Consider the following 56,025-nt stretch of genomic DNA (forward strand, 5'->3'; position numbering starts at 1 on the left):
CAGCACGATCCGCAACGACACCAACCATCTGGCGCTTATCCGGGAGTGGTTTGGGCGGCCGTTGTGGGAGATGCAGCCGGCTGATGCCGACGAGTATTTCGGGCCGGTTCCCGGCCGGATTCGCCGAGGTGGTCCGAGCTTGGTTACTGACCCTCCTCGACGGTGACAGCCGCACCCGGCCCCGGTCGCCCGACCGGACTCTACGTCTCCTTCAAGTTCGCCAGGCCGGTCATCGAACAGTGGTCCCTCGACCACGATCACCTCCGGGAGATCACCACCGCCGACGTCACAAACGCGGTCTCGTCTTCGCTAACCCCACCGCTCATCTGAAGGCCGGCCGCGTCGATCCTGACTTGATTCCGTTGACTGACAGCGAGATCCGCGCCATCGAACAGACCGTCACCAACCCAGCGCAACGCCTGATCGTCGCGCTGGCCGCCGTCCACGCCACCAGTTCCGGGACGATCCGACACCTCACGCTCGACGATCTCGACCTGCCCAACCGGCGCATCACCCTCGCAGGCCACAACCAAAGACTCGGCGAGTTGACCCTCCGCGCACTGCGGTCCTGGCTCGACCACCGACGTGCTGTCTGGCCACATAGCCCGAACCGGCACGTCTTGCTGGCGGGCAGGACCGCCCTGGAGACCAAGCCGGTCAGCCACATCTACATCCTGGACGCGATGCGCGACCTCGGCGTCAGTGTCGACCGCATCCGCACCGACCGCATCCTGCACGAGGCGCTGACGGCCGGACCGGATCCGCTGCACCTGTCCCTGGTGTTCAACCTGTCCATCTCGGCCGGCAGCCGATACGCAGACATCGCCGAACGCCTGCTCGACAGCCAGCTCGAACACGACGCCACCGGACAGTGACCGAAGCAGCGGCAAACCAGTTACCGTGAATCCGCCGGTTTCCCGGATCCCAACCGCGTTCAGGCCGTGGGTTCCCGCCGAAGTCCCTGTTGGAGAGGTATCCGACGCACAGATCGAGCAGACGGGCCTGCGCGGCCACGTCACGATCTCGCCCCGGTTCGTGCTGCAACCGCCCGCCACACCTGATGATCTCACGGTGCGGATCGGCCGAGCTGTTGGGCATGATGGCCAGCCCCAAACGGGTTTTCTCGTGGTGTGTGAACGCTGCACGGGCGGATCCAGCAGAGGTAATCCCGTTCGGCACGTGCTGGCTACCCACCAGTCTGCGCTCTGGCCAGGAGACGCCCAGCGTCACGAGAACGTGCAGGGACTGCGCGAACACGGTTCATCACCAGGGACTGGTGATGATGAGGAAGGCAACGAGGAACGCGCTTACCATGCTGGATCATCTAGTTTCTTCGCCGACCTGCTCGTCGTCCCTTCGGGCCTACTTGATCTGCTCCCGGACTGCTCCGGCCCGGAACTGGTCCGTCGCAATCGGAGGGCGATCGATGCCGCGAGCACGAAGACCGCGGCCTCGTAGGACATGGCGTGGCCGAACGCCGCGCTGGCACTGTCCGCCGGCGCGAAATAGGCCATCCCGGCCGCCGTCACCCCGATCGTGCCGCCGAGCTGCTGAGCCGTGGGCAGCAGCCCGGACACCGAACTCGCCGCAGCGCACCGCACACTCGCCAGCACCAGTGCGAACACCGAGGCTGTGAACAGGCCGAACGCCGCGCCACCGGCCGCCAGCACCGGCAGGGCCGCCACGCGCCCGGCCCCGGTGCCGATAAGCAGCGCGAGCGCCATGGCCATACCCGTCAGGACCAGCGCTGCGACCGTCAGCGCCGTCGGACCCAGGTGACGGGAGAAGGACGGGGCTGCCCGGCTGCCCGGGATGGCCGCGGCGGCGAACGGCGCCGACACCAGCGCGGCGGACAGCGCCGAATATCCGAGGGCGGACTGCAGGTGCAGGAACAGCAGATACGTGAACGACGGCACCCCGGCGTTGAAGACGAACACCAGCAGCACGCCCCGCCGCGCGGTCCCATCTCGCAGAACCGACGGGTGAATCAGGGGGTCCTGCCGATGCCGGAGGGTGCGGACGAAGCAGCTGAGAACCACCGCGGCCACGGCGAAGGATGCCCACGTCCACCAGGGCCAGCCTGCCTCCCGGCCCAGCGCGCACGGCAGAATCAGCGCACCGAAGCCAGTGGTGGCCAGCGTCGCCCCGACCCAGTCCACGCGCTGCTCGTCCGTACCGCGCGTACGAGGTAGCAGGGTCGCCCCCGTCAGCGAGACGAGCGTTACCGGCAGCGTGACCAGGAAGACCGCGCGCCAGCCGAGGCCGAAGAGGTCGGCGCCGATAAGCAGCCCACCGACGAGCGGGCCGGCCAGCGAGGCCACGCCCATCGTGGCGCCGTACAGGGCGAGGGCTCGTGGCCGACGTTCCGGGGAAACGCCGGTGTGGATGAGCGAGAGCACCTGCGGGGCGACCAGGCCACTGCCCGCGCCCTGAACCAGCCGGGCCGCGATCAGCCATCCGGCGCCGGGCGCGGCGGCGCAAGCCATCGAGCCGACCGTGAACACCGCTGTGCCCAGTACGAACAGTCGCCGGTAACCGTATCTGTCGCCCAGCCGTGCGGCGGTGACGAGCAGACACGCGTATGCCAGGGTGTATCCGACCAGCACGAGCTGCACCGCACCGGGGCCCGTGCCCAGGCCGGACCGAATGGCCGGAGCGGCGATCTGCGCGATCGTGACGTTGAGCAGCTGCACGAAGGTCGTACTCAGCACCACCGGCAGCAGGAATCGCCGGTCGTTCATCGGACCAGGGCCTCGGCGAGTTCCCGCGGCCGGGCGGCGAACGGGCTGTGGCTGCCCGGCAGGGTGCGGACGGTGAACGGCTCGTCCGGCATGTCCCGGTCGGCCTCCGCGATCATCAGGTCCTGTGCGGCCGTCGGTTGCGCCCGGTCTTCCGCGCAGCGCAGGAAGGTACGCGGGATACGGCCCCACTGCGCCGCGGTCAGCGTGATCGGGGTCGCCGGGATGGCCAGCGGCAGGTCGGGGATCAGCGCGGAGCGCCAGCGGTCGAAGCGGTCGGTGGGCGTGTCGTGGTAATGGGTCTGCCGCAGCTCCTCGACGTAGGAGGGGTCCGGTGAGAGCGGGTCGATCCGTACGGCGCCCAGCGCCTCGGGGTCACCGAGGTTGAGGTCCTGCCCCCGTGCGGTGGCGTTCTCGGGGGCGCCGAGGTAGTCGAAAAACCGGGGGCGGCCTGCGGGGACGAACGCGGAGACGTAGATGATGCGGTCGACCAGCTCGGACGCGCGTTCCGCGGCCAGCGACGCGGGACCGCCGCCCGCGCTGTGAGCGACGAGCACAACACGGCGGTAGCGGCGGACCTTGCGCAGCGTGTCCAGGACGGCATCGGCGCAGTCGTCCATCGTCACGTCGGCGAGCGGCGACCTCTCGGTCAGCAGACCGGGTCGATCGGGCAGCAGGTGCCCGCTGGGCAGGGAAGCGTCAAAGCCGTGCCCAGGCAGGTCAACGGCCACGCTCGCGGCACCGAGACCGGCGAGTACCCGCTGCGTTGCCGCCCACTGCCACGAGCCGTGCCAGGCGCCGTGCACGAGAACGAAGACGGTGCTGTTCAGATCGGTGCACGTGGTGTTCGGGGATGGCGTCATGACTCCCATCCCAGTCGGTGACGACAGCACCATCAAGTGAAAGATATGGAATGCTGTTTGGCGATACTTTTAATGTATGGAATGGAGGATCATGGAAACGCGGCATCTCCGGTATGCGCTTGCCCTCGCCGAGCACGGACACTTCGGTCGGGCGGCCCGCGCGCTGGGCATCGCACAGCCCCCGCTGTCCAAACAAATCGCCGACCTGGAGCGCGAAGTCGGGGTCCGGCTGTTCGACCGCACGCGCCAGGGCGTGCTCCCGACCGGCGCGGGTGAGGCGTTTCTCGTCCGAGCGCGGCAGGCACTGGAGGAGATGACGGCCGCCGCTGTCGACGCTGACCGGGCGGCGCGCGGCGAGACGGGTCGACTGCGCTTGGGGTTCATCGCCTCCGCACTGCTCGAGCCGCTGCCGGACGTCCTGGGCCGGTTCGGCCGCGAGCGGCCCGACGTACGGCTGGAGCTACACGAGATGGCATCCGGCCGCAGCACCGCCGCTCTCATCGCCGGAGAACTGGACGTGGCCGTCACCCTCGGACCACCACGGGGCGCCGGGGCCGAACACCTGGTGTCCGTCCCGGTCGGGCACGCCCATCTGACCGCCGTCGTCGGCAGCGCGCACCCCTACGCCGGCCAGGCGTCCGTGAGCGTGGACCAGCTGCGGCGGCAGCCGCTGATCGTGGCCGCCGGGGAGGACGAGCCCGCGATCGCCACCGGGCTGCGCACCCTACTGGGCGAGGACGCCGCCGCGCTGGACGGTGCGACCGTTGCCAGGGACGTGCACACGATCATCGGTCTGGCCGCCTGCGAGGTCGGCGTGGGCCTCGGACCCTCCCGCATGCTGTCGGCCCCGCGCCCGGGGGTCCGGTTCTGCGAAGTGACCCCACGCACGGCGCTGCCCGACCTCGTCCTGTCCTTCGCCGACCGGAACCGCTCCCCAGTGCTGGGCGCCTTCCTCGACACCGTCCGCAGGAACTGCCCCGACGTCGGCGCCGCGCTCGACCGGCGATCGGGCCACGCATAAGTATCGGATTCGGTTCCACCACAGGGGTGGGACAGTCGGGGGCTACCGCTTCAGTTCAGGCCCGACGCCAGGCGGACTCATCGGCAGCAGAGCAGATCCCGTCCGCGCGGGTGGATGCTCACGCCAGCAAGCCGATCACAAGGACCCGCACGACCCGAAGCTAACACTCACCCCACCACGGCCTCGTACTCCTGAATACCTCCGAGTCGCACAGTGGCAGAGGCTCCAACATCCGGCTGTACCGGCCCGATGGACCACCGACTTCCCACTCCTTCACGGCTCAGGACAACTTCAGGAGCACGGGGTCGACCAGCGCGTTTTCCCGCGCTGCGACTGTCAGGAGCCCCGCAACGGGGTTCGTCAGTGACACTTCCTGGCGAGTGTCGGCGACGTGCGGCACGATCGGCTCGCCTGTAAGCAAGTAGAAGGAGGTGGCGCATGCTGCTGGGGATCAACAAGGTGCGGATCGGGGTCGTAGATCAAGAGCGCGCCAAGCGGTTCTGGGTCGACACATTGGGCTGCGAGCTGGTTCAGGACGCCAGCTACGGTGACGAGCGCTGGCTGGAGGTGCGGTTGCCGGACGACGCCACCCTGATTTTGGAGCGCCACGACGGTGATCCTGACGACGACACGCCCCGGGGCCAACCCAACACCCCGGTCTTTCTCGCCTGCGACGACGTCGACGCAACCTGGCGTGAACTCGTCGAGCGTGGCGTGAACTTCGTGCAAGAACCCACCGATCTCTTCTTCGGCCGCTGGGCCTTGTTCGAGGACGGCCAAGGCAACAGATTCCCGCTGAGCGTCCGGTGACGGATCGGCGGATTCGAGCGGTCATTGCAACAGCAGTGGTCCGATCAGCTCGATCGGCTTGGCGAAGTCTAATTGCTTGCGGGGTCGATCGTTGAGCTCGGCAGCAACGGCGTCGAGGTCGGCTTCGCTGTGTACCGACAGGTCGGTGCCTTTCGGGAAATACTGGCGCAGCAAGCCGTTGCCGTTCGTGTTCTCGTTGGTGCCGCCCTGCCAGCCCCCGGCCGCGCCGCGGACGAACACCACCCCTCCGATACTCAGGTGTGTTGCAACCACCGCATGAACCCGGAGAACCTTACGGACACCCGGCGATCAGTGGTGTGACTCGCCGCGACCTCGACCAGCGGCGTTGCAACGATCAATAGAACCCACGCACCTTCAGTGAGATTTTCACCGTACTAGGTTACTGAGAGAACCCTGGTCAGCGACGTGCCAGCGCATGGCGGTGCGTCGCGCCCGAGACGGTCGGGCGAGGTTGTCTCAGTGGGGGTTCGGCTGTGCGATGGCCGCGTTGATCAATTGGGAGCGCATGTCGCTGTCGGCTTGTTCTCGGTGCGGGGACGCAGTCCGTCTACGAGCAGGTCGAGCAGGCGCTCGACCTGCTGCCGCTGGTCCGGCTGTTGGCAAGCGAGCAGCACCCCGGCGAGGCCGGCGACCACGTCCTCGGCGGAGACATCGTCGCGCAGGCTGCCGGCCGTGATGCCGGCGTCGAGCATGGTTCGGACTGCCGCGCTCAGGTGCTGCCGGGTGTCGGTGGAAGTGATGGCGCCGGAGGCGATTACGGCCCGCAACGTCTCGGCCATGCCCTGCTTGGTGGCCACGAAGTCGGCGTAGTGCCCCATCCAGGCGCGCAGGGCCTGTTCGGGCGGCATCGTGGCGACCAGCTCGTCGGCACCGTCGCACAGGCGGGCCAATTCGTTGCGGTACACCGCCTCGATCAACGCTTCCCGTGATGGGAAGTGTCGGTACAGAGTGCCGATGCCGACACCGGCGTCTCGCGCGATCGCCTCCAGCGCCACCGTCCCCTGCGAGACACGGAAGGCTTCCAGGGCGGTCTCGATAATCCGCTGGCGGTTGCGCTTCGCGTCCGCACGCTCGGCACCGTGAGCACCGTCCGACATAAGTGGAGGATCCTCCGTTTTGGGTGTAAGGTCCGTCGTAGGCGGAGGGTCCTCCGCCTACGACGGACATGCTAGTACGGAGGTAACCGTGATGGCCGAGACCGCGCAGGTGCATCCGAACGGAACCGACGCACCGGGACGCCTCGGCGGCCGGCCCGTGAACCGGGTCGGCTACGGCGCCATGCAACTGGAGAACGCCGAGCGGGAGCAGGCGGTGAGCCTGCTGCGCCGAGCCGTGGAATGGGGTGTCGACCACGTCGACACCGCGCAGTTTTACGGCGACGGCCACGTCAACGAGCTGATCCGCACTGCGCTGCACCCCTACCCCGAGCACCTCGTGGTGGTCAGCAAGGTCGGTGCCGTCCACGACGACGGCGGCCAGTACGGCCTGGCCCCGGCGCAACGGCCGGAAGACCTGCGCGCCAGCGTCGAGGCCAATCTGCGCAGCTTGGGCGTCGAGCGGTTGGATGTGGTCAACCTGCGGCGCCTCGACGGCGGTGGTCCCGGCATCCAGGCGAGCGGGGATCAGCTCGTCGATCTGGACGACCAGCTCGCCGAGCTGGTGGCCCTGCGACAGGAAGGCAAGATCGACGACATCGGGTTGAGCAACGTTACCCAGGACCAGCTCCGGCACGCGCTGCCAATCGGCATCGCGTGTGTCCAGAACTGCTACAACTTGCTCGACCGTTCCGGTGAGTCGGTGCTCGACGAGTGCCGCGCCCACGACATCGCGTGGGTGCCGTTCTTCCCGCTCGGCTCCGCCTTGCCGGGCATGGCCAAAGTCACCGATCATCCCGCGGTGACCGCGGCCGCCGAGCGCGCGGGTGCGACACCGGCGCAGGTGGGCCTGGCCTGGTTGTTGGCCCACGCTCCCCAGGTACTGCTCATCCCCGGCACCACCGACCCCGCCCACCTGGAACAGAACTTCGACGCGGCCGACATTCAGCTCAGCCCCGAAACCGTTGCCGAGCTCGATGAGCTCGGCAACGAATGACCGCAGGACTGCTCCTGATTCACGACCTATTTCATTCAGCGATTCCTTGCGTACAGAGGTTCAGAGCTCGTCGTCGAGGTCGGAGGAGTGTCGCGAACCAGTCGTCGATGTCCGTGCGATCGGATGTAGGGCGCTGTGTTCACAACCCGGCTTCGGTGTCGTCGTAGGCGTCGGTGATGACCAAGGTGTGGGGGTCCAGCCGATCGGCCTGATCGAGGTCGGCCGCCGCGTCCGCCGCGATGTGCTGGACGTGCTCCGGAACCGCGCTGCCCGGGGCTGGCCACGTGGCATCGGTTCTGCTACTGCCGAGCCGGCCCAGAAAGCTGCGTTCTCACTCCGGTCCACAACAGCCCGGTGAGCCCGGATCCGATGGAGACCTTCTTCGCTCCGGTGAGCAGCTCGGGCGGGCAGTGCGGGGGAGTCGAGTCAGTGGTGGTCATCTCTGTCTTTCAGATCAGTTCGCGTGTGTGTTGCTGCCGCGTTGTGCTGATGGTCAGGATTGCGCGGTGGGTTCGGGCGTGCGGAGCGCGGTGACCGCTGAGGCGAACATGGTCGACTTGATCGCCCCGAGCGTGTCGCGGTTCTTGCCCGCGAGGGGACGCACGAGCTCGACCGCCGTGCGCACCACGTCGCCTTCGTCGGCGACCTGGTCGACCAGACCGCGCTCGCGGGCCTGCGTCCCGCCGAAACGCCGCCCTGTCGTCATCGCCTCGACGGCGGCGGCAGGTGTGAGCTTGCCCTGGATCAGCGCGGCCATCCCCGGCGTGAACGGGACGTCGATATCGACTTCTGGGAAGCAGAAGAAACCCCGATCGGCGCGCATGACCCGAAAGTCGTGCGCCAGGGCCAGCATCGCCCCGGCGCCGAACGCGTGGCCGTGCACCGCCGCGACCGCAGGCACGGGCAGCGTCAGCACGCGGGCCAACAGTTCCTGCACGTCGGCACGGTACGAGGCCAGCTGGTCGGCGTGCTCGGTGATCCACTCCAGGTCGAGTCCGTTGGAGTAGAACTTGCCCTGGCCCGTGGTGACGAGCGCCCCGGCATCGGAATGGGCAACCACGGTGTCCAGCGACGCGTTCACCTCGTTGAGCCAGTCCGGTGAGAACCGGTTCTCGTCATCGCCGAGGTCCAGGACGAAGACGCCGTCATCTTCGTGCAACGGGGGCATCGCAGTTCCTTCCTTGTCAGTGGTCGTGGTCGGCTTACCTGTACCTCGGTGGCTCACGATCGAGGATCGCGCGCACGGCCGTTGCGAGACGCGCTCGCACGTCGGCGGTGATCCGCACCGTGCCGTCCGCGGTGACCTGGCTGAGGGCGCGGCGCAGCAGGGCTGTTGGCAGATCCACTACGCAGGTGGTGATCACCTCGACGCTCGGGCCGTCCCGCCGACCCCACAGCGCCGAGGCCAAGCGGCACAGCACCTCGGACACCAGTCTGCGGTCCAACCCGAGCAGCGAGTCGGCGAGCTCCTGAGGGAGATCGGGACCGAGCAACTGCTCCCGGCGCACCGTCATCAACATCCGAGCCGCCGCCGGACGCCGGTCCGCCAACACTGCCGGTGCGTCGGCGGCGGTAACCACCGCATTCACCGCTGCATCGAACCCGGTCGCCGCTGCTGCACCCAGCGCCGCATCGATGAGCTCGCGCTGCAGGTCCAAGAACTCGATCGCGGCCCGCAGCCACATCCGCCCGCGCAGCGCCGCCAACGAGCCGAAGCCGTGGTAGATCGCACCGTTGGGCACGCCGCTCTCCGCCGAGAGCCTGCGCACGGTGAGCCGTTCCGGCCCCATCTCGACGACGAGCCGCTCGGCAACGTCCAACACCTGATCAAGGTCATGTACACGCGGTCGAGGCACGATCGCAGCATAATGGAGCAGGTGCTCCACAATGAAGCCGAGGCACTAGCTCGATCGGCTGGCCCGCTCGGTGCCGGATGCCCGCGCGATCGGCGACGACCTGGCCGAGCGCGGCATCGCGCTGTCGCTGGGCGGGCAGGTCTACGACCTGGCCACCTTCGCCGAGTTCGAGGTCGACCTCCTGCGGATGCGCACCCGTGAGGGCATGGCCGTGGCCAAGGCCCGAGGACCACCGACTTCCCACTCCTTCACGGCTCAGGACAGCTTCAGGAGTCCAGGGCCGTGTGGGCGTGCTGGATGATCGGGATCGTTGTCCGACGAGTGGTGGTGGCGGGTGGAGCGGCTGCGTCCCGGTCGGGGTGTGGCCGTGTCAGGTCTCAGACGTGCCGGCGTTTGCTTGGTAGCTCGGCAGACGCGTCCAATCCAGCTCGTCGACATCGATGCCGAACTCCTCCAGTGTCATGGTCGTCGTGTCTCTTCCGAGCCGGATTCGTCGGATGTGCGTGCCGTCGAGCCATACCTCGATCGTGTCGTCGTTGTCCTGCGCGGTTGTCCGGGCGGTGATGTGTCGCCATGGCCGCGTCGGGTCGTCATCGATTCCGTGGTCCTCCAGCGCTGTGACATCGTTGAGCGTGTCGAACAGCCACAGTGGGGTGACGAACCGCGGTGGTGCTTCGGCGCCGAGGGAGTCGAGCGTGCGCCCAGGGCGGCCGGTCCACACCCGGTCTTCGAGTTGCAGCAGCGCAATGCGGCCCTCGTCGAACATGGCGCGGCGTCCAGCGAGATCGAGGAATCCTTCGGCGTCCAGGCCCTTGGGCAGGCGACGCACGATCGCCCTGGCGAGGACGGGCAGGATCCCGCGGCGTCGCGGCACGGCGGCGTCGAATTTTGCCCGGTTCTGTGCGAAGTCCAGGTGCAGGGTGACGCGTGCCGCACCAGCGGCAACTGTCCGGTCGACCGCATCACGAAGCTGCGTCAGAGGCAGGGCATTGGTCATCGCTCGTGCACTCCTGGGTTCTGTCGTCCCGCAGGGCGGCGCTCCTCGTCGGACTCCACCCCGTTATTTTCCCGCAGGCCGTCTTTCGTCAGCGCCACGGTGAACACCTCACCGACACTGCGGATGCGCTGCCCGGCTGCGGCCTCGGCCGGGTTTTCGTTGCCGTCCCAGAGAGGTCGCCGGGCCGGATCGGTGATCAGCTCACGGACCCGCTGCGCGCCGACCGCGATTGCGGTTGATAGCAGCATGCTTACCGGCACTCCTACTATTCCGGTTTCCTCGATACTTTCGGTGCGGACAACGGCACCAACCTGGCCGGCGCCAGATTGGCAGCCACAGTTGAAGGTGCAGGACCGTGCCTCACGACCGGGCCGGCAGCACGCACAGCTCGTTGCCCGACGGGTCGGTGTAGATCCGCCACGGCAGCTCGCCCCAGTCGGGGTGGAGCTCGCGGCCGCCGCGCTCGGTGATGCCTGCCGCGACCTTGTCGGGATCGTCTCCGGTCTCGAGCCGGATGTCGAGGTGCAGCCGGTTCTTGGCCGTGCCCTTGGGGGCCGGCTCGGGGCGCAGTTCGAGGAGGGGACCTCGCAGCGACGGGTGGCGCAACGTTCGGGGCGCGGACCCGGGCGCGTCGGTCCAGCCGGTCAGCCAGGACCAGAACTCCGCATCGCGGTCCGGGTCGGCGGAGGCGAGTGGGAACGCCGCGATCGGGCCGGTGTCGACGTGCGCTGCCCGGTGCTCCATCACGCAGCAGGAATTGCCCTCCGGGTCGGCGAGCACCGCCCAGGGCACATCGCCCTGGCCGATGTCGAGGTATCGTGCGCCCAGTCCGAGCAGCCGGTCGACCTCGCCGGCCTGGTTGGCCCCGCCGAGGAGGTCGAGGTGCAGCCGCGGCGGCTCGGAGGCCGGCTCGGAAGCGACTCCTGGGAAGCACAAGTCCAGCACCGGCCCGCCCTCGATGGTGAGCCGGGTCTCGACGATGTCAGGCTCGTCGGTGAGCCGCTCACCACCGACCACCGCTTCCCAGAACCGGCCCAGTCGCTGCGGCTCGACCGCGTCGACGATCAAGTTCTCCAGATACATGAACCCACCGTAGGCCGCAGCAAGCGGCGACGATCACACGCCCTCGCTACTTTGCGGCCGGCCGTAGCAACCGGAGCACTGGGCCGACACGAGCGGTGTGCCGCACAGGCCCGCAAGGACAACCTCAGTCCCGTTCCAGGAACGTGCCGCCGGACATTCCGAGAGCTCGGACGGTGTGCAGAAGATGTTCCCGGAGTTGGGTCTTGGCGCGCTCGGGATCGCCATCGCGGATGGCTTCGGCGAGTTGGGTGTGCTGGTGGGTGACGGTGTCTCGGCGGGGTGGTTCGTGGGTGCGGGCGGTGGAGGTGATGCGGAGCTGCCGGTCGCGCAGGGTGTTGTAGAGGTCGGCGACGATGGAGTTGCCTGCTGCGGAGACGAGGTGGGCGTGGAAAGCGCGATCGGATTCGTGCATGTCGGCGTCGGACAGGTCGGTGGCGTCGCAGGCAGGGTGTTCGGTGAGTTCGTGGCCGACCGCGCGCAGCATGTCGGTGCCCTGCCCGGCGAGCTTGTCGATGGCGAAGGTTTCCAGAGCCATTCGTGCTTCCATGAGGGCTTGTGTCTCGGCAGGGTTGACCGGGACGACGAGGGCGCCGCGCTTGGGGTACAGACGCAGGAAGCCTTCGGCTTGCAGCTGCAGGAACGCTTCACGTACCGGGGTGCGTGACATCTGCAGGCTTTGCGCGATCTCTCCTTCGGAGAGGAGAGCACCATCCGGGTAGCTGCCGTCGAGCAGGCCGGCCTTGACGTGCTGATAGGCGCGGTCGGCAGCCGGTGGGGAGTTCGTGCGGCCGGTGCTCGTTCTGGCTGTTGGTTCGGATTCCGGAGATGTTGCGTGCGACACGCGCCCATCGTACTGGCCCACGGCTTGTATCTAAGATGTATACGAGTTTTGGAGGTGGTGGTGCGCGCGACCGCGGTGAAGGTGGACTCCGCAGTTTCGGGATCCGGGCAGACACAGGCTGAGTCTGCGCGTTCATGGCGCGGTGCCTGGGTGGTATGGGGTTTGGGAGTGCTGTGCTACTTCGCGGCTCTGTTCCACCGGGCGAGTCTCGGAGTGGCGGCACCGCAGGCTCTGGAGAGGTTCTCGGCAGGCCCTGCCGTGCTGTCGTTGTTCTCGGCGCTGCAACTCGGTGTGTATCTGGCTCTGCAGGTTCCGTCGGGTCTGCTCGCCGATCGACTCGGACCGCGTAAGGTCATCACCGGTGGCATGATCGCGCTGGCGGTGGGTTCGGCCGTGTTCGGCTTCAGCGGTTCACTGCTCGGCGGTATCGCGGGCCGGATGTTGATCGGTTTCGGCGATGCGTTCATGTTCACCAATGTGCTGCGGCTGGTGGCGCACTGGTTCCCGGCCAACCGGTTCGGCAAGATCGCGGCGCTGACCGGGCTTGTGGGGGGTCTCGGTCAGGTGATGGCCACTGTTCCGCTCAGCGCCGCCCTGTACGACCTCGGTTGGGAGCCGACGTTCGTCGGGGCGGCTGCGTTGACGGCGGTCCTGGCACTGGGGGCTGCCGGAATCATCCGGAACAGGCCGTCGGACACGGTTACTGGTGACGAGCCTGCCGGGAACAATCCCGCCGAGCGGATCGGGCAGGCCTTGCGCACGGTGTGGGCTCAGCGTGGTACGCGCCACTCGTTTTGGGTGCATTTCGTGCTGATGGGCCAGTTTGTGGCGGTGACCGCCCTGTGGGGGCCGCCGTGGCTGACCCGGGCCCAGGGATACGGCAGTGCGGACGCGGGAACGCTGGTGCTGGTGTGTGTGCTCGGGTTCCTGGCCGGATCGTGGCTGGCAGGGCAGTACGTTGCCGGCCGGCCGCGGCGTCGTCAGGCGTGCACTCTGTGGATGTCCTCGGCGGTGGCGGCGACCTGGATGGTGATCATCGGGTGGCCCGGTGTTCTGCCGTTGCCGCTGTTGATGATGGTGTTGATCGTGCTCGGGGCCGGTGGCGGCGCGGCGATGCTGGCGTTCGACGGTGCCCGCTCGGCCAATGCGGCGCACCGGTCGGGAACGGCTTCCGGGGTGGTCAACATGGGAGGGTTCACCGCGGCGGTGCTGATCCAGCTCGGTGTCGGTGGTCTCCTGCGGATGGTCGGGGAGCTGTCGGCGGTGGATGCCTACCGGTGGGGATTCGTGCCGGTGCTGGTTCTCGTCATCGCAGGCACGGTCGGTCAGTGGGTGCGCAGGCTGCCTCGGTGGCAGACGCGGAGACCGGAAGCCGGCATCGCAGCGTTCCCGCCGTCGTGACCGCCACGGCGGCGATCCTCTGCGGAAGTGCTGACGGGTTGCAGTGCCGAGGGGTCCGGCCGCTGTGGGGCAGACCTCGGATGTCTACGGTGTTTGTGTGCCGCTCTCGCCGGAAGACCGATCTTGTTGTTCGTGCTGGGTCGGGTCGAGCATGACCGACTGCGCCAGCATGATCGTTCCGAGTCCGATGAGTGCCGCACCGGAGATCGTGCCGATCAGGAACAGGCCGCTGCGGGCGTGCTCGTCGAACACCGCCAGGCCCCATGCCACCGACACCAGCGGGTTGGTCAGTGTGAATCCCGGTTGGGAGGCAACCAGGTTTCCTGCCTGCAATGCATTCTGCAGCATGAAAAACGAGAGTGGGGCGATGACCGCGACGCCGTAGGTTTGCCAGGTGGTGATCAGGTTGCCGCCGTGGCTGACGGCAGCGCCGATGCCGGCGATCAACGAGGAGTTCAATCCGAATGTCGCCCCGGTCGCGATGCCCAGTAGGGCGGCTCGGTGCTCGTGTCTTCCGTGGTAACCCAGCACCACCAGCGTGATCACCGCTATCACCGTCGCACCGATGCCCAGCGCCCACGTTGCAGCGGGCACGCGCGGGTCGCCGCCGGAGGGAGCCAGGCAGCCGACGAAGGCGGCGAGCCCGGCCGATTGCATGCCGATGGCCAGCCAGTCCCGGCGTGGTATCGGCATCCGAAACGCCCATGATGCCAGGATCAGGGTGAAGGGCAGCTCGGCCACGAGCAGTGGCTGCACCAACGCGAGCTGGGACAGCGAGATCGAGATTCCGTGGAGCAGGAACCCACTGAGCATGGCGAGGATGCCGAGTATCCACGCCGGGCGGCGTACCAGGTCCAGGACCATCCCGACCGAGAACGCGGCCGAATCGGGCTCGTCCTTGGTCGCACGGCGCTGCAGTACTGATGCCGCGGCGTTGAGCAATGCCGCGACGATCATCAGAACGATACCGACCACACCCTTGTGGGTATCCCAGGCTGCGTTGTGCGCAAGCCGTTGGACACGGTCGTGTTCCCGTGGCGGCGGAGACCCTGGTGGTTGCGCGGCGAATCGAGTTCCGGTGGCCGGTGGGCTGCGTTGCTAGGGGGTGGGTCGGTTCCAGGGGCGGGCTTGTTCGAAGGCGTGGGCGGCTTGCAGGACGCGGGCGTCGGCGTGGCGGGGGCCGATGATCTGCAAGCCGACCGGCAGGCCCTCGGAGGTGAATCCGCAGGGGATGCTGGCGGCGGGCTGCTGGGTCATGTTGAACGGGTAGGTCAGCGATGTCCACCCGGTCCATCGGGGGAAAGAGGAGCCGGGGGGCACTTCGGTTCCGGCTTCGAAGGGAGCCACCGGGACGGTGGGGGTCAGCAGCAGATCGTAGGTGTCGTGGAAAAGACCCATACGCAGGCCGAGTTGCATGCGGGTGTTGGTGGCTTCGAGGTAGTCCTGGGCGGAGTAGCTCAGGCCCTGCTCACAGACCTCCCGCAGTCCTGGGTCCAGCAGTGTTCGCTGCTGGCTGCTGAGGTGTTCGATGGATTTGGCTGCTCCGGTGGACCACAGGATGTGAAAGTCGTCGACGGGGTCGCCGAATCCGGGGTCGGCGGGTTCGACCGAGGCGCCGAGTTCCTGGAATACCTGCACGGCACGGGCGACGGTGGTGGCCACGTCGGGGTCGACGGTGGCGTATCCGAGGTCGGAGCTGAAGGCTATGCGCAGACCGCGTACTCCCGCGTCGAGTCCGCCTCGGTAGGAGGCGGTGGGTGGTGCCAGTGCGGACCAGTCGCGGCTGTCGGGTTCGGAGAGAACGTCCATCATCAGTGCCGTTTCGGCGACCGTGGTGGTGAGGGGGCCCGCATGGGCGAGTGTGCCGAACGGGCTGGCCGGGTAGTGCGGGATGCGCCCGTAGGTGGGTTTGAGGGCGCAGATTCCGCAGAAGGAGGCGGGGATGCGGACCGAGCCGCCTCCGTCGGTGCCGATGGCCAGGGGGGCCATGCCGAGTGCGACGGCGGCCGCGGCACCCCCGCTGGATCCGCCTGCGGTGCGGGTGGGGTCCCAGGGGTTGCGGGTGATGCCGGTCAGTGGGTTGTCGGTGACGCCTTTCCAGGCCAGTTCCGGTGTGGTGGTTTTGCCGATGAGTACGGCGTTGTGTTCGCGCATCCGCGCTACCGGTGGCGCGTCGACGGCCCAGGTCTGATTCGCCTCGATGGTGCGGGAGCCGCGCAGGGTCGGCCAGCCGCTGGTGAGGAAGATGTCTTTGATCGAGGCCGGTATCCCGTCGAGTGCGCCGTGGGGGTGTCCGTGGTGCCAGCGTTGCTCGGAGGCGCGGGCCTGGGTGCGGGCGGCCTCGGCGTCGATGAGGCAGTAGGCGTTGACGGTGTCGTTGCTGTCGGCGATGCGTTGCAGGGTGGCTTCGGTGGCTTCGGTGGGGGAGAGTTCGCCGGAGGCGAAGGCGGCCAGCATTTCCGTGGCGGTGAGGTCGGCTGCCGAGCGTGGTGTCTGCGGGGTGGTGTGAGTGGGGTGGGGCGTGTGTGTGGTCTCCGACATCAGGTGCTCTCCGATCCGCTGACGTAGCCGCGTTGCTTGTCGACCACATTGGCCGGGTCGTTGCCGTGGAGATAGCGGCGCAGGTTGGTGGTGAACAGGGTGATCAGGTCCTCGGTCCACCCGATGGTGTCGCCGGACATGTGGGGCGAGATCAACACGTTGGACATGTCCCACAGGGGGGAGGTTTCCGGCAGAGGTTCGATGTCGAAGACGTCGAGGGCGGCTCCGGCGATACGGCCGGCGGTCAAGGCCTCCACGAGGTCTTCCTGCACGACGAGTGATCCGCGGCCGACGTTGATCAGCCGTGCGGTGGGTTTGAACCGGGCGAGTGCGGTGGCGTCGATGAGACCGCGGGTTTGTTCGGTCAGGGGGGCGGCCAGGATGACGTAGTCGAAGGTGCCGAGCACGCCGTGCAGGTCATCGGAGGCGTGGACGTCGCCGAAGTCGGGGTCGTCGGCGCGGGCCAGGCGGCCGGCGCCGGAAACCGACATCCCGGCGGCGGACAGCTGTGCGGCGATGGCACGGCCGATGGGTCCGGTTCCCACGACCAGTGCCGCGGTGCCCTCGATGCGTTCGGTCTCGCGGTGCTGCCAGTGCTTGCCGTCCTGCAGTCGTATGCTGGTGTGCAGGTCTTTGGCGAAGGCCAGCACGGTGGCCAGGACGTATTCGGCCATGGGCCGGTCGAAGATGCCGCGCGAGTTGGTCACCACCACTCCGGAGTGGCGTAGCTCGTCGAACAGCAGCCGGTCGACGCCGGCGCTGGCGACGTGGATCCAGCGCAGGTCGGTGGCGGCGGGCCAGGCTTCGGCGACGGCCTCGGACAGGAAGTGCCAGACGAACAGGACGTCGGCGCCGGGGAGTGCCTGGGGCAGTTCGTCCTCGGTGGCGTAGCGAACGTGGGCGATGTCGTTGATGCCGAGCATCGCCAGGGGATAGGTGCCGTCGTGCAGGATGACGACGGTGGGTTTCGTGTCGGTCATGGTCTGCTTTCGCTGCCGGAAACGAGGAGGATGGGAACACGTCTGGCGGGCGAGGCAGGGATACGCTACGAAGACCCCGTAGGATTGTCAACAATCCTCGGCTTCGGCGCGTCGCCCTGGCGTTCGGCCACCGCGACACGTGGTGTCGCTTCCCGACCGTGCCGCCGGGTCCTGCGACTGTGGCAACCACCCCGGCGGAGTGCCCGACGAGGCCTACGGGGTGGCGAAGAAGGAGACGAAACCGGTCTGGCGGCCGTCGTGGCCGATGATGTGCCCGAGCCGTTTGGCGAAACGGGGCGTGATCCATCGGTCGAGGACGCGGGTGCCCGAAAACTGCGTGGCAAGCAGTGTTTCGAACTGGTCCAGATCTTCGAGGCGGTGCAACCACACCTGGGCGACGAGATTGGCCTCGCTGCCGATGGTGGCGCAGAGCCGGATCTGCGGGAGGCGGGCGATCGCGGCTGCCACTGTCCGCAGGTCCTGCTGCGGGACGTCGAGCCACAGCGTCGCCGCGACCCGCCAGCCGGCGATGTAGTGAGCGACATCGCAGCGTATCGAGGTGAATTTCGAGTCGACGAGTCGCTCGAGCCACCGGCTTGCCGTGCTCACCGAGCATCCGAGTTGTTCGGCCACGGCCGAAGCCGGGAGCCGGGCGTCGGGTCCGAGTATTTTCAACAGTTCGAGATCCCGGGTGTTCGGCCGTGCTCGGCCCTCGCGGGCGGAGGCCGGAGTGAGCTCACGCTGCTGCTGCGGGGAGAGTGCGTTCAGACGCCAGCTGGAGCCTTCGCGGATCACGGAACGGAAGAAGTGCGTGCGGGTCGCCCGGATACCGTCGATCGTGGCGATGGAGGTGACGACATCGTTGTCGAGATCGGCGATGCTCGGTGCCCGCATGGTCAGCATCAGATCGCGACGCCCGGATGTGGCATCGATATTCCACACGGCGGCTCTGCGCATCAGGTGGTCCATGACCGCCTGGCGCCAGCCGGGCAAGCACTCGACCTCGACGAGCGCTCCGGCTTCCCAAGCATGCCCCGTCCAGTCCTTGGTGTTGGACGGATAGCAGCTGAACCACGCCAGACCTTGCCTGCTCAACCGTGCCCAGCGGCGGGTCAGGGTTGACGCGTCGACATCGAGGATACGGGCAAGCCGCGCCCAGGTGACACGTGGCTGGAGTTGCAACGCGTGCACCAGGGCCAGATCCGTCTCGTCCATGGTCGAATATTCCTGCACCGCGCATATCCCAGTGGAATCTTCCTGCGATCGCAAGGAAGGAAACGGCATTTTCGGCATGCTGCCCGGAACCGTTTCGGGCAGCACCCACCGGCGCGCCCCACCAACCCACTACCGGAGGTCGCAGGTGAACACTCCAGGTATCGCGAGCTCGCCGATCCTGTGGATCGCCTCGCTCGGTGTCTTTGTCGTGATCGTGGTGCAGTCCTTCGCCTACTTGCGCGCTGCCCGCCGGGCGGCACCGGCGGTGGGGATGAGCCGCACCGAGCTCGTGGGGGCCTTCCGGACGGGGGCCTTTTCCGCGCTGGGCCCGTCACTGGCTGTGGTGTTCATCGCGATCAGTCTGTTGCCGGTGTTCGGCACACCCGCTGTTCTGCTGCGGATCGGGTTGATCGGCTCGGCCGCTTTCGAGGTGGTTTCCGCGCAGACCGCCGCCGGAACCCTCGGGGTCGAGCTCGGGGGTTCCGGCTACGACAACGGGGTGTTTGCGCTGGTGTTTTTCACGATGAGTCTCGGTGGCGCGGCCTGGATGCTCAGTACGTTGCTCTGTACGCCGATGCTTCGGCGCGCCGACCGCAGGGTCCGCCGGATGAACCCGGTTGTGATGACGATCGTGCCGAGCGCGGCGATGATCGCCGCGTTTTGTTACCTGGGGTTGGAGAAAGTGCAAACGTCGCACATCCACCTGATCACCTACGCCACCGGAGCCGCCGTCATGGCCGGTCTCCGTGTCGCCGCCGCGCGGCTGACGGTGCAATGGATCAAGGAATGGTCGGTGGGCATCGCCATGGCCGCGGCCCTGGTCGCGGCCGGCATCGCGCTGTGAGCCCGGTGCCCGGTTGGGCATCGAACGGCTGCGACCACGGTGCGGTTTCTGCGGCCCGGCCGCGTGCTGTCCCTGCGTGAGTCTTTCCGGTTCCGCACGGCGTTTTCCGAAGGAGCAATCCCCATGTCTTCCGATCCGGTCGTTCTTTTCCGCCGCACCACCTCCCGATGGGGACAGGGCACGATGCTCGCCGGGCTCGTGATCTCGCTGGCGGGCCCGATGTATCTGATGTTCGGCCTGGGATACTGGCCCGGATTCGCTGCGGTGCTGCAGGCGTGGGGCGCCCTGGCCGCCGTCTTCGGGGTGTTGTGGATCGTCGAGCCGATCACGTACTACCCGATGCTCGGTCCCGCATCGACCTACCAGGCGTTCATGATCGGCAATATCTCCAACAAGCTGTTGCCCTCGGCGATGGCGGCGCAGAATGCCGTCGGTACCGAGCAGGGCACGGCCAAGGCCGAGATCACCACCGTCATGGCCATCATCGGTGCGGCCACGGTGCATCTGGTGTCGCTGCTGGTGTTCGTGGGGTTCCTGGGCAGCTGGGTGGTGTCGCTGATCCCGGCGTCGGTGCAGCAGGTCTTCGACTACGTCGTGCCCGCGATTTTGGGGCCGGTGTTCATCCAGGCGGTCATGGCCGCACGGCAGCGGCGCACCGTGCTGATCGCGCTCCTGTGCGGTGCCGCGGGAAGTTTCGTGCTGGTTCCGCTCGTGCCCTCGACCTCCGTCTACGCCATGGCCGTGTGCGCCATCGCGTCCGTGCTGCTGTCCGTGCTGCTGCGCGACACGGCCGAATCCGCCGCTGAAAACGACAAGAGCGAGGTATCCGCATGACATTGTCCGAGACCACGGAGAGCACCACGGCAGGCACGGTCCTCGCTGGCCTGGAGGAGCTGCGCACCGATCTGCACGGCCTCTACCGGCATCTGCACGCCCATCCGGAGCTGTCGATGCAGGAGCACGAGACCGCACGGCTGATCGAATCGCACCTGGAGGAACTCCATATCCCGACTTTCCGGTGCGGTGCGACCGGCGTCGTCGGAGTCCTCGAGAACGGCCCGGGCCCGGTCGTGGCATTCCGCGCCGACACCGACGCGTTGCCGATCGTCGAGCAGACCGGACTCGACTACGCCTCGACGGCGACCGGAGTGCTGCCGGACGGCACCGAAACACCGGTCATGCACGGGTGCGGCCACGACACGCACACGGCATCGCTGCTGATCAGCGCCACACTGCTGGAGCGGTCACGGCACGCCTGGACCGGGACGATCGTGCTGATCTTCCAGCCGGGTGAGGAGACCGCCACAGGCGCCCGGGCGATGGTCGACGACGGGCTCTGGGACCGTGCTCCGCATCCCGAGGTCATCCTGGGCCAGCACGTCGGCCCGGGGCCTGCGGGGGCCGTGCAGTATCGGCACGGAACCGCAGCCTCGATGGCCGACTCGTGGCAGGTGACGATGTTCGGCCGTGGTGCACACGGCTCCCAACCGCACCTGTCCATCGACCCGATCGTGCAGGTGGCCTGCACGATCACGCGGATCCAGACCGTTGCCGCACGCGAGGTCGACCCGATGGACTCGGCCGTGGTGACGATCGGGCGGATCGCCGGTGGGATGAAGGAAAACATCATCCCCGACTCGGCGATGTTCACCCTCAACGTGCGCACCTTCGACGAGCGGGTGCGCCGGCGGGTCCTCGATTCACTGCAGCGCATCATCACGGCCGAAGCCACCGCATCCGGCGCTCCCGAGCCGCTGGTCACCGAGCTCTCCCGATTCCCACGGCTGGTCAACGACGAGACCACCACAGTCCGGACGATGGCGGCACTCGGCGAGTTCTGGGGCAGCGACAGCATCAGCGAGGGGCAACTGTTGATGGGCAGCGAGGACTTCGGGCTGCTGGCCGAGGCGATCGACGTCCCGTACTGCTTCTGGTTCATCGGTGGCACCGAGCCCGAGCTGCATGCCAAGGCCGAGGCCGAGGCCGAGGCCGAGGCCGAGGCCGAGGGGACGATCTCGACCACCGTGGCCGGCAACCACTCACCCTTCTTCGCTCCCGAGCCCGAGCCGACGCTGTCGCGCATGGTCGAGGCAGCCGTCGTCGGCATGTTGACGTTCCTGCAGAACTGAAGGGGTTGTCGGTCCCCTGGCCGGGGGCGGCAACCGTGCTGGTTTCTCGTGGCCCGAGGCGAGTGGGTGAGCGCAGTAAGGATGCTCGGCCGAGCCGGTTCCCGCCCGGGTCATCGGGTTTTCCCCGGCAGCCTGCTTCGACCCGGCGGAGCTGCTATCGAGGTTTTCTCGTCGGTCAGGTCGGCGTGGGCGTGGCCTGTTTGAATTCTCGCCACGTCAACAACGTCGCGGCGGCCAGTGCGATGAACCAGACGATTTGCAGGGCCGTCGATTCCCCGGCCACGGGTACTCCGGTGACGATCACGAGCATCGACAGCAGCTCGATCATCCCGTACTGGGACTGCTCTGTCTCGATCATCGGCTCCTCATAGGGCTCAGGAGGGCACGACGGGCGCGAGCCAGCCGTCCTTGGTGATGGCCCACTCGGCGCTGCGCCTCCAGCCGGTGACACGCAAGTTCCTGTCGACGTGATTCGAGTGGCATGTCGACGACAACGGCACGTCCGTGATGGGAGCGCCCTGGTCATCGCAGACGACGATGCGGGGTGCTCGGCCTGCGCTGACGGTCAGCAGGTGTGCGGTGTTGGTCATTCTGCTCGATGTCTCCCTTCCCGAGGCGTGCCGGTGTGGCGCAAGTTGGTGTGGTGGCATCGCGATACCCATACACACCGGTGCGTATGCCGCGGACGGCACACCGATCCGGCTGTGCTCGCTGCGCCTCGAAGGCGAGTTGTGCCGGTTGGTCCCGCCGGAGACCGAACGTCGCAGGATCTGTGCCCGGGGCCGGCCGGGCAGCGGTTTGCTGTGTCACCGCCGTACTACGAGAAGGTTTCATCTCAAGTGAGGATGTTGAGCCTACGGGGTAACATTGTCGACAATCGACCGACATCGGTGCTTGCGTGGGTGGGCCGGTCATCGCCATGCCCACGAGGGCGTGGCAGCGCTGTTGCGGCGCGGGTGGCCCGGGAAGGCCGCCGCCGGGACATCAGGGGAGACAACACAGCGCCCCGCATTGAGGAGATGGTGAAACGTGCTCGGAATCGACGAGCAGAATCAGCCCGGTGAGTTGGAGCCGGTCCAGCGCAAATCCACGGCGGCGATCGTGGCCGACCAGCTGCGGTCGGCGATCATGTACGGCTCGCTGCCACCGGGCAGTCAGATGGGTGAGGCGGATCTGGCCACCCGGCTGGGAGTCAGCCGAGGCCCGCTGCGGGAGGCGATGCAGCGTCTGGTGCAGGAAGGCCTGCTCCACAGCGAACCGCACCGGGGTCTGTTCGTGACCACGATGGATGCCGAGGATATCCGCGATCTCTACACTGCGCGGCTGGCGGTGGAACGAGCCGCCTGTGAACGCATCATCCGGGATCACCGGGTGGAGGCGGTGGCCGAGTTGACCGCTGCCCACGCCCGGATGGTCTCGGCGGCGACCACCGGCGACCGCAGCGAGCTCACCGATGCCGACCAGGAGTTCCACGAGACGCTGGTGCGAGGCTCGCACAGCCCGCGGCTGCAGCGGATGGCCCGGACACTGCTGGTGGAAAAGCGGATGTGTCTGACCGCGCTGCAGGACAAGTACCCGGCCGATGCGCAGGCCCTCATCGATGAGCACCGCGGTCTGGTGGAGGCGGTCGAGGCCGGTGACGAGCCGTTGCTGCTGTCGCGGCTGGAGGCACACATGAACGACGCGCTGGACCGTCTCAACGGTTCCCTGGCCGAGTAGGACGGCAAGACGTCTGCTTACCTGTCGAGGCAGGCGGTGATGTCGTGCCTGCGCGACACGCTGCGCGAGCTGCCTATGCCGAGTCGAGCAAACCCGGACGGCACGCGCAGCAAGTCCGGTTCGGGCTGCCCACGCTGGGCAGGGGCAGCCCGAACCGAGTCGGTGGCTTCACACACCACCGACGGCGACGTACTTGGTCTCCAGAAATTCCTCGATGCCGACCTTGCCGCCTTCGCGGCCCAACCCGGAGTGCTTGACCCCGCCGAACGGAGCCGCCGGATTGGACACCACACCCTGGTTGAGCCCGACCATGCCGGTCTCCAGAGCTTCCGAGACTCGAATCCCCCGATGGAGATCCTGGGTGTAGACGTAGCTGACCAGGCCGTATTCGGTGTTGTTGGCCTCGTCGAGCACGGCCTGCTCATCGGTGAAGGTGGTGATCGCCGCCACCGGCCCGAAGATCTCCTCGCGGGTCAATCGAGCGTCGGCGGGCACGCCGGTCAGCACGGTCGGGGGGTAGAAGTGGCCCTGGCCTTCGCCGCGTCGACCGCCGAGGACGACCTCGGCGCCGCGTTCGACGGCGTCGGTGACCAGCTCGGTGACCTTGTCGCACTGGTCGGCATCGATGAGGGGGCCGACCTCGATGTCGTCACTGACGCCCCGGCCGATCCGCAGGCTGCGCATCCGGTCGGTGAGTTTGCGGGAGAACTCCTCGGCGACGTCGGCGTGCACGTAGAAGCGGTTGGCCGCCGTGCACGCCTCCCCGATGTTGCGCATCTTGGCCAGCATCGCGCCGTCGACGGCGGCATCGACATCGGCGTCGGCGAAGACGAGGAACGGGGCGTTGCCGCCGAGTTCCATGGACGTCTTCAAGACCTGCTCGGCCGATTGCTCGATGAGCCTGCGGCCGACTGCGGTGGAGCCGGTGAAGGTGAGTTTGCGGGCGCGCGGATCGCGGATGACCGGTTCCATCACCCGGCCCGCGCTCTGGGAGGTGATGATATTGAGGACCCCGTCGGGCAGGCCCGCCTCGCTGAGGATGGCAGCCAGAGCCAGCATGGTCAGCGGAGTTTGGTGAGCGGGTTTGAGCACCATCGTGCAGCCGGCGGCGATGGCGGGGCCGATCTTGCGGGTGCCCATGGCCATGGGGAAGTTCCACGGGGTGATCATCACCGCCGGGCCGACCGGTTGGCGCATCACCAAAAACCGGCCCTTGCCGTTGGGGGCGACCGCATAGTCGCCGTCGATGCGCACGGCCTCCTCGGCGAACCACCGGAAGAACTCGGCGGCATAGGTGATTTCGGCGCGGGATTCGGCCAGCGGCTTGCCCATTTCCAGGGTCATCAGCAGCGACAGATCCTCGTGGCGGGCGGTGATGAGTTCGAACGCCCGCCGCAGGATCTCCCCGCGCTGACGGGGCGGGTGCTGGGCCCAGTCGTGCTGGGCCTGGTCGGCGGCGGCCAGCGCGGCCAGCCCGTCGTCGGCGTCGGCGTCGGCGACCGTGCACAGCGTCCGGCCGGTGGCGGGGTCCTCGACGTCGTAGGTGCGGTCCTGGCCGGCCGAGCACCATTTCCCGCCGATGAACAGTTGTTTGGGGGCAGCCTCGACGACGGTGGTTTCCCGGGGGTGGGATGGCTGTTCGTGCGCGCTCATGGTCGTGGGATGGCCCTTCTTGGCTCGGCGGTGGACAGGAAGCAACCGTGATGGTTGCATGTCAGCAGAAATTGTCAACAATCATACGGGTCGTGCGGTGGTGGGCTCGCGCGCTGGCGGCGCGGCCTGTCCGGGAAAGGTTGGAGTCGATCATGGCTGAGCTCTCGCCGGTACTGAAACAGGCCACGCCGGTGCTGGCCGCTCGGGGCGACGGTGTCCACCTCTACGATGAGGACGAACGCCGCTACCTCGACTTCACCGCCGGGATCGGAGTCACCAGTACCGGCCATTGCCACCCGCGTGTGGTCGAAGCCGCCCAGCAGCAGGTGGGTACCCTCATCCACGGCCAGTACACGACCGTGATGCACCGGCCGCTGCTGCAGCTCACCGAGCGGCTCGGCGAGGTCCTGCCCGCCGGGCTGGACCGGCTGTTCTACGTCAACTCCGGCAGCGAGGCCGTGGAAGCCTCCGTGCGCCTGGCGCGCCAAGCCACCGGACGTCAGAACATCGTGGCGTTTCACGGCGGCTTCCACGGCCGCACGATGGGTGCCGGTGCCTTGACCACCTCGGGGGTCAAAACCCGAGCCGGGATCGGGCCGATGATGCCGGGCGTGGTCTTCTCCCCGTTCCCGGAGGCCTATCGTCACGGGTGCTCGGAGGCCGAGGCGGTGCGGTTCGCCCTGACCGAACTCGACCATGTGCTGGCCACGGCCAGCGCTCCTGCCGACACTGCCGCGTTCATCGTCGAGCCGGTCCTCGGCGAAGGCGGCTACATTCCGGCGCCGCCGGAGTTTCTGGCCGGGCTGCGCGAGCGCGCCGACCGGCACGGGGCCCTGCTGATCGTCGACGAGGTGCAGACCGGAGTGGGCCGCACCGGCCGGTTCTGGGGCATCGACCATGCCGGTGTGCGCCCGGATGTGGTGCTCACCGCCAAGGGCTTGGCCAGTGGTTTTCCGCTGTCGGCGATGGCGGCCTCGGACGAGCTCATGGCGCGGGCCTGGCCGGGTTCGCAGGGCGGCACCTACGGCGGCAATGCCGTGGCCGCCGCCGCGGCCGTGGCCACCCTGGATGTCGTGCACGAGGAGGGGCTCGTGGCCAATGCCGCCGAGCAGGGCGACCGGCTGGCCGAAGGACTGCGCAAGGTCGCCGCCGAGCACCCCGTGATCGGCGATGTGCGGGGCCGGGGACTCATGGTCGGCAACGAGTTCACCACCGGCGACGGCAAGCCGGACACGGCCGGTGCCGCCCGGGCGCAGCAGGCCGCCGCCGAGCGGGGACTGTTGCTGCTGACCTGCGGCCCGCACGCCAACGTGGTGCGGATGATCCCGCCGCTGGTGGTGACCACCGAGCAGGTCGATGACGCGGTATCGATCTGGGCCGAGGCGGTCGAGGCGGCCATGACCGGGTGAGCGCCGCGTGTCTTCGGCGACCGTGGGGCTCGAGGGACCGGATTCGGGATCTGCCTTCCTCCGAGCCCTGTCCGGCCTGCGGTGATCGTCGCCGCAGGCGGACGCGCACCAGTGGGCCTGTGGGAAGGTGTGGCGTTTCTGGGATGCTTCCCGGGAAGGTCGGCATGGCAGACGATGCCGGCGAGGCGAATCCCGCGGGTGTGAGGTCATGAACGATTGGTCGGCCAACCAGCCGCCCCGAGGTCGGCGGCCCCGACCGAACCGGCCGCAAGGACAACCAGGACAGCCGGGGCAAGCAGGTTACGACTACTACCACGGCGCCGACCGGCCCCAGCAGGCTCGAACACAACCCATCCGGTCGCAGGGCGGTCCACCCCCGCCACCACAGCAGCCCGGCACGGCGCGGCCTCCGTCCACGGGGGGAACTCCCCCGTCGCCGCGGCCGACGACGAAGCCGAGAAACAAGCGGCGGTGGCCGCGCCGTGCCGGCATCGCGGTGGGGCTCGTGGTGGTGCTGCTGGCCGCTCTGGTGTTCTACGTCGACAGTGTGCTGCAGCGCACCCCGGCCCTGGCCGACTACGAGGGCCGCATCCCCGACACCCCGGGCACGAACTGGCTGTTGGTGGGCTCCGACAGCCGCCAAGGCCTCGACGAGTCCCGGCGTGAGGAACTCTCCGCAGGCGACGCCGGGGGACGCCGCACCGACACCATGATGCTGGTACACATCCCCGCCGGACAGGGTCAGCCGTCCCTGATCAGCCTGCCCCGGGATTCCTCGGTGCCGATCGCCGGGCACGGACGAGGCAAACTCAATGCCGCTTTCGCCTACGGTGGCCCGAAACTGCTCGTGCAGACCGTGGAGACGATCACCGGTGTGCATCTGGATCACTATGCCGAGATCGGCCTCGGCGGCTTCGCCGAGTTGGTCAACGCCGTCGGCGGCGTCGAGATGTGCCTGGACGAACCGCTGCGCGATCCGAAGGCCGGTATCGACCTGGCCGCCGGGTGCCAGCACCTCGACGGGGCCCAGGCGCTGGGATTCGTGCGCAGCCGCGCCTTCGCCGAAGGGGACCTGCAGCGGGTGGAAAACCAGCGCAAACTCCTCGGCGCACTGATCGGCAAAGTCACCAGCCCGGCCACCCTGTTCAACCCGCTGCGCATGTTTCCCCTGATTTCCGGGATCGGCGACACCTTCCTGATCGACAACAACGACCACATCTGGCACCTGGCATGGCTGGCCTGGACCATGAACGACATCAGCAGTGGCCAGGGCATCACCACCACCGTGCCGATCGCCGGGTTCGGCAGGCTCAACGGCCAGTCGGTGGTCAAGTGGGACTCGCCGCAGGCCTCGGCGATGTTCGAAGCCATCGCCAACGACCGGCCCATCCCTGCGAGAGTGGTGCCGAACTGACCGGCCTTTTCAGCGGGTGAATTGCTTGAGCTGGGCCATGCTGCCGTTGAAGGTGTTCTGGTCGCCGGGAAACGTTCCGTGGTCGTTGAACTGCCAGATGGTGTGGTAGTTCCACCCGGCGGGCAGCGCCCCGACCTCGGGCCCGTACCGGGCGACCCACAACGGGTGCGTGGCGGCGAAGCCCTCAGCACCACCGGTGCAGGTGTTCCACCAGTGGCGAGTGGTGTAGATGGCCGGATACCGACCCGTGCGGGCACGGTAGGTGGTGCTGAAATCGGTGATCCACCGGGACATCTCCTGCGGGCTCAGCCCATAGCACATGGGGCCGTATGGGTTGTACTCGATGTCCAGGGCCCCGGGCAGCGTGCGCCCGTCGGCCGACCATCCGCCGCCGTTGTCGACGAAGAAGCGGGCCTGGGCCGCCCCGCTGGAGACATTGGGCAGCGCGAAGTGATAAGCCCCGCGGATCATGCCGACCCGGTAGGAGCCGTTGTACTGCTGGGGGAACACGGGACTTTGGTAGGTGGTGCCCTCGGTGGCCTTGACGTAGGTGAAGCGCGCCCCGGCCGCCCGGGCTCGATCCCAATCGACGCGGCCCTGGTGCCCACTGACATCCATGCCGGCCACGCCCTCGGTGGAGGAAGCAGGCAACGCCGACCGGGGGCTTCTGCGGTGGCCGAGGCTGTAGCCGGCCCAGGCGCCATAGGGTCCGCGAGGATCCAGCAGCGGCGCAGTGCGCCCGGCAGCGGACCCACCGGACTGGGCAGCGGCACCGGTCACACCGGGAGTGGCCAGGGCGACCAGCATCGTCGACACGGCCACGGCCACCCGGCGGGTCGTGGACGAACAGCGGGGCAGCACTCGGGCGGGACGCGCAGAAGGTTTGATGCACGGCAGTACCACTCGGTTCGCCTCCTTGGAGGTCCGTTGCCGGGCCACCGCGCGGCGAACGACGTCGCCACCGCCGGCCCGTCACACAGAGTGAGAGATCATGTGCGAGGCGCAAGAATAACCCGATCTTGCCGGCTTCGCCGCGTGAAGCACGCCGGTGGCCGCCGGTGCCGGCGAAACCACGGCGGCGAAGGCATTTCCGGTCCTGGCCGCAGCCGCCGGCACACCGCACCATCCCGGTGGCCGCCGAATCGCGCTCGCCCGGGCCGGCATGCAGCGTGAGCTGCGCCTCGACAGTGGATATTCACCGCGCTGTCGGGTAGTTGTCGGGAGATGGCACAGCGAACAGGCAGTCAGGGCGGCCGGGGTGGCCGCGGCCCGAGCAAGACCGCAAACCGGCGTGATGCCACCGGTTTGCGCCAAGAACTGCGCGGCATGCACGGATCCAGCTACGGCCGGTACAAGTCACTGACCGGGACGTGGAACTTCGACGGTTTCACCCTGGAGGTCCAGAAAGTCCAGCCGGACCCGTACGCGCCTGCCAGCCGATGCCAGGTGCGGGTCTCGGCCGAAACCGCCGGGTTCCCCGAGAATCTGTGGTCCACCACGGTGCGGGCACGGGGCCTGGCCGGGGTGCTGCTGCGTGCCGTGGACCGGCAGTTGCGCAACAGTCACCTGCGTGTGGATGCCGGCCACCAGCAGGTGCTGGACCGCAGTGCCTGCCAGATCGTCGACGGGCAGGTGGTGGTGCGGCTGGGCATCGACCTGCCCGGCAAGGGACGCACGATCGACGGTAAGCAGGCCGAGCAGGCGCTGTGTGTCGATCTGCCCGAGGCCGTCGAGGCGGCGTTGCGGTGGTCGAGTGCCGACCAGCAGCGGGTACGTGACTTCGTGGAGTCGATCGAGGACACCGACGCGCTGCGCAGGCAGCTGCCCGAGCTGGGTCTGGTGGCGTTCGTGGCCGACGGTGCGGTGCTGCCGCGGCGCAGCGGTGTCGACGACCGCCCGCTGCCGGATGGGTTGGCGTTTTCCTCGCCGGACTCGCTGCGGGTGGAGGTCGATCTGCCGCACCGGGGCCGGATCAGCGGCATGGGGGTGCCCGAGGGAATCAGCCTCATCATCGGTGGGGGGTTTCACGGTAAGTCCACGCTGCTGCGCGCTCTGGAAAACGGTATTTACGATCATGTGCCCGGTGATGGCCGGGAGCTGGTGGTCTGCCGTAACGACACGGTCAAGGTCCGCGCCGAGGACGGGCGCCGCGTGCACCGGGTGGATGTGAGCCCGTTTGTCAGTCACCTGCCCACCGGCACCGACACCAGCGACTTCTCCACCGACAACGCCTCGGGATCGACCTCGCAGGCGGCATCGCTGGTGGAGTCGGTCGAGGCGGGGGCACGGGTGCTGCTGCTCGATGAGGACACCGCCGCGACGAACCTGATGATCCGGGATGCGCGGATGCAGTCACTGGTGGCCAAGGAATCCGAGCCGCTGACTCCGTTTTTGGATCTCATCCGGCCGCTGCACCGACAGCGAGGTGTGTCCACGGTGCTGGTCATGGGCGGCTCGGGCGACTACATGGATGTGGCCGACCGGGTGTTGATGATGGATTCCTACCGGGCCTACGAGATGACCGACCGCGCACGCGAGGTCGCCGCCAGCCCGACCGGGCGGCATGCCGAGGCCGAGCACTTCCCCGCACTGCGGGCCCGCGTGCCCGACCCGAGCTCGATCGGCACCGACCGCCCGAAAGTGCGGTCCCGCGGCACCGATGCGCTGACCCTCGGTGATTCCACCGTGGAACTGCGGGCGGTGGAACAACTGGTCGACCCCAGCCAGGTCACCGGGATCGGTTTGGCGCTGGTGACCTGTGTGCGTGCGGGGCTGTTGGACGGCACCCGCACGGTGGCCGAGATCCTGGATGCCTTCGACAGCACTGTCGACAAGCGCGGCATCGCCGCGGTCGACGATCGCTTTGTGGGCGACTTCGCCGTTCCCCGCCGGTTCGAGCTGGCCGCGGCGCTGAACCGGCTGCGCACCCTGCGCGTGGGCGCCTTCCGCCAGTGACGACCGGCGCGGACGGCGTGCGGGGCCGGGCCCAGGTTTCTCCCGGTCCGGGGCGGGGCACCATCGTGGCACCCGCGGTTCTCGCCGCGACCACGCTCACCCCGAGCGAGATTCCTGCAGGAGGCATCCGATGTCCGATCCGGATCTGCCTGAGCACGGCTTCACCGACCGGCGCCATGGCGGAGCTGTCCTTGCCGACTACATCATCGCACGGCCCTGGACCGATCCCGTGGTGATCGGCCTGGCCCGCGGTGGGGTGCCGGTGGCCGCGGAGGTGGCCCGGGCGCTGCGGGCCCCGTTGCGGGTGGGCGTGGCTCGCAAGATCGGAGCTCCGGGCCAGCCGGAACTGGCGTTGGGCGCGGTCACCGCGCACGGGCCTGCCACTTACGACCCGCGGCTGCTGCAGGCCTTTCACACCGACGAGGACGAACTCGCCTCCGAATGCGCCCGCGAAAAGGAGGAGGCCCGGCGGCGTGAGGAGCTCTACCAACGGGGTCCGACCTCGGTGCCGTTGGGCGAGCGCGATGTTCTGCTCGTCGACGACGGTCTGGCCACCGGCGCCACCGCCCGGGCCGCCGTGCGCATGGTGCGCCAGTACTCGCCCCGCAGCATCGTGCTCGCCAGCCCGGTGGGGGCCACCGAGGCGGTGACCGCCCTGGAGCAGGAGGCCGATTCGGTGCTGTGCCTGCTGCAGCCGAGCGCGTTTCGCGCCGTCGGGCACTGGTACGAATCTTTCCCGTCCACCGAGGACGCCGAGATACTCGAGTTGCTGCGGGAGTTCGCCCCGGGCTGATCCCACCCGGGGCCGCACCGGGGGAGGCGGTTATTCGGGGGTCTCGTCGGAACGGGGCGGAGTCGGGCGGATTTCGGTGTCGGGATCGTCGTCGGCAGGAGGTTCGGCATCGAGGTCCTCCTGGGAGCGGGTGGGGTGGTTGCCCTGCAGCAGTCCTTCCACCTCCTCTTCCAGCGCGTCGTCCTGGCGGGGATTGTGCTTGTCGCTGCCTCGTTGCACGATGGTTCTCCTTTCGTCCTCACCCGGGTGCTACCCACTTTCGGGGGTCACCAACCCGGGCGAGACCTGGTGGCGGTGCAGGCCCGCGGCGGTTTGTCCCCCGGAGTTGGTGGATATTCCCGGGCTCGGCAGATCCGACACGCCGAAAGGGGACACCGACCATGAAGGCAGTGACGTGGCACGGCAAACGTGATGTGCGTGTGGATTCCGTGCCGGATCCGACCCTGCAGCAACCCACGGACGCCATCGTGCGCGTGACCACCACGGGCATCTGCGGATCCGATCTGCATCTGTACGAGGTGCTGACCCCGTTTCTCGACGAGGGCGACGTGCTCGGCCATGAACCGATCGGCATCGTCGAGGAAGTGGGCAGCCAGGTGACCGCGATCGCCCCGGGTGATCGCGTGGTCGTGCCGTTTCAGACCTCCTGCGGGGCCTGTTTCATGTGCGACCGGGGCCTGTACTCCCAGTGCGAGACCACCCAGGTCCGTGAACAGGGCATGGGCGCGGCTCTGTTCGGCTACACCAAGCTCTACGGGCAGTTGCCCGGCGGGCAGGCCGAGTATCTGCGGGTTCCGCAGGCCCAGTTCAGTCACATCAAGGTTCCCGACGGTCCCCCCGACGATCGGTTCGTGTACCTGTCCGATGTGGTGCCCACCGCCTGGCAGGCGGTGGACTACGCCGACATCCCGCCGGGCGGCAGCGTCACCGTGCTCGGTCTGGGACCGATCGGCAGCATGGCCTGCCGGCTGGCGCTGCAGCGCGGCGTCGGCCAGGTGATCGGGGTGGACCTGGTGCCCGAACGCCTGGAGAGGGCCCGTGCTCACGGGGCCCAGGTGCTGGATCTGCAGGAGCACAGCGGCGGCAGCACCTCCTTGGGCGAGGCGGTGCGTGAGCTCACCGACGGGCGTGGCACCGACGCGGTCATCGATGCGGTGGGGATGGAAGCCCACGGCTCTCCGGTGGGGCGGCTGGCCCAACAGATGGCCGGGGCCCTTCCCGCCGGTGTGGCGGCGTCGATGATGAACCGCATGGGCATCGACCGGATGGGGGCGCTGTATCAGGCCATCGACGTGGTACGCCGGGGCGGAACCATCTCGCTCAGCGGGGTCTACGGTGGTCAGGCCGACCCGATGCCGATGATGACCCTGTTCGACAAGCAGATCACGTTGCGCATGGGTCAGGCCAACGTCAAGCACTGGATCGACGACGTGATGCCGCTGGTGACCGACGACGCCGACCCGCTCGGCTTGGAAAGCTTCGCCACCCACCGGATGCCGCTGCAGCGGGCCGCGGAGGGCTACGAGACCTTCCAGAACAAAACCGACCAGGCGATCAAGGTATTGCTGCAGCCCTGAACACGTCTTCGTGCCCGCCTTACCAGGACAGGTCCCTGCTGCGGTGTGCGGCGATGCCGATCGTGGTGAGGACAGCGGCGGCGATGAGCAGCGCGACGAGGCCGGTGGGAGTGACTGTGGCTGCTGCCACGGCCGAGGTGTGTGTGAACGGGGACAGGCCCAGTACCTGCGGGGGCAGACCCAGCGGGCCCAGCGCCTCGACCGCTCACCACACGACCTCGGCGTGCACATCACGGCCTCGGCCACCATCGGAGCGGTCATGGGCACACTCCGACACTGGCACCGAGCCGACTTCGCCTACCCACTCCAGGACGCCCTGGAGCAGACATTCCGCATGCTGGAGGACCTCAAACCGCTCTGACCCGCAGCGACAGGCACCCACGCCACCAACAGGTGCGCCCATCCCTTCCGGAAACCGCCCACCACGGGCAGCCGCGTGTGCCGAGGCCGCCCGCGACGGACATGCTAAGGATCATGGCCGAGCAAACAGGACAGCACCCGTGGGTGTCGTGCACCACCGACTACGGGCTGGCCGACGGATTCGTCGCCGCCTGCCACGGTGTGCTGGCACGGTGGGCACCGCAGGCACGGATCCTGGACATCACCCACCGGATCCCACCGCAGGACGTGACAGCCGGGGCGGCGCGTGCGCATCAGCCAACGGCCGACGTTTTCCCCCGCGCACCGGGCGGTATCCGCAGGTATGGGCTCCTTGCGCAGCTTTCCGTTTCGTTTCACCCCGGCGTATCGGCTGGCCGGATTCCCGTTCGGCGTGACCAGGGCGACGACACGAGTCGAGGTCACCGGGGGAGACCTGGTGGTCCGCTTCGGCCCCTGGTGCCTGCGCACCCCGGTGAGCAACATCGTGGCCACCACGATCACCGGACCGTTCGCGTTTGCTCTCACGGCCGGCCCGGCGCGCCTGTCCCTGACCGACCGCGGCCTGACCTGTGCCACGAACGGCCGGCGTGGCCTGTGCGTGCAGTTCGCCGAGCCGGTACGCGGCCTGGATCCGTTCGGGCTGCTGCGGCACCCGGCCGTGACGGTCACCGTGGCCGACTACCGCGGCCTGGCCCGGCTCCTGCGCCGCAAGAGGGTGCTGCGACCACGCCGGTGAGTCACCACCTGCGGCAGGCCTGTCACAGCTGCTCGCGCACCCCGGCCTCGTTGCCGATACCGACAAGCTGCTGTGCCGTCGGCCCCCGCATCGATGTGCTGCCCATACCCCTGCGCAGCACGGGCAGCACCGTGCGGCCCCGGACGTCTTCCAGCGCCAGGGCCAGCGCGGCGTACCACGCCAGGGCCAGCAGCACCACGCCCACGATGCCGGATGCCCACCGCACCGACGGGTCGGTGGTGACCTGGTAGAACCCGCTGAGCAGGAACCGCACCGCGGCGGTGAACAGCACCAGAGCCGGGACGACCTTGCCGAAGGAGGCCGCCAGCGCCGGAATCACGAGAGCGGCACCGGCGAACAGCAGCAAAGCCCCGACGGCCGCACTGGTGGTCCCGGGCGGGTACAGGAATTTGATAATGCCGGTGGTCAGCCAGCTCACCGCGAGCACACCCATGCCGGTCGCGGCCGCTGCGTCCCGCGCCAGGAACCCGAAGATCGAGGCGAGCAACTGCAACGGGAACCCGAACAGCGCCAGGGCCAGCGCCACGGCGTCCGTCTCGGCGGGGGCGAACCACTCCAGTTGCAGCCCGCTGAGCACGGTCGTGGCTCCGCCGAGCGCGAGAAACCCCAGGGCCATCGGGGAGGCAACCGGCCGCAACACGATCCGGGCCATGGCCGCGTTGTCGCCCGCCGATTGCTGTGCGGCACTCTCGCCGGACATGCCTCACTTCCCTTCCGGGCCGATGTCGACCACGGGCACCGCAGCGCAGGCTGCGTGCCATCCTTACTGTGCACCAGCACCGGGCCCACGGCAGCCGGAGGTAGGCTTCCACGAGCCCGGGTGATACGGCCACGGCACATCGACAGGAGGCGCAGGCAATGACGGTTCGCAGGCTCGGTTTCCTCGCCGTGCGCACCGCGGTGTTCGTGGCCGCGGCCTGGGCCATGGCCGTCGGCACCGGATGGGCCATGCCTGCGGTGGTGGCCGTGGCCTTGACCACGGCAGCGCTGGCGGTGCAGCTGGCCGGCATGGTCTGGCTGCGCCGCAGGCAGCAGGACTCGGTCCCACGAGCCCCGAGCGAGCAGGACTCGGCCAAGCACTAGCCGGACCTGACGGTGACCGCGCCCACCGTGGTTCCGCCGCAGGCCGGCCAACGGGCAAACGCGCCCGGGATGATCGTTTCGGCGATCGTCGTTGTGGGTAGTCCGACCGTGCATTGACGGCACTGCCACCACGAGGAAAGGGTCGCGTTCGATGGCACGCAATCTCGCCCGCAAACTCATCGCCTCGCACCTGGTCGAAGGGGATATGTCGCCGGGTTCGGAGGTGGCGGTGGCGATCGATCAGACGCTGACCCAGGACGCCACCGGCACACTGGTGATGCAGGAACTCGAGTCGCTGGGGCTGCGCCGGGCCCGCACCGAAGTCAGCGTGCAGTATGTCGACCACAACATTCTGCAAACCGACGAGAAAAACGCCGAGGACCACGAGTTTCTGCGCTCGGCCGCGCAGCGCTACGGGATCTGGTTTTCCAAACCCGGAAACGGGGTCTCGCACCCCACGCACATGCAGCGGTTCGGGATTCCGGGCAAGACGATGGTGGGCTCGGATTCGCACACCTGCGCGGCCGGCTCGCTGGGCATGCTCGCGATCGGTGTGGGCGGGCTGGAGGTGGCCCTGGCCATTGCCGGGCAGCCGCTGCGGATCCGGATGCCCGAAATCTGGGGGGTACGGCTGACCGGGGAGCTGCCGCCCTGGGTTTCGGCCAAGGACGTGATCCTGGAGATGCTGCGCCGCCACAGCGTCAAAGGCGGCGTGGGCCGCATCATCGAATACCACGGTCCCGGCCTGGCCGGACTGTCGGCCATGGACCGCCACGTCATCGCCAACATGGGCGCCGAACTCGGCGCGACCACCACGGTGTTTCCCGCCGACGAGGCGGTGCGCGAGTTCCTGCGCAGCGAGGAACGCGAGGACGACTTCGTCGCGTTGACCGCCGACGACGACGCCGACTACGACGTCACCGACGAGATCGACCTGTCACAGTTGCAGCCGCTGATCGCCGCCCCGTCGGCACCGGACAAGGTCACCCCGGTCAGCGAGGTCAGTGGCACTTCCATCAGCCAGACGGTCATCGGCTCTTCGGCCAACCCCGGGCTGCGGGACTTCGCCATCGCCGCGGCCATGGTGCGCGGACGCCAGACCAGCGACGCGGTCAGCTTCGACATCAACCCCACCTCGCGGGAAATCCTGGAAGATCTCACCCGCATGGGCGCGACCTTCGACCTGATCACCTCGGGTGGGCGCATCCACCAGTCCGGCTGCATGGGCTGTATCGGCATGGGCCAGGCCCCGGCCGTCGGGCAGAACTCCCTGCGCACCTTTCCCCGCAATTTCCCCGGCCGCTCGGGCACCCCGGAGGACTCGGTGTGGCTGTGCTCGCCGGAGACCGCCGCAGCCTCGGCGCTGACCGGCACGATCACCGATCCGCGTGTTTTCGCCGAGCAGACCGGAATGGAATATCCGAAACCGGCCCTGCCCGAGACCGCCTCGGTCAACACCTCCATGCTGCAGGCCCCGCCCGACGAGCAGGAGGCCCTGTCGGTGCAGCCGATCAAGGGGCCCAACATCTCCGCACTGCCGGAGTTCCCACCACTGCCGCACCGCCTGGAACTGCCGGTGCTGCTCAAGACCGGCGACAACGTCTCCACCGACGAGATCTCCCCGGCCGGAGCGCGGGCGCTGCCGCTGCGGTCCAACATTCCCGCCCTGGCCGAGTTCACCTTTACCCGCCTGGATGCAACCTACCCGGCCCGGGCGCGGGAGCACCGTGACTCCGGCGGGCACATGGTCGTCGGCGGGGCCAACTACGGGCAGGGCTCCTCCCGCGAGCATGCTGCGATCACTCCTCGCCACCTCGGTTTGCGCGTGGCGCTGGCACGGTCGTTCGCCCGGATCCATTGGCAGAACCTCATCAACTTCGGAATCCTGCCCGTGGAGTTCACCGACCCCGGAGACTACGACCGCATCGAGCAGGGAGACACCCTCGTCTTCGACGAACTGCACGAGATTCTCCCCGCCGGCTCCGAACTCACCGCGCACAACACCACCCGGAAGGAGACCTACCGTCTCCAGCACCGGCTTTCGCTGCGGCAGGTCCGCGCGGTCCTGGCCGGAGGGCTCATTCCGATGCTGGCCGAGCACGCTTAACAGGCCGCTCGGCCGCTCGGCCGGTTGTGTGCGCAGCGCAAGCCGCCGAGGCCGTTCCCGTGGCCGCCGGTGCGGTCACGGGGACCGACGCCCTCCCCGGTGCACCCCACGGCAATGTCACTCGAACGTGTCAGAGCTTGTTGCTGTGACGTGCGGATCCTAGGGTGGAAGTGCGGTTGAGCACACAGCCACGACTATCACCGCCCTGGCGAAGACGCGAGTCGAACTCGCGAACACATGGCTTGACTAACCGAACGTCGAGCCTGTCCACGCGGCATGTCCGCACGAGCGCCGGCGGCCCTACCGAGGGAGGTAGCGTGATTCTTTCGCACTCGTCTGCGAACTCACCCGCCCAGGGTGGTGACGCGGCGACCGCCCCTCCACGAGACACCCCGCACGCCTCCAGCGCGTTCGTCCCGTCCCGGCGAGCGCCCGAACACGACCTCAGCAGGGACCGCCAGCGCATCAACCGGTCCCTGCGCCTGCTGGTCGAACGCCCCGTTCCCGGCATCTCGGTGGTGCGGATGATCGGCGACATCGATCTGGCTTCGGTTTCCCGACTGACCGAACTCGTCCGCCAGCGGTTGGCCGCTGCCGTGCTGAACGCACTGGTCCTGGACCTCTCCGAAGTTTCCTTCGTCAGCAGCTACGGCCTGGAGTTGCTCCTGCAGGCCCAGCGCCGCGCCGAACAACGCGGCATCACCCTGTATGTGATCGCCGAATCCCGCTGCGTGCGCCGACTGTTGGAGGTCACCGACATAACCGGGCGTTTCACCTGTTGTGCCACCGTGGCCGAAGCAGTCGCCCTGGCCCGCACGGAGTCCCGGTAGCGGCCACTTCCGGTTCGCGGCACAACCCGGTGCACGCCCCGACACCCGGAAGACCGCACCGCCCTCGGCGATACCGTGCACGGCACCACACTGCCGAGGAGGACACGTGAATACCGACCACACAGCACGAACGAACCGGCCCGATCTCGCTTTCGAAGGCCACGAACCGGACCTGGCCGAACAGGCATGGGCAGCACCGGGCAGCACCCTGATCGGCCGGGTACGGCTGGCGCACCAGGCCAATGTCTGGTACGGCGCGGTCCTGCGCGCCGATCTGGATACCATCACCATCGGAGCCCGCAGCAACATCCAGGACGGCTGTGTCCTGCACGCCGACCCCGGATTCCCCATCACGGTCGGCGACGGCGTCACAGTGGGCCACCGCGCGGTGCTGCACGGCTGCACAGTCGGGGAGGGGTCGCTGATCGGCATGGGCGCGGTCGTACTCAACGGCACCACGATCGGACAAGGATGCCTCATCGCGGCCGGAGCGGTGGTGCTGGAAGGAACCGAGATTCCACCGGGATCCCTGGTGGCCGGAACCCCCGCCAAGGTCCGCCGGGACCTCACCGCCGACGAACAGTCCGCCCTGCACCTGTCGGCGCAGCAGTATGTCGACCTCGCCGACCGGCATCGCCACACCGAATCGCCCCACAGCTCGGAATAAACCGACGACCTCGCCGAAACGAAGACGTGGTCACGAAAAATCGTGACCACAAGTGGTGCCGTGGCCGCACCCGACAGTGTGACCACGGCATCGCCGAAACACGCCTTCCACTGCTGGCGTGAAGTATCAGCCCTGCACGCGACGCTGGGCCACGTCCGCGGCCCGGGACTGCGGATGCCGCATGACCATGCGTGCCCGCTCCAACTCCCGAGCCAGGTCACCGAGCCAACGAACCAAACCTGCCATTGTCGTTCCTCCGGCTTTCTGCACCAGGCAAACCGCCCCTGCGACACCGAAAAACACACGTGTTTTCCGCGGGGGAAAAACAGTGCCTCGCCGGATCCACACGAGCATTTCCACGCCGCATCACCACGGCACCACCGTCACCGGCAAGCACCCACCCGAACAGGAAGGAATGCTCGCCGCGCACCCGGCCTCACCGCCGACGCCGCCGAAAAAACACCCGGTATCAACCACCGACGAGAACACTTCGGTTTCTCCGCTCCGAGTATCGCCCCGGCCCCGCACCGCGTTACACCGCCACACGAGCACAGCCACACATCGATGCCGACACCACACCGGACCGGGCAACGTGCCCACCGGCGCTACCCGGGATGAGCACCCACCGTGTCCCGCAATTCCTCGGCCATCGACGCTCCCGACTTGCGGGCACAATGCGCACAGCAGAAGAACCGCCCACTGTCTTCCACACCATGCCCGAGAATGCGGCACCCACAGTGCTCACACACCGGTGCCAACCTCTGGGCCGCACACTCGAACGAATCGAACACGTGCACATTTCCACCCACGGTGTGAATCTCGAAGCTCATCCAGTATTCGTTACCGCACACTTCACATGTGGCCATGGCCTGCCTCCTCACACTGAAGTTACGAAGCATCCAGCATGAAAGCAGGAAACCGGACCGGCAACCGCAGACCGGCAACTCCGATCACAGGCGGCGTGGAAACCACGCTCACCACCCCAGCAACGCTCATACTCGAGGCGGCACCGACACCGCCTCGGGCCCACGCAGCCACAGATCCCCGCGGAGGCTTCGATGCACGACGACCGCACCCTTGTCGAGCACCGCATCGACCGCGTCCTGACCGAACGACTTCGCCCCGCCCAATACCGGCAATCGACCGGCTGCCGCATCGGAATCGGGCACACCGGTGATCCCGTTCCCGTCGAGCAAGCGCTGCAGGCCGACTACACGCCCGCCGCCGTCGGCGATACCTGGGGGCCTGCCTGGACCACCACCTGGTTCCGCCTCGAAGCGACCATCCCCACCGCATTCGCCGGCCACCCCGTCGAAGCCCTCCTCGATCTCGGCTTCGACACCGAACGCCCCGGCTTCCAATGCGAAGCCCTCGTACACGCCGCCCACGGCGAACCCATCAAAGGACTCCACCCCCGCAGCACCCACATTCCCGTCAGCGCCCACGCCACCGCCGGACAACAACACACCTTCTACATCGAAGCCACCGCCAACCCAGACCTGCTCGGACCCCGCGGTTTCCGCCCCACCCCACTGGCCGATCCCGCCACCGCCGGGCACCACCCGCTGTACCGGATCGAACGCGCCGAGATCGCCCCGATCGACCACGACGTCGCCGCCCTCGTCGCCGACATCGACGTGCTCACCCACCTCATGCACACCCTCGATGCCCACACCCCCCGCCGAGGCGAGATCCTGCGCGCCCTGGAACGCATGCTCGACCATCTCGACCTGCACGACATCCACACCACCGCCCCCACCGCGCGTACCCACCTCGCCGAGGTCCTCGCCCAACCCGCCCACGCCAGCGCCCACCGCATCTCGGCCATCGGACACGCCCACATCGACTCCGCCTGGCTATGGCCACTCCGGGAAACCGTGCGCAAGGTCGCCCGCACCGTGGCCAACGTGACCACCCTGATGGATCAGCACCCCGACTTCCTGTTCGCCATGTCGCAAGCCCAACAACTCGACTGGCTCAAACAGCACTCTCCGAGTCTGTTCGAACGTGCCCGTACCCACATCGCAGCAGGTCGGTTCATCCCCGTCGGCAGCATGTGGGTGGAATCCGACACCAACCTGCCCGGCGGCGAAGCCCTGGCCCGCCAACTCGTCCACGGCAAACGCTTCTACCTCGACGAATTCGACCTCGAAACCCGCGAGATCTGGCTACCCGACTCCTTCGGCTACAGCGCCGCCCTGCCGCAACTGGCCACCCTCGCCGGCGCGCACTGGATGCTGACCCAAAAACTGTCCTGGAACCACACCAACCCGTTTCCCCACCACACCTTCTGGTGGGAAGGCATCGACGGAACCCGGCTGTTCACCCACTTCCCACCCGTGGACACCTACAACGCCGCACTCACCGGCACCGAACTCGCCCACGCCGGCGCCCACTTCGCCGAACACGGCCACGCCCGCAGATCCCTGGTGCCGTTCGGCCACGGCGACGGCGGAGGAGGACCCACCCGGGAAATGCTCGCCCGCGCCGACCGCACCGCCGACCTCGAAGGCTCACCCCGGGTGCAATTCGAAACCCCCACCGAGTTCTTCCGCGCAGCCCACGCCGAACACACCGACCCGGCCGTGTGGGTCGGCGAGCTGTACCTGGAAGCCCACCGCGGCACCTACACCTCCCAAGCAGCCACCAAACGCGGCAACCGCCGCAACGAGCACCTGCTGCGCGAAGCCGAGCTGTGGTGTGCCACCGCCACCATCGCCGGACTGGCCGACTACCCCTACGACACCCTCGACAGGCTGTGGAAAACCGTGCTGCTGCACCAGTTCCACGACATCCTGCCCGGAACCTCCATCGCCTGGGTCCACCGCGAAGCCACCGAAATCCACCAGCAGGTCACCACCGAACTCACCGACCTCATCGAAGACACCCAACGGCACCTGGCCGCAGCCCCCGGAAACCGCGCGATCACCTTCAACGCCGCACCCCACACCCGCCACGGCATCACCGCCCTGGCCGCCGCACCAGCCGAGGCCACCACCACCCCCACCGCCGAGACCCACCACGACGGAACCATCACCCTCGACAACGGCCTCCTGCACGTCGCAGTGGACACACGCGGCCTGCTCACCTCCGTATTCGACCGTGCCGCCGACCGTGAACTCCTCGCCCCGAACAGCAGCGGCAACCTCCTGCAACTACACCCCGACCACCCCAACGCCTGGGACGCCTGGGACATCGACGCGTTCCACCGCCACACCACCCACGAGATCACCGACGCCGACAACGTCACCCTCGACGGAACCGGCCCAAGCCCCACCGTGCGCGTACACCGCACCGTCGGAGCCTCCACCATCGTCCAACGCCTCCACCTGGCCGCAGCAGCACCGCGCGTGAACATCGACACCGACATCGACTGGCACGAATCGGAAAAACTCCTCAAAACAGCCTTCCCGCTGGATGTCCACACCGACACCTACACCGCGGAAATCCAATTCGGGCACCTGCACCGACCCACCCACACCAACACCTCCTGGGACGCAGCGAAATTCGAAAACTGCGCGCACCGCTGGATCCACCTCGGCGAACCCGACTACGGCATCGCCCTGGTCAACGACGCCACCTACGGCCACGACGTCACCCGCCACCCCCGCCGCGGCGGCGGCACCACCACCACCGCACGCCTGTCCCTGCTGCGCGCCCCCCGATTCCCCGACCCCCACACCGACCACGGCAGGCACCGGCTGACCTACGCCCTCATCGCAGGCGCCGACATCGGCGACGCCATCCGCGAGGGATACCGCACCAACCTGCCCGAACGCACCATCACCGGCACCCACACCGTGGACCCCCTCCTGCACGTCGACAACGACAACGTGATCATCGAAGCAATCAAACTCGCCGACGACCGATCCGGTGACGTCATCGCCCGGCTCTACGAATCCCGTGGAGGACGCGCCCGCACCCGCCTGACCCCCTCGTTCACCCCCGCGAGCATCCTGCGCACCGACCTCCTCGAACGCCCCCTCGACCAGCAGCACACCACCGACGACACAGCAACCCTGCACCTGCGCCCCTTCGAGATCGTCACCCTGCGCCTGACTCGCCCCGACTGACCCCACCGCGCCCTCCGACACTCTCGAGCACCCACACCGAATACGACCTCCGCACAACGACTGCGGAGGTCAACGCCACAACAAGGCGATTTCGCCACCCCCGAACCAGTACCCTGAAACACGCACCGACCGACCCGAGCCCGATGGGGGACACCTCGTGCGCCTGGAACGCCCGACGCGCCAGGCGTGGCTGGTGTGGGGCTGCGCTGCCGTCGTCTACCTCGCCGCCGTATTCCACCGCGGTAGCCTCGGCGTCGCAGGCCCCCTGGCACTCGACCGCTTCGCCGTCGGCCCCGCCGCCCTGAGTACCTTCACCGTCCTGCAGGTCAGCATCTACGCCGCGATGCAGATCCCCACCGGCCTGCTCGTCGACCGCTTCGGCTCCCGCCGTGTGCTCACCGCCGCAGCCCTGCTCCTCGGCTGCGGACAAGTCCTGTTCGCCGTGGCCGAAAGCTACCCGCTGGGACTGGCCGCCCGCGCCGTCCTCGGCATCGGCGACGCCCTGACCTGGGTCAGTGTGCTACGGCTGGTGACCGCCTACTTCCCGCCGGGGATCTACCCGCTGGTGGTGACCTTCTCCTCGGCTCTCGGCGCACTCGGCGGGGTCGCCGCGACCTTCCCCCTGACCTTCCTCCTCGACCAACTCGGATGGACCGGCACGTTCCTGCTGGTCGGAGCGGTCACCGTCGGATACGCGGCGGTGGCGGCGACCGTGGTGCGCGACAGCCCGGACCGACACCACGAACAGCCCCGGCCACGCATGCAATCCCTGTCCGCACTGGTGCGCGGCGTCCGCACGGCCTGGTCGACCCCCGCGACCCGACTGGCCTTCTGGGTGCACTTTTCCACCATGTTCGTGATGAACGCCCTGTCCCTACTGTGGGGCTATCCCTACCTGATCAACGCCTTGAACATGCCCCCACACCTGGCAGGCATGGTCCTGAGCGTTTTGATCATCGGCCAGATCATCGGCGGCCCCATCATGGGAACCATCATCGGACGCAAACCACCGCACCGGATGCCGATCGTGCTGACCTACCTGATGATCGCGGTGGTCAGCCTGACACTGCTGATCACCTGGCCGGCAGGACACCCACCACTACCCGTGGTCATCGTGGTGTTCGGCGTCTTCGCCTTCGGAGGTCCCGTCTCGGCCACCGCCTTCGCACTGGTCCGCGACTACAACCCCAGCCCCAGCGTCGGCACCGCCACCGGCATCGCCAACACCGCCGGACATACCGCAACCGCCCTGGCCGTACTGGGCATGGGCATCATCCTGCAAATCGTCGCGTCCCTCGACGACACCACCGCCTACCGCATCGCCCTGCTGGCCCCGCTGGCGATGCTGCTCTTCGGCTTCGCCCGCACCACAACCTGGTGGCGACGCACCCGCTCGGCGGTCCTGGCCGCCCAGGAACGCGGCGACGAGGTTCCCGTCCCGGTGCTCCGCCGCCGCTGGGACCTGCACCGGTAAACAGCAGCCACCAGCCACACGCGAAAGCAGCGGCTATGCTGCCGGTAGGGCAGCGGTGGCAAGCTGCCGATCACCCAGGCTCACCATCCCTGACGGCAGCACGGGTGTCGTTGAGCCAGCCGGTCAACCCGAACGCCGACAGCTGCGTCTCAGCACAGACCCGGTCGGCGGCCTGCTCGACCGTATAACCCATTGCGGCCAAGTGATCGGTGTCACGCAACACCAGCGCGACCGCCACCTGCTCCGCCGTCGACCACGACGGCAGGGGATGACCCTGATTGTGGGCACGCGCCCATCGACAGCGCTCGACGACGGCGGTGGTGAACTCCTCGGACATGGCCAAACTCCCTCTCCCGGCTCCGTGCACACGTGGCGAACCACGCCGGCTCAGGAAGAGTTGGTGACGAAACCATCTTCCCGAGCCTGAAAGGGACTTTATCTCCATGTGGGGGAGCAGGGCGGCGCCCAAGGCTCCGGATGACTCGAGGACCGGGGTTTTCCCGGATGTGCTCGACCCCGGTGGCCATACATGCTCGGATGGCAAGCAGTGCCCGGTTCGGCCAGTGGTGGCCACGGCGATCCCGCCGCAGGACCAGAAGGGATGGAAACCATGCACACGTCCACCAACACCGAGGTACGTCGATTCTTCGACAGGATCGCCGACCGCTACGACCGCCAGATCGGAGTGTGTGAGCGCCTTCTGTTCCCCGGTAGCCGGCAGTGGGCCGTCAAGCACGCCCGTGGTCGGGTCATCGAGATCGCGGTCGGCACCGGGCTGAACCTGCCGCTGTATCCGGCAGAGGCCACCGTGGTCGGGATCGAGCTGTCCGAACGGATGCTGCAGCTCGCACATGAGCGCGTGGCCACCGAGGCGCTCGCCGATCGGGTCGAGCTGCGCCAGGGGGATGTTCAAGCCTTACCCTTTCCCGATGCCAGTGCCGACACGGTGGTGTCCACCTTCACGATCTGCACCATCCCGGACCCGGCCGCCGCAGTGCGCGAGGCCTACCGTGTGCTGCGACCCGGCGGGCGTTGTGTGCTGGTCGAGCACGGGCCGTCGGACAAAGCGATCGTGCGTGCGGGGATGCGACTGGCCGAATACGGGACCGCCCGATTCGCCGCCGACCACCTCACTCGCGATCCGGTACCCCTGCTTGAGCAGGCAGGATTTCGGATCGATGCCGTATCTCGGGCCAAGGCCGGCATCGCCTTTCACGTGCTCGCCGACCGCCCATAATGGCCTGCCGCAACAGCGCAGCCGTGGCCAGGCCGGCCGATCTCGGCATTTACGAAAGGCGCTCTCATGTCCTCCTCTCCGTCACTGTGCACGCGATCGGCCATCGTCACCAGACTCCGAGCCGCCGGTTGTGTCTTCGCCGAAGACGAGGCGCGGTTGCTCCTCTCCACGGCACGGACTCCGGTCGACCTTTCCTCCATGGTGGACCGGCGAGCCGCCGGCCTGCCGCTGGAAGTCGTTCTGGGCTGGGCGGAGTTCTGCGGCCTGCGAATCACTGTGGAGTCCGGAGTCTTCGTACCTCGCCGGCGCAGCGAGTTCCTCGTTCACCAGACCGTCGCCCTGACCCGGCCGAGAGCTGTTGTCGTCGAACTGTGCTGCGGCTCGGGCGCGCTCGGCGCTGCCGTGGCTGCCGCGCTGGGCCAGGTCGAGCTGTACGCCGTCGATACCGACCCCACCGCGGTGCGGTGCGCTCGCGGCAACATCGCCGCTGCCGGTGGTCAGGCCTACGTTGGCGATCTTTACGATCCGCTGCCCGCGACGCTGCGGGGCCGAGTCGACGTTCTGGTCGTCAACGCACCCTATGTCCCCACCGAGGAGATCGAGCTACTTCCCCCGGAAGCCCGCGAACATGAGCCGCAGGTGGCCCTCGACGGTGGAGCGGACGGTCTGGATGTCCAGCGGCGAGTGGCCACCGCGGCACCACTCTGGCTGGCACCGGGTGGTCACCTGCTGATCGAAACCAGCAAGCACCAGGCGCCCCAGACCATCGAAACAGTCGCAGGCAACGGGCTGATCCCGCAGGTGAGTAGTTCCGATGATCTGGATGCCACCGTCGTCATCGCAACCAAGCCGGCCCCGCAGGGTGAACCACCCGTCATGACCTCCGAGTAAGCTCCACCACTGGGGGTTGCCGTAGTACTCGCCGACAATCGGGCGGAGATGAAGTACCTGGCTGGTCATCGGGGTCTGCGGAAGAACCGTGAGAAGCCGCCGATACCGATCCACGGCATCCAGGCGAGCGACAGTGGCCGCGTCCATACCGCGCAGAGACTCCAGCTTTGCGCCCTCGGCCTGCACTGTCGCAGCGGGCTTGTGCCGGACACCCGTTCCCGTGTGAGCGCGGGGAGTAGGACGGCATGGGGGAGGCGGGGGCGTACGAGCGACGTCCTCGCGGAGGCCGAAAATCCCGGTGCAGAAGAATAATCGTGCTCCGGGGTAGGCGAGGAGTTCTCCCCGGAGGTGGGGTGTGGCGCCCGGCATCGTTGGCTCACCAGTCACGTGCACGGCTGCCTGGGCCAGACGTGCACGGTGAGAGACCGAAGCATGCACGGCGTCCCGGGCATGTTCGCCACCATTTCTCCAAGTGGTGGATAACGTTTATTATCCACTACTTGGAGAAGTAGCGGGGTGTGGATGGGTAAGGCGGGGGACGGTACTCGGCGGTATCGCTCGCCGTAGCGGTGTGTACGGAGTCCGTGCTGTTCGGAGTGCACCGTGCCAGCCTGGCTGCTGCCTTGCCACGAAGGTGTCGAGCCCGGCCGACTTCGACTCGGCCTCAGGCGAAGCGGGGTTGTCGGCGATCTTGGATGTTCGAGGGCGGCCATGTACTGCCTTGTCACCGATGGAAAGACTCATCCGCGCCTATTCGTCACCGTGACGAATAGGGAGAAAAAGAGTGGGAGCTCCCGGAAGAGCAGCCGGTCCACCCGAGGTAAAGCCCGCCTGGCCACAGCACGTTGCCGAGGCCGGCAGGGACACACGAAGGTCGGATCTCCAGGCGCCGACAGTCGAGCCACCGTGTCCGCGTTCACCGATCCGGCGCCGCATCCTCGGACTCCGAGGATGCGGCGCCTGCCTACGTCGAGCGTCTACGGGTGTCGCACAGGACCCGGCACGAGCACCTCTCTCGCCTCTGTTCTCCGGCTTCCTTGGATGCCGATAAGATACATTATGTTAAGTAATGGTGTGGAGGGCCTCTCCTGCCGTCTGTCAGGCTCGGCTCATGGCGAAGATCGAGTGGGACGATTTCGACAAGGTCGAGCTGCGGGTCGGCACGGTGGTCGACGCGGCCCCGAACGTGCAGGCACGCAAGCCCGCCTACGTGCTGACGGTGGACCTCGGCGAGTTCGGCGGGATGAAGACCTCCAGCGCGCAGATCACCGAGCATTACCCCGCCGAGTCCCTGATCGGACGCCAGGTCCTGTGCGTGTGCAATTTCGAGCCCCGGCGCATCGCAGGTGTCAAGTCCGAGGTCCTCGTAACCGGTGTTCATGACCAGGACGGAAAGGTCGTCCTGGCCGGTTTTGATCATCCTGTTCCGAACGGGACTCGGCTCTTGTGATCGAGGCATCCGATGTGGACACCTCGCGGCCGGTAAACGACTGGACGGCTCACCGACACATCTCGAGTGGAGACCGCTCCCCTGGCTGCGGCGTGTTGCCGTCGAGCATGCCGCACTGGCGGCCACTAGGCTGCCTGCACAGTCGCCGCGCTCCCGGACACATCATGTGAACGACGCTGCTGTTGGGCAGTGTCGACAGTGCCGCCGGGGTCCACGAGGAAAGGAGCATGTCGCGTGCCTCAGTCCGTTCGCGCAGTGGTGTTCGACGTCAACGAAACCTTGAGTGACATGTCCCCGCTGCGGTCCCGTCTCGAGGAGGTCGGTGTCTCCGGGCACCTGTTCGCCACGTGGTTCGCGGGAGTGCTGCGGGACGGGCTCGGCTTGACCGCCGCGGGTGCCTACGCGGACTTTCAGGAATTGGCCCGGGCCGATCTGGTCGCCCTGCTTGCCGCCACCGACGGTGTGAACAGAGATGTCGAGAGCGCAGCAGAGCATGTCCTGGACGGGCTCAGCCGGTTGGCGGTGCATCCGGATGTTGCCGAGGGAGTGCACGACCTGCGCGAGGCAGGTTTGCGGCTGGCGACCATGACCAACGGTTCGGCGTCGATGACCCGGGGATTGCTGTCTCGGGCCGGGTTGCTTGATTCTTTCGAAGCATTGCTCGATGTCAGCGGTCCGCGGGTGTGGAAACCGGCCCCGGCGGCCTATCGGTATGTGCTCGATCAGCTCGAGGTCGCACCGAGTGAGGCGCTGTTGGTGGCCGTGCACCCGTGGGACATCGACGGTGCTCGTCGTCTGGGTATGCAGGCGGCCTGGCTGCACCGTGGCCGGCAGGTGTATCCGTCGGCGAGGACACCGCCGACCCACACCAGCGAGGATCTGCGGTCGCTGGCCGAACTTCTGCGCAACCCGTAGGCCCCGGAGGCCACCTGGTGCCGCTTGCTGAGCAGGATCGATCGCGCTGGGATACCGGGTTGATCGCCGAGGAGGTGACGATCCTGCAGGCCGCGTTGGCCCGCGACCGGTTGGGCGAATAGATGTTTCTACTCCTGCTCGGTGAGAACCATTTGGGTCTGGGTGGTTTGGGCGATACGGCGTTGCTGGTCGTCGAACAGGTCGGTTTGGACGGCGATCGTGGTGCGGCCTGCGTGTAGCGGCCGGCACACGCCGTGCAGGCTGCCCGTTTGGATGCCGCGGAAGAAGTTGCTGCTGGATTCGATGGTGGAGGTGGTGGCGCCGTCGGCCAGGTGGAGGTAGGCGCAGATCGCGCCGAGGCTGTCGGCCAGGGACATGATGACGCCGCCGTGGAGGAAGCCACCGAGGGTGCATCGGTGTGCTGCCCAGTCGACGTGGCCGCGTACCTCGTGGGATTCGGCGGAGTCGAGCTGTATTCCGAGGGATTCGGCGAAGGGCATGGTGGCGATCAGCAGGTGGGTTTGGTCGGAGGGTGTGTCGGTCATCGGAGCTCCTCTCCTCGAAGGTGGGGGTTGCGGTTGCGGGCTGCGGTGACGAGTGCGGCGTTGTCCTCGGCGATCTCGCCTCCGGGCAGTTGCAGGGTGTCTTCCAGGCCGATGCGCGTGTCGAGTCGGCGGCGCAGGGCCAGGTCGAGCACCGGCCAGGCACCTGCGGCGTGCCCGTGCAGCAGGATGGGTGCGGTGGCGGGTTCCAGGCGGTGCAGGAATGCTTCGGCGGTGCCGGTCGAGCCGCGTGCGGTGAGGTCGGTGACTTCGGCCAGCACGCGCCGGACATGGTGGCGGAGTGGTGAGCGGAGGAAGTCCTTTTCGGATCCGGTGCCCGACTGTAGGGTTGCTTCGATGCCGATGCCGTGTTGCAGGAGTTCCTCGGCGATGTCGTCGGCGCCGGTGTCGTGCCAGTTGACCGAGGCGTGGTCGGGCAGCAGGGGCCAGGTGCGGATGGCGGTGATGCGTGCCTGGGGGTCGGGGGTGCTCCAGGTTTCGGTGGTCACGCCGATGGGGGTGTCTGGGGCGGCTGCGCGTACGGCGCGCAGGGTGGCGGCCACGATGGGGGCGTCGAGGCTGTCGGTGCCGTCGGGGGCTTTGGGGTGTAGGTGGATGTCGTGGGCTCCGGCGGCGATGCTGGTGGCGGCTGCGTGCGCGAGGTCTTCGGGGCGCACCGGCAGGTGGTGGTGTTCGCGGGGAGAGCGGGCACCGTTGAGGCAGACCTGCAGCATGGGTTGATTCTGCTGGATGGGGTCGGCATCGGGCAGGCCGTGAAACCAACTCGTGTTTGCCGTTTGTGCCTGTTGACATCTCACCCTGTGGGACACAACATCATCCGTCATGGATCTGTTGCAGGGCCGGGCGGTGGTCGGTGCGCGCCGGGTGAGGGCCAGCAGAAAGGACTGAAGTTCCCGTGGACTTGCTCAACGGCGTGATCGCCGCTGTCAACGATGCATTCTGGTTGTATCTCATCATTCCCCTGCTGGCTGTGCTGAGCGTGTATTTCACGGTGCGTTCGGGTGCGGTGCAGCTGCGGTTGGTACCGGAGATGGTGCGTGCTCTGCGTAGCCGGTCCGAAGTGGCCTCGGACGGGGGCAAGGCGGTCTCGTCGTTTCAGGCTTTTGCGATCTCGGCGGCTGCCCGGATCGGGACCGGCAACATCGCCGGTGTGGCCACGGCCATCGCCTTGGGCGGGCCCGGGGCGGTGCTGTGGATGTGGGTCATGGGGTTTCTCGTCGGTTCGACGAGTTTCGTGGAGTCGACCTTGGCGCAGCTGTACAAGGTTCGTGACCGGTCCGGTTTCCGGGGTGGTCCGGCGTACTACATGGAGCGTGGACTGGGGGCACGCTGGATGGGGGTGGTCTTTGCCGTCGTGATCACGGTGACGTTCGGGTTCGTGTTCAACGCGGTGCAGAGCAACACCATTTCCGGGGCGATACGGACGTCGGTGCAGGCCTGGGGTGTGGACGAGCTCGACTGGTTGGCCCCGGCGGTGGGCCTGAGTCTGGTGCTGCTGACCGCGGTGGTGATTTTCGGGGGTGTCCGCCGTATCGCGCAGGTGGCGCAGACGCTGGTGCCGTTCATGGCCCTGATCTACCTGGGTCTGGGGCTGGTCGTCATCGCGTTCAATGCGGATCGTGTGCCTGCGGTGGTCGCCGAGATCGTCACCCACGCTTTCGGGTTCCGCGAGATGGCCGCGGCCGGTATCGGTGCCGCGATCGTGCAGGGTGTGCGCCGGGGCATGTTCTCCAATGAGGCCGGTCTGGGGTCGGCACCCAATGCGGGGGCGACCGCGGCGGTCAGCCATCCGGTCAAGCAGGGGTTGGCGCAGACGTTGGGGGTGTACTTCGACACCTTGGTGGTGTGTTCGACGACGGCGTTCCTCATTCTGCTGGCGGACCCGTCCTCCGGGCAGAGCCGTGGTCCGTCATTGACGCAGGAGGCGCTGCAGGCTCATCTGGGTACGTGGTCGCTGCATCTGTTGACGCTGATCATCCTGCTGGTCGCGTTCACCTCGGTTTTGGGAAACTACTACTACGGCGAGTCCAACATCGGCTTTCTGACGTCGCGTCCGGCAGTGATCACCAGCTACAAGTGGGCTTTTTTGGTGATGACGTTTCTGGGGGCGATCGGGTCGGTGGAGCTGGTGTGGAATCTCGCCGATACCACGATGGGCATCATGGCTCTGGTCAATCTGCTGGCGCTCGCCCCGCTCGGTGTCGTGGCCCTGCGGCTGCTGTCCGACTACACCGAGCAGCTCCGGCAGGGTCGTGACCCGGTGTTCACGCGGGATCGGTTGCCCGATGTGACCGGGGTGGAGTGCTGGGTACCCGGTGACGAGGTCGAGCAGGATCGCCAGGCGGCGCGTATCTGAGGGCTCGGGTGGGTTCGCCGGCGATGATCGCCCCATCGTCGGCGAACCCGCGTGTCACTGTGGCTGCACCGTGGTTCGGGTGAATTCGGCGATGACCCGGCCGAGTTCGCTTCCGGCGTCTTCCTGCAGGAAGTGCCCGGCATTGTCGATCGTGGGGTGTGTGAGTCCGGCTGCCCCGGGCAGGGTGCGGCGTAGGACGGGCCCCATGGCACCGGTGATCGGGTCGTTGTCGCTGAAGGCGGTCAGAAACGGGGTTTCGCTTGTTGCCAGGGTTTTCCAGGCCGTGCGGTTGGCTTCGGTGGCGGGATCGTCGGGGCTGGTGGGCACCAGGGTCGGCATGACCCGGGGGCCGGCCTTGTATTCCTCGGCCGGGAAGGGGGCATCGTAGGCGGCTCGGGCTTCGGGGGCCAGAGGCCGGTGGCATCCACTGGCGACGAACCGTCCGACGTCGAGGGTTTCGGCGCCTTCCACGGCGCGGCGGAACTGCCACCACACTTCGGGCATGTCGTGATCGCCGGTGGGCATGCCGGTGTTGGCCGCCACTGCCCCGGCGAAGCGCTGCGGCTGCTCGGCCAGCAGGCGCAGCCCGATCAGACCACCCCAGTCCTGCCCGACCAGCGTGATGCGCTGCAGGTCCAGTGTGTCGACGATCAGGCTGCGCACCCATTCGACGTGGCGGGCGTAGCTGTGGGCGGATTGCTCGGTCGGCTTGTCCGAGCGGCCGAATCCGACGAGGTCGGGGGCCACCACGCGGAGTCCTGCGGCGGCCAGCACCGGCATGACCGTGCGGTACAGATACGACCAGCTCGGCTCGCCGTGCAGCAGCAGCACGACCGGGCCGTCGGCGGGCCCATCGGTGACGTAGGCCATGCGTAGTGTGCCGCCGTCCTGGTCGGGCACGTCGGCATAGTGCGGTGGGTAGCCGAAGCCGTCCACCTCGGCGAAGCATTCCTCGGGCGTTCGCAAAACACGCATGATCGGACGTTACAAGCTGCTGTCGATGGCGTCCACGGCATGCGGCATGGGCGCGGATGGTTGCTTGCCCTCCCTGCGACTGCGTTTGCCGGTGCGGGGCGTCATCATCGTCGATGGCAGTCCACCGGTGTCCTCTGCCACCTCGGGACACGGCGGCACTGAATCGGTTCTGCCGACGGCGACCGGCGGGTGTGTTGTGATCCGTGGCGGGGTCGCACCATGAGCCCTGGTCGGCGTGGATAGCATCGCTTCGACACTCACCCGGCGAGCAGGAAAGAGAACTCCATGACCCCGTCTCCTGTCACTGTCACCGTCACCGGTGCGGCCGGCCAGATCGGCTACGCGCTGCTGTTTCGGATCGCCTCCGGCCAGTTGATCGGGCCGGACACCCCGATCAATCTCAAGCTGCTGGAGATCCCGAAGGCGGTCACCGCCGCCGAGGGCACCGCGATGGAGCTCACCGACTGCGCATTCCCCTTGCTGCGCAGCATCGATGTCACCGACGATGCGCGCCGGGCCTTCGACGGCACCAACGTTGCCCTGCTCGTCGGTGCCCGCCCGCGCACCCAGGGCATGGAGCGTGGTGACCTGCTCGAGGCCAATGGCGGCATCTTCAAGCCCCAGGGCGAGGCCATCAACGCCGGTGCTGCCGAGGACGTGCGGGTGCTGGCCGTGGGCAACCCGGCCAACACCAACGCGCTGATCACCCAGGCACACGCGCCGGACGTCCCTGCCGAGCGGTTCACCGCGATGACCCGTCTGGACCACAACCGCGCGCTGGCTCAGCTGGCCGCCAAGCTCGATGTCGGTGTCAACGACATCCGCAAGCTGGCCATCTGGGGCAACCACTCGGCCACCCAGTACCCGGATCTGTTCCACGCCGAGGTCGGCGGTAAGAACGCCGCCGAGCAGGTCGAGCAGTCTTGGCTGGCCGATGAGTTCATTCCGACCGTGGCCAAGCGGGGCGCGGCGATCATCGAGGCGCGTGGAGCTTCCTCGGCGGCCTCGGCGGCCAACGCCGCGATCGACCACGTGCACACCTGGGTCAACGGCACCGCCGAGGGCGACTGGACCTCGGCCGGGGTGGTCTCCGATGGTTCCTACGGGGTGCCGGAAGGGCTTATCTCGTCGTTCCCGGTCACCGCGCGAGATGGGCGTTACGAGATCGTGCAGGGCCTGGACATCGATCCGTTCTCCCGCGAGCGTATCGATGCCTCGGTGGCCGAGCTGACCGAGGAGCGCGACACGGTCCGCCGACTCGGCTACATCTGACGACCGCGCCGTATCGGGGCCGCACCCAGCCCGGGGCGGCCCCGATCACGATGAGCCGTCCCCGGCGTCGGCCGTTGGACAGCACCCCCGGCAACCGAGTGGTGTTCTCAGGACGACGAGCAGTCACCGGAGAGGATCGTTGCTGCTCTCCGGTGAGTCCGGAATGGACAATGTTTCGGAGTTGCCGATGTGCTCGGTGCGTCCGTCCTGTTGTGGTGGTGTTGTTTCCGAGGAGGTCCTCTCCCGCAGGAGCTGCAGTTCGGCCAGCGCCGCGTCGAGCTGATTTTCGGCCCGTTGGGCACGGGCCAGTGTCTGCGCCCGCGCTTCCTCGAGGGCAGCCAGTCGCTGTTCGGCTGCCTGTTCGGCCTGTCGTAGTGATTCGGCCGCTTGGCGGCGTGCCGCGTCGAGTTCGTCGGCGTGGCGTCTGCGTGCCGCGTCGAGTTCGTCGCGGCTGTGTTGCACCTGGCTGCGGGCCTGTTCGAGTTCCTCGGCGCGCTCGGCGAGTTGGGCGGCACTGTGCTCGGCGGCCTGCTCCGCGCGAGCTGCCCGTTGCAGCGCGGCATCCCGCTGGGTGCTGTGCTCGTCGAGCTGCTGCTGGGTCTGCTCGCGCACCGTGCGGATCTGTTCGGCCGCTTCCTGTTTGGCTTGCTCGGCTTCCTCGGCCGCTTCCTGTTTGGCTTGCTCGGCTTCCTCGGCCGCTTGCTGCTTGGCCTGTTCGGCCTCGCGGTGCGCTGCTGCCACGGCCACATCGGCCTCATTGCGCGCGGCTTCGATTTCCTCGGTAGCGCGCTGCTGAGCCACCTGTGCCTCGGAGATCGCTTCCTCGCGGTGTTGGCGGGCCTGTTCGGCATCGGCCTCGGCGCGCTCGGCGGCCATGCCGGCATCCTCGGCGGCTGCTTCGGCCTCTTGGCGGGCCGCTTCGGCCTCCCGGCGGTGTTGCTGTTCGGCCGCCAGTGCCTGTTCGGCCGCGGCGACGCGGTGTGCGGCATCGGCGTGGGCAGCCTGTATCTGTGCCTCGGCCGCACTGGGGTCGGCCATGGTGGCGAGTTCGGCCAGGGAATGTTCGAGAGTGCGGGATAGCTGGTCCGACAGCGAGCGGAATTGCTGCAAAAGATCATCGGACCGCAGTCTCGCCGCCGTCACCGGACCGGCGGATTCCGTCACGGTGACGGCAGAGTCGGGCTGGGGCTGATGCTCCTGCTGATGACGCTGGCGTTCCTTCCACGCCCGCCACCGGGTATGGCCCGGCAGGTCGCAGTACTCCGCGGGCCGTCCCGGCCCGCCGGAGCGCGGCACGACCCGGTCGCATCCGGGAAAGTTACAGGTGGTGCCCGCAGGGACCGCACCACTGTCGGCGACTTTCTCATCGGCCATAGCCCGGCTCCTTCACGCCCGTGGGTTCGTTGCACCGCATCCCACCACGCCGACCGTCAGCCTCGGCCCGCCGCCGGTGAGTTCTCGTCGGCGGCGGTGGCCGCGGCCACCAGATGCGCCGGATCCCGCGTGACCGACAGGGCGACGTGGTCATACAGCTGAGTGATCGCTGCCGAGGAATGTCCCAGCGCATCCCGGCGATCCTCCAGCGAGGCACCCCGCTGGCGGGCGATGGTGTTGAACGCGTGCCGCATCGAATGCGGTGTGATCCGAGCGGGCATCGGTACCCCGGCCGCGTGCGCAGTGCGCTGCACCAGCCGGTAGACCTGGTGCCGGTTGATGCGCCGGCCCTGCCGGGTCACCAGCAGTGCCTCGCTGTCACCGTCGCCGGGACGGCAAGCCAGGTACTCGTCGAGCAGCACGCAATCCTGCGCCGGAATCGGGCGCAGGCGCACCGTGCCGCCTTTCATCCGCACAGTGAGGATGCGCATTCCCGACTGCTGGCCCAGGTCGGCCAGGTTCGCCTGGCACAACTCCGAAACGCGCACACCCAGATCGATGAGCAGCACCATCACCAGCGCGGCACATTCCGGTCCCAGCGTGCGGTGCTCACTGTGGCGACTGGCCGCCAGCATCGTGGACGCCTGCCCTTCGGTCACGCTGGCGGTC

Annotated in this window: 56 protein-coding genes and 5 pseudogenes (1 of these 61 only partly in view); 33 read left to right on the forward strand and 28 right to left on the reverse strand. The window is 67.9% G+C overall.

Annotation, left to right across the window (positions count from 1 at the left end; all coding sequences use genetic code 11):
- The 3 genes and pseudogenes from JOF55_RS24310 to JOF55_RS00010 form a co-directional block, all read left to right on the forward strand.
- Positions 1–148 (forward strand): annotated as a pseudogene (locus JOF55_RS24310) (site-specific integrase); the annotation flags it as partial.
- 14 nt (positions 149–162) lie between these two features.
- Positions 163–330: a hypothetical protein gene (locus JOF55_RS00005; RefSeq protein WP_310267551.1), complete on the forward strand. Its 168-nt coding sequence runs from the start codon at positions 163–165 to the stop codon at positions 328–330.
- A 32-nt stretch (positions 331–362) separates the two neighbouring features.
- Positions 363–875, forward strand: coding sequence for a hypothetical protein (locus tag JOF55_RS00010; protein ID WP_310267556.1), 513 nt, complete (start codon positions 363–365; stop codon positions 873–875).
- A gap of 432 nt (positions 876–1,307) precedes the next feature.
- Here the strand turns inward: JOF55_RS00010 and JOF55_RS00015 are convergent, their stop codons facing one another.
- Both JOF55_RS00015 and JOF55_RS00020 read right to left on the reverse strand, forming a co-directional pair.
- Positions 1,308–2,741, reverse strand: coding sequence for an MFS transporter (locus tag JOF55_RS00015; protein ID WP_310267559.1), 1,434 nt, complete (start codon positions 2,739–2,741; stop codon positions 1,308–1,310).
- Positions 2,738–3,601, reverse strand: coding sequence for an alpha/beta fold hydrolase (locus tag JOF55_RS00020; protein WP_310267562.1), 864 nt, complete (start codon positions 3,599–3,601; stop codon positions 2,738–2,740). Before JOF55_RS00020 ends, JOF55_RS00015 begins: the two co-directional genes overlap by 4 nt.
- Positions 3,602–3,692: 91 nt before the next feature.
- Between JOF55_RS00020 and JOF55_RS00025 the strand changes: the two genes are divergently transcribed.
- Both JOF55_RS00025 and JOF55_RS00030 read left to right on the forward strand, forming a co-directional pair.
- The gene (locus tag JOF55_RS00025; protein WP_374727330.1) at positions 3,693–4,622 is read left to right on the forward strand and encodes a LysR family transcriptional regulator; all 930 of its coding nucleotides are present in this window, start codon (positions 3,693–3,695) and stop codon (positions 4,620–4,622) included.
- A 438-nt stretch (positions 4,623–5,060) separates the two neighbouring features.
- The gene (locus tag JOF55_RS00030; protein WP_310267567.1) at positions 5,061–5,432 is read left to right on the forward strand and encodes a VOC family protein; all 372 of its coding nucleotides are present in this window, start codon (positions 5,061–5,063) and stop codon (positions 5,430–5,432) included.
- Between the two features lie 21 nt (positions 5,433–5,453).
- Here the strand turns inward: JOF55_RS00030 and JOF55_RS00035 are convergent.
- Positions 5,454–5,645: pseudogene (locus JOF55_RS00035) on the reverse strand (transposase); the annotation flags it as partial.
- A gap of 299 nt (positions 5,646–5,944) precedes the next feature.
- A complete protein-coding gene (locus JOF55_RS00040) occupies positions 5,945–6,550 on the reverse strand; it encodes a TetR/AcrR family transcriptional regulator (protein ID WP_310267570.1) in 606 nt (201 codons plus the stop codon).
- A 91-nt stretch (positions 6,551–6,641) separates the two neighbouring features.
- Here JOF55_RS00040 and JOF55_RS00045 point away from each other — a divergent pair, with 91 nt between their 5' ends.
- Positions 6,642–7,544, forward strand: a complete 903-nt coding sequence (locus tag JOF55_RS00045; RefSeq protein WP_310267573.1) for an aldo/keto reductase — start codon at positions 6,642–6,644, stop codon at positions 7,542–7,544.
- Positions 7,545–8,037: 493 nt separating this feature from the next.
- Here the strand turns inward: JOF55_RS00045 and JOF55_RS00050 are convergent, their stop codons facing one another.
- On the reverse strand, positions 8,038–8,712 hold the full coding sequence (locus JOF55_RS00050; protein ID WP_310267576.1) for an enoyl-CoA hydratase-related protein: 675 nt from the start codon (positions 8,710–8,712) through the stop codon (positions 8,038–8,040).
- A gap of 34 nt (positions 8,713–8,746) precedes the next feature.
- Positions 8,747–9,400, reverse strand: a complete 654-nt coding sequence (locus JOF55_RS00055) for a helix-turn-helix domain-containing protein (RefSeq protein ID WP_310267579.1) — start codon at positions 9,398–9,400, stop codon at positions 8,747–8,749.
- A gap of 49 nt (positions 9,401–9,449) precedes the next feature.
- Between JOF55_RS00055 and JOF55_RS00060 the strand changes: the two are divergent.
- Positions 9,450–9,629 (forward strand): annotated as a pseudogene (locus JOF55_RS00060) (recombinase family protein); the annotation flags it as partial.
- Between the two features lie 141 nt (positions 9,630–9,770).
- Here the strand turns inward: JOF55_RS00060 and JOF55_RS00065 are convergent.
- The 4 genes from JOF55_RS00065 to JOF55_RS00080 form a co-directional block, all read right to left on the reverse strand.
- Positions 9,771–10,397, reverse strand: a complete 627-nt coding sequence (locus JOF55_RS00065; RefSeq protein ID WP_310267582.1) for a hypothetical protein — start codon at positions 10,395–10,397, stop codon at positions 9,771–9,773.
- Complete coding sequence (locus tag JOF55_RS00070; RefSeq protein ID WP_310267586.1) at positions 10,394–10,645, reverse strand: SRPBCC family protein; 252 nt, start codon at positions 10,643–10,645, stop codon at positions 10,394–10,396. The genes JOF55_RS00065 and JOF55_RS00070 overlap by 4 nt, the downstream gene beginning before the upstream one ends.
- A 112-nt stretch (positions 10,646–10,757) precedes the next feature.
- Complete coding sequence (locus tag JOF55_RS00075) at positions 10,758–11,480, reverse strand: VOC family protein (RefSeq protein WP_310267589.1); 723 nt, start codon at positions 11,478–11,480, stop codon at positions 10,758–10,760.
- A 124-nt stretch (positions 11,481–11,604) separates the two neighbouring features.
- Positions 11,605–12,321, reverse strand: coding sequence for a GntR family transcriptional regulator (locus JOF55_RS00080; RefSeq protein ID WP_310267591.1), 717 nt, complete (start codon positions 12,319–12,321; stop codon positions 11,605–11,607).
- A 150-nt stretch (positions 12,322–12,471) separates the two neighbouring features.
- Between JOF55_RS00080 and JOF55_RS00085 the strand changes: the two genes are divergently transcribed.
- Positions 12,472–13,722: an MFS transporter gene (locus JOF55_RS00085; protein WP_310267593.1), complete on the forward strand. Its 1,251-nt coding sequence runs from the start codon at positions 12,472–12,474 to the stop codon at positions 13,720–13,722.
- Positions 13,723–13,806: 84 nt separating this feature from the next.
- Here JOF55_RS00085 and JOF55_RS00090 read toward each other — a convergent pair whose 3' ends face one another.
- The 4 genes from JOF55_RS00090 to JOF55_RS00105 form a co-directional block, all read right to left on the reverse strand.
- Positions 13,807–14,697, reverse strand: a complete 891-nt coding sequence (locus tag JOF55_RS00090) for a DMT family transporter (RefSeq protein WP_310267596.1) — start codon at positions 14,695–14,697, stop codon at positions 13,807–13,809.
- Positions 14,698–14,820: 123 nt separating this feature from the next.
- Positions 14,821–16,263: an amidase gene (locus JOF55_RS00095; protein WP_310267599.1), complete on the reverse strand. Its 1,443-nt coding sequence runs from the start codon at positions 16,261–16,263 to the stop codon at positions 14,821–14,823.
- Positions 16,263–17,243: a D-2-hydroxyacid dehydrogenase gene (locus JOF55_RS00100; protein WP_310267602.1), complete on the reverse strand. Its 981-nt coding sequence runs from the start codon at positions 17,241–17,243 to the stop codon at positions 16,263–16,265. The genes JOF55_RS00095 and JOF55_RS00100 overlap by 1 nt, the downstream gene beginning before the upstream one ends.
- Before the next feature lie 213 nt (positions 17,244–17,456).
- A complete protein-coding gene (locus JOF55_RS00105) occupies positions 17,457–18,458 on the reverse strand; it encodes an Lrp/AsnC family transcriptional regulator (RefSeq protein ID WP_310267604.1) in 1,002 nt (333 codons plus the stop codon).
- Between the two features lie 145 nt (positions 18,459–18,603).
- On the opposite strand from JOF55_RS00105, the gene JOF55_RS00110 reads away from it, so the two are divergent.
- The 3 genes from JOF55_RS00110 to JOF55_RS00120 all read left to right on the forward strand — a co-directional run bounded on the left by JOF55_RS00110 (position 18,604) and on the right by JOF55_RS00120 (position 21,431).
- Positions 18,604–19,302 carry a DUF5058 family protein gene (locus tag JOF55_RS00110; RefSeq protein ID WP_310267607.1) on the forward strand — a complete coding sequence of 233 codons (699 nt, stop codon included), beginning with the start codon at positions 18,604–18,606 and terminating at the stop codon, positions 19,300–19,302.
- A 123-nt stretch (positions 19,303–19,425) separates the two neighbouring features.
- Entirely contained in the window at positions 19,426–20,136 is a 711-nt protein-coding gene (locus JOF55_RS00115) for a hypothetical protein (RefSeq protein WP_310267610.1), read from the forward strand.
- Positions 20,133–21,431: an amidohydrolase gene (locus JOF55_RS00120; protein ID WP_310267613.1), complete on the forward strand. Its 1,299-nt coding sequence runs from the start codon at positions 20,133–20,135 to the stop codon at positions 21,429–21,431. Before JOF55_RS00115 ends, JOF55_RS00120 begins: the two co-directional genes overlap by 4 nt.
- A gap of 175 nt (positions 21,432–21,606) precedes the next feature.
- Here JOF55_RS00120 and JOF55_RS00125 read toward each other — a convergent pair whose 3' ends face one another.
- Together JOF55_RS00125 and JOF55_RS00130 are read right to left on the reverse strand one after the other, a co-directional pair.
- Positions 21,607–21,789 (reverse strand): hypothetical protein, encoded by a 183-nt coding sequence (locus tag JOF55_RS00125; protein WP_310267616.1) that lies wholly within the window; start codon positions 21,787–21,789, stop codon positions 21,607–21,609.
- A gap of 16 nt (positions 21,790–21,805) precedes the next feature.
- Positions 21,806–22,021 carry a hypothetical protein gene (locus JOF55_RS00130; RefSeq protein ID WP_310267619.1) on the reverse strand — a complete coding sequence of 72 codons (216 nt, stop codon included), beginning with the start codon at positions 22,019–22,021 and terminating at the stop codon, positions 21,806–21,808.
- A 439-nt stretch (positions 22,022–22,460) separates the two neighbouring features.
- Between JOF55_RS00130 and JOF55_RS00135 the strand changes: the two genes are divergently transcribed.
- Positions 22,461–23,150, forward strand: coding sequence for a GntR family transcriptional regulator (locus JOF55_RS00135; RefSeq protein WP_310267622.1), 690 nt, complete (start codon positions 22,461–22,463; stop codon positions 23,148–23,150).
- Positions 23,151–23,318: 168 nt separating this feature from the next.
- Here the strand turns inward: JOF55_RS00135 and JOF55_RS00140 are convergent, their stop codons facing one another.
- On the reverse strand, positions 23,319–24,803 hold the full coding sequence (locus JOF55_RS00140) for an NAD-dependent succinate-semialdehyde dehydrogenase (RefSeq protein WP_310267624.1): 1,485 nt from the start codon (positions 24,801–24,803) through the stop codon (positions 23,319–23,321).
- A gap of 152 nt (positions 24,804–24,955) precedes the next feature.
- On the opposite strand from JOF55_RS00140, the gene JOF55_RS00145 reads away from it, so the two are divergent.
- Complete coding sequence (locus JOF55_RS00145; protein ID WP_310267627.1) at positions 24,956–26,212, forward strand: aspartate aminotransferase family protein; 1,257 nt, start codon at positions 24,956–24,958, stop codon at positions 26,210–26,212.
- 208 nt (positions 26,213–26,420) lie between these two features.
- The gene (locus tag JOF55_RS00150) at positions 26,421–27,626 is read left to right on the forward strand and encodes an LCP family protein (protein WP_310267630.1); all 1,206 of its coding nucleotides are present in this window, start codon (positions 26,421–26,423) and stop codon (positions 27,624–27,626) included.
- 9 nt (positions 27,627–27,635) lie between these two features.
- On the opposite strand, the gene JOF55_RS00155 is transcribed toward JOF55_RS00150, so the two are convergent.
- Positions 27,636–28,523, reverse strand: coding sequence for a lysozyme (locus JOF55_RS00155; RefSeq protein ID WP_374727331.1), 888 nt, complete (start codon positions 28,521–28,523; stop codon positions 27,636–27,638).
- Between the two features lie 327 nt (positions 28,524–28,850).
- On the opposite strand from JOF55_RS00155, the gene JOF55_RS00160 reads away from it, so the two are divergent.
- On the forward strand, positions 28,851–30,581 hold the full coding sequence (locus JOF55_RS00160; protein WP_310267636.1) for an ABC-ATPase domain-containing protein: 1,731 nt from the start codon (positions 28,851–28,853) through the stop codon (positions 30,579–30,581).
- A gap of 130 nt (positions 30,582–30,711) precedes the next feature.
- Entirely contained in the window at positions 30,712–31,374 is a 663-nt protein-coding gene (locus JOF55_RS00165) for a phosphoribosyltransferase (RefSeq protein WP_310267638.1), read from the forward strand.
- Positions 31,375–31,404: 30 nt separating this feature from the next.
- Here the strand turns inward: JOF55_RS00165 and JOF55_RS00170 are convergent, their stop codons facing one another.
- On the reverse strand, positions 31,405–31,593 hold the full coding sequence (locus JOF55_RS00170) for a hypothetical protein (RefSeq protein WP_310267641.1): 189 nt from the start codon (positions 31,591–31,593) through the stop codon (positions 31,405–31,407).
- A gap of 161 nt (positions 31,594–31,754) precedes the next feature.
- On the opposite strand from JOF55_RS00170, the gene JOF55_RS00175 reads away from it, so the two are divergent.
- Entirely contained in the window at positions 31,755–32,951 is a 1,197-nt protein-coding gene (locus tag JOF55_RS00175) for a zinc-dependent alcohol dehydrogenase (RefSeq protein ID WP_310267644.1), read from the forward strand.
- A 19-nt stretch (positions 32,952–32,970) separates the two neighbouring features.
- On the opposite strand, the gene JOF55_RS24735 is transcribed toward JOF55_RS00175, so the two are convergent.
- Complete coding sequence (locus JOF55_RS24735) at positions 32,971–33,144, reverse strand: efflux permease Rv1217c-related protein (RefSeq protein WP_510184015.1); 174 nt, start codon at positions 33,142–33,144, stop codon at positions 32,971–32,973.
- Between JOF55_RS24735 and JOF55_RS00180 the strand changes: the two genes are divergently transcribed.
- The 3 genes and pseudogenes from JOF55_RS00180 to JOF55_RS00190 all read left to right on the forward strand — a co-directional run bounded on the left by JOF55_RS00180 (position 33,091) and on the right by JOF55_RS00190 (position 34,068).
- On the forward strand, positions 33,091–33,312 hold the full coding sequence (locus JOF55_RS00180; protein ID WP_310267647.1) for an acyl-CoA-like ligand-binding transcription factor: 222 nt from the start codon (positions 33,091–33,093) through the stop codon (positions 33,310–33,312). The genes JOF55_RS24735 and JOF55_RS00180 overlap by 54 nt on opposite strands.
- Before the next feature lie 113 nt (positions 33,313–33,425).
- Positions 33,426–33,596: pseudogene (locus JOF55_RS00185) on the forward strand (SAM-dependent chlorinase/fluorinase); the annotation flags it as partial.
- A gap of 1 nt (position 33,597) precedes the next feature.
- A complete protein-coding gene (locus JOF55_RS00190) occupies positions 33,598–34,068 on the forward strand; it encodes a hypothetical protein (protein WP_310267650.1) in 471 nt (156 codons plus the stop codon).
- 22 nt (positions 34,069–34,090) lie between these two features.
- Here JOF55_RS00190 and JOF55_RS00195 read toward each other — a convergent pair whose 3' ends face one another.
- Entirely contained in the window at positions 34,091–34,789 is a 699-nt protein-coding gene (locus tag JOF55_RS00195; protein ID WP_310267652.1) for a GPR1/FUN34/YaaH family transporter, read from the reverse strand.
- Between the two features lie 158 nt (positions 34,790–34,947).
- On the opposite strand from JOF55_RS00195, the gene JOF55_RS00200 reads away from it, so the two are divergent.
- From JOF55_RS00200 to JOF55_RS00215, 4 genes are all read left to right on the forward strand, one after another.
- Positions 34,948–35,172, forward strand: a complete 225-nt coding sequence (locus JOF55_RS00200) for a hypothetical protein (RefSeq protein WP_310267654.1) — start codon at positions 34,948–34,950, stop codon at positions 35,170–35,172.
- 151 nt (positions 35,173–35,323) lie between these two features.
- Positions 35,324–37,279 (forward strand): aconitate hydratase, encoded by a 1,956-nt coding sequence (locus JOF55_RS00205; RefSeq protein ID WP_310267658.1) that lies wholly within the window; start codon positions 35,324–35,326, stop codon positions 37,277–37,279.
- Between the two features lie 317 nt (positions 37,280–37,596).
- Positions 37,597–38,109: an STAS domain-containing protein gene (locus JOF55_RS00210; RefSeq protein WP_310267660.1), complete on the forward strand. Its 513-nt coding sequence runs from the start codon at positions 37,597–37,599 to the stop codon at positions 38,107–38,109.
- Positions 38,110–38,215: 106 nt separating this feature from the next.
- A complete protein-coding gene (locus JOF55_RS00215) occupies positions 38,216–38,776 on the forward strand; it encodes a gamma carbonic anhydrase family protein (protein ID WP_310267665.1) in 561 nt (186 codons plus the stop codon).
- Between the two features lie 605 nt (positions 38,777–39,381).
- Here JOF55_RS00215 and JOF55_RS24315 read toward each other — a convergent pair.
- Positions 39,382–39,642 (reverse strand): metallothionein, encoded by a 261-nt coding sequence (locus JOF55_RS24315; protein WP_374727191.1) that lies wholly within the window; start codon positions 39,640–39,642, stop codon positions 39,382–39,384.
- A gap of 192 nt (positions 39,643–39,834) precedes the next feature.
- Here JOF55_RS24315 and JOF55_RS00220 point away from each other — a divergent pair, with 192 nt between their 5' ends.
- Positions 39,835–42,849 (forward strand): alpha-mannosidase, encoded by a 3,015-nt coding sequence (locus JOF55_RS00220; protein WP_310267668.1) that lies wholly within the window; start codon positions 39,835–39,837, stop codon positions 42,847–42,849.
- Positions 42,850–43,006: 157 nt separating this feature from the next.
- Entirely contained in the window at positions 43,007–44,323 is a 1,317-nt protein-coding gene (locus tag JOF55_RS00225; RefSeq protein ID WP_310267671.1) for an MFS transporter, read from the forward strand.
- Between the two features lie 70 nt (positions 44,324–44,393).
- Here the strand turns inward: JOF55_RS00225 and JOF55_RS00230 are convergent, their stop codons facing one another.
- Complete coding sequence (locus tag JOF55_RS00230) at positions 44,394–44,660, reverse strand: hypothetical protein (protein WP_310267674.1); 267 nt, start codon at positions 44,658–44,660, stop codon at positions 44,394–44,396.
- Positions 44,661–44,933: 273 nt separating this feature from the next.
- Here JOF55_RS00230 and JOF55_RS00235 point away from each other — a divergent pair, with 273 nt between their 5' ends.
- The 5 genes and pseudogenes from JOF55_RS00235 to JOF55_RS24320 all read left to right on the forward strand — a co-directional run.
- Positions 44,934–45,560 (forward strand): class I SAM-dependent methyltransferase, encoded by a 627-nt coding sequence (locus tag JOF55_RS00235; RefSeq protein ID WP_310267678.1) that lies wholly within the window; start codon positions 44,934–44,936, stop codon positions 45,558–45,560.
- 66 nt (positions 45,561–45,626) lie between these two features.
- Complete coding sequence (locus JOF55_RS00240; protein ID WP_310267681.1) at positions 45,627–46,451, forward strand: putative protein N(5)-glutamine methyltransferase; 825 nt, start codon at positions 45,627–45,629, stop codon at positions 46,449–46,451.
- 1,111 nt (positions 46,452–47,562) lie between these two features.
- On the forward strand, positions 47,563–47,901 hold the full coding sequence (locus JOF55_RS00245) for a tRNA-binding protein (protein ID WP_310267684.1): 339 nt from the start codon (positions 47,563–47,565) through the stop codon (positions 47,899–47,901).
- 234 nt (positions 47,902–48,135) lie between these two features.
- Positions 48,136–48,816, forward strand: coding sequence for a haloacid dehalogenase type II (locus tag JOF55_RS00250; protein WP_310267686.1), 681 nt, complete (start codon positions 48,136–48,138; stop codon positions 48,814–48,816).
- Positions 48,804–48,935 (forward strand): annotated as a pseudogene (locus JOF55_RS24320) (DUF6596 domain-containing protein); the annotation flags it as partial. The gene JOF55_RS00250 and the pseudogene JOF55_RS24320, both read left to right, overlap by 13 nt.
- A 9-nt stretch (positions 48,936–48,944) precedes the next feature.
- Here the strand turns inward: JOF55_RS24320 and JOF55_RS00255 are convergent.
- Together JOF55_RS00255 and JOF55_RS00260 are read right to left on the reverse strand one after the other, a co-directional pair.
- Positions 48,945–49,361, reverse strand: coding sequence for a PaaI family thioesterase (locus tag JOF55_RS00255; protein WP_310267688.1), 417 nt, complete (start codon positions 49,359–49,361; stop codon positions 48,945–48,947).
- Positions 49,358–50,092: a 3-keto-5-aminohexanoate cleavage protein gene (locus tag JOF55_RS00260; protein WP_310267691.1), complete on the reverse strand. Its 735-nt coding sequence runs from the start codon at positions 50,090–50,092 to the stop codon at positions 49,358–49,360. Before JOF55_RS00260 ends, JOF55_RS00255 begins: the two co-directional genes overlap by 4 nt.
- Positions 50,093–50,274: 182 nt before the next feature.
- On the opposite strand from JOF55_RS00260, the gene JOF55_RS00265 reads away from it, so the two are divergent.
- Positions 50,275–51,735 (forward strand): alanine/glycine:cation symporter family protein, encoded by a 1,461-nt coding sequence (locus JOF55_RS00265; protein WP_310267695.1) that lies wholly within the window; start codon positions 50,275–50,277, stop codon positions 51,733–51,735.
- Between the two features lie 54 nt (positions 51,736–51,789).
- Here JOF55_RS00265 and JOF55_RS00270 read toward each other — a convergent pair whose 3' ends face one another.
- Complete coding sequence (locus JOF55_RS00270) at positions 51,790–52,710, reverse strand: haloalkane dehalogenase (protein ID WP_310267698.1); 921 nt, start codon at positions 52,708–52,710, stop codon at positions 51,790–51,792.
- A 285-nt stretch (positions 52,711–52,995) separates the two neighbouring features.
- Here JOF55_RS00270 and JOF55_RS00275 point away from each other — a divergent pair, with 285 nt between their 5' ends.
- A complete protein-coding gene (locus tag JOF55_RS00275) occupies positions 52,996–53,982 on the forward strand; it encodes a malate dehydrogenase (protein ID WP_310267700.1) in 987 nt (328 codons plus the stop codon).
- A gap of 123 nt (positions 53,983–54,105) precedes the next feature.
- Here JOF55_RS00275 and JOF55_RS00280 read toward each other — a convergent pair whose 3' ends face one another.
- Complete coding sequence (locus tag JOF55_RS00280; protein ID WP_310267703.1) at positions 54,106–55,356, reverse strand: hypothetical protein; 1,251 nt, start codon at positions 55,354–55,356, stop codon at positions 54,106–54,108.
- Positions 55,357–55,412: 56 nt separating this feature from the next.
- On the reverse strand, positions 55,413–56,025 hold the 3' portion of the coding sequence (locus JOF55_RS00285; RefSeq protein WP_310278236.1) for a tyrosine-type recombinase/integrase. The gene runs 416 nt beyond the window's last position; only the last 613 of its 1,029 coding nucleotides appear in the window; its start codon lies beyond the right edge, outside the window; its stop codon occupies positions 55,413–55,415.

Source organism: Haloactinomyces albus (genome assembly GCF_031458135.1).
In the GTDB taxonomy this organism is placed as follows: Bacteria; Actinomycetota; Actinomycetes; order Mycobacteriales; family Pseudonocardiaceae; genus Haloactinomyces; species Haloactinomyces albus.

Excerpts from the sequence above, each read along its gene's own strand:
- JOF55_RS00015 (WP_310267559.1), bottom strand. The coding sequence starts at position 2,741 with ATGAACGACCGGCGATTCCTGCTGCCGGTGGTGCTGAGTACGACCTTC.
- JOF55_RS00020 (WP_310267562.1), bottom strand. The coding sequence starts at position 3,601 with ATGACGCCATCCCCGAACACCACGTGCACCGATCTGAACAGCACCGTC.
- JOF55_RS00025 (WP_374727330.1), top strand. The coding sequence starts at position 3,693 with ATGGAAACGCGGCATCTCCGGTATGCGCTTGCCCTCGCCGAGCACGGA.
- JOF55_RS00030 (WP_310267567.1), top strand. The coding sequence starts at position 5,061 with ATGCTGCTGGGGATCAACAAGGTGCGGATCGGGGTCGTAGATCAAGAG.
- JOF55_RS00040 (WP_310267570.1), bottom strand. The coding sequence starts at position 6,550 with ATGTCGGACGGTGCTCACGGTGCCGAGCGTGCGGACGCGAAGCGCAAC.
- JOF55_RS00045 (WP_310267573.1), top strand. The coding sequence starts at position 6,642 with ATGGCCGAGACCGCGCAGGTGCATCCGAACGGAACCGACGCACCGGGA.
- JOF55_RS00050 (WP_310267576.1), bottom strand. The coding sequence starts at position 8,712 with ATGCCCCCGTTGCACGAAGATGACGGCGTCTTCGTCCTGGACCTCGGC.
- JOF55_RS00065 (WP_310267582.1), bottom strand. The coding sequence starts at position 10,397 with ATGACCAATGCCCTGCCTCTGACGCAGCTTCGTGATGCGGTCGACCGG.
- JOF55_RS00070 (WP_310267586.1), bottom strand. The coding sequence starts at position 10,645 with ATGCTGCTATCAACCGCAATCGCGGTCGGCGCGCAGCGGGTCCGTGAG.
- JOF55_RS00075 (WP_310267589.1), bottom strand. The coding sequence starts at position 11,480 with ATGTATCTGGAGAACTTGATCGTCGACGCGGTCGAGCCGCAGCGACTG.
- JOF55_RS00095 (WP_310267599.1), bottom strand. The coding sequence starts at position 16,263 with ATGTCGGAGACCACACACACGCCCCACCCCACTCACACCACCCCGCAG.
- JOF55_RS00100 (WP_310267602.1), bottom strand. The coding sequence starts at position 17,243 with ATGACCGACACGAAACCCACCGTCGTCATCCTGCACGACGGCACCTAT.
- JOF55_RS00105 (WP_310267604.1), bottom strand. The coding sequence starts at position 18,458 with ATGGACGAGACGGATCTGGCCCTGGTGCACGCGTTGCAACTCCAGCCA.
- JOF55_RS00115 (WP_310267610.1), top strand. The coding sequence starts at position 19,426 with ATGTCTTCCGATCCGGTCGTTCTTTTCCGCCGCACCACCTCCCGATGG.
- JOF55_RS00120 (WP_310267613.1), top strand. The coding sequence starts at position 20,133 with ATGACATTGTCCGAGACCACGGAGAGCACCACGGCAGGCACGGTCCTC.
- JOF55_RS00125 (WP_310267616.1), bottom strand. The coding sequence starts at position 21,789 with ATGATCGAGACAGAGCAGTCCCAGTACGGGATGATCGAGCTGCTGTCG.
- JOF55_RS00130 (WP_310267619.1), bottom strand. The coding sequence starts at position 22,021 with ATGACCAACACCGCACACCTGCTGACCGTCAGCGCAGGCCGAGCACCC.
- JOF55_RS00140 (WP_310267624.1), bottom strand. The coding sequence starts at position 24,803 with ATGAGCGCGCACGAACAGCCATCCCACCCCCGGGAAACCACCGTCGTC.
- JOF55_RS00145 (WP_310267627.1), top strand. The coding sequence starts at position 24,956 with ATGGCTGAGCTCTCGCCGGTACTGAAACAGGCCACGCCGGTGCTGGCC.
- JOF55_RS00150 (WP_310267630.1), top strand. The coding sequence starts at position 26,421 with ATGAACGATTGGTCGGCCAACCAGCCGCCCCGAGGTCGGCGGCCCCGA.
- JOF55_RS00160 (WP_310267636.1), top strand. The coding sequence starts at position 28,851 with ATGGCACAGCGAACAGGCAGTCAGGGCGGCCGGGGTGGCCGCGGCCCG.
- JOF55_RS00165 (WP_310267638.1), top strand. The coding sequence starts at position 30,712 with ATGTCCGATCCGGATCTGCCTGAGCACGGCTTCACCGACCGGCGCCAT.
- JOF55_RS00175 (WP_310267644.1), top strand. The coding sequence starts at position 31,755 with ATGAAGGCAGTGACGTGGCACGGCAAACGTGATGTGCGTGTGGATTCC.
- JOF55_RS00195 (WP_310267652.1), bottom strand. The coding sequence starts at position 34,789 with ATGTCCGGCGAGAGTGCCGCACAGCAATCGGCGGGCGACAACGCGGCC.
- JOF55_RS00200 (WP_310267654.1), top strand. The coding sequence starts at position 34,948 with ATGACGGTTCGCAGGCTCGGTTTCCTCGCCGTGCGCACCGCGGTGTTC.
- JOF55_RS00205 (WP_310267658.1), top strand. The coding sequence starts at position 35,324 with ATGGCACGCAATCTCGCCCGCAAACTCATCGCCTCGCACCTGGTCGAA.
- JOF55_RS24315 (WP_374727191.1), bottom strand. The coding sequence starts at position 39,642 with ATGGCCACATGTGAAGTGTGCGGTAACGAATACTGGATGAGCTTCGAG.
- JOF55_RS00220 (WP_310267668.1), top strand. The coding sequence starts at position 39,835 with ATGCACGACGACCGCACCCTTGTCGAGCACCGCATCGACCGCGTCCTG.
- JOF55_RS00230 (WP_310267674.1), bottom strand. The coding sequence starts at position 44,660 with ATGTCCGAGGAGTTCACCACCGCCGTCGTCGAGCGCTGTCGATGGGCG.
- JOF55_RS00235 (WP_310267678.1), top strand. The coding sequence starts at position 44,934 with ATGCACACGTCCACCAACACCGAGGTACGTCGATTCTTCGACAGGATC.
- JOF55_RS00240 (WP_310267681.1), top strand. The coding sequence starts at position 45,627 with ATGTCCTCCTCTCCGTCACTGTGCACGCGATCGGCCATCGTCACCAGA.
- JOF55_RS00245 (WP_310267684.1), top strand. The coding sequence starts at position 47,563 with ATGGCGAAGATCGAGTGGGACGATTTCGACAAGGTCGAGCTGCGGGTC.
- JOF55_RS00255 (WP_310267688.1), bottom strand. The coding sequence starts at position 49,361 with ATGACCGACACACCCTCCGACCAAACCCACCTGCTGATCGCCACCATG.
- JOF55_RS00260 (WP_310267691.1), bottom strand. The coding sequence starts at position 50,092 with ATGCTGCAGGTCTGCCTCAACGGTGCCCGCTCTCCCCGCGAACACCAC.
- JOF55_RS00270 (WP_310267698.1), bottom strand. The coding sequence starts at position 52,710 with ATGCGTGTTTTGCGAACGCCCGAGGAATGCTTCGCCGAGGTGGACGGC.
- JOF55_RS00275 (WP_310267700.1), top strand. The coding sequence starts at position 52,996 with ATGACCCCGTCTCCTGTCACTGTCACCGTCACCGGTGCGGCCGGCCAG.
- JOF55_RS00280 (WP_310267703.1), bottom strand. The coding sequence starts at position 55,356 with ATGGCCGATGAGAAAGTCGCCGACAGTGGTGCGGTCCCTGCGGGCACC.